Raw genomic sequence first — 57,671 nt, forward strand, 5'->3', positions numbered from 1 at the left:
AAAAACTTTAACCAAGTTTCTGCTGTGAATAATACTCCTGCTGTCAAGTCTAAGAATGCAAATTCTCTCCCCCCTTCCCCTATATAGCCAGAAAAGCTATCAACCAAATAAGTGCTACCATCTATAAAAAGTCTGGATAAAGTTGTACCAAAAAGTTCCCAGCTTCTATCGCTAAAGGCAAAAGCTATAAATGCTATCTTGAACATTCTTACAATGAAATCAAATTTACTTAGCTGTATTGTTCCAAGCATATAGCCAACGACAGTAAATATAACGTATAGAGTAAGCAAAGCTCTTACCCCTTGAAGAAGACCTCTTGCATATCCTTTGTATGAATCTTTAACGCTGTCCCCAATTACTTCTTCTTTTATAAGTTTAAATACCCCGTTTACATTCGATGAAATAAAATCATTAATTTTTCTTTTAACAAATAAAGTTACTGTGTACTTATTATTTTCATAATATTTGCCATTTTCATCTGTAATGTCATCTCTCTCTACGTTGCTTACATTGATGCCGAAATATATCTTCTTAGATTCTTCGTTCTGAAAGTGTTCTCCGCTTATTACATCTAATATGGTGTACTCATCTTTTCCGTTTACTCTTTCTCTCACTCCTACCACTTTAAAATCATTAGTTCCCACACCATGCAAATCTTTAGGTGGCTCATCACCTAAATATACATATAATTTTTCGCCATTAATATATTCACATGATCTAGTCACTTTAACATGGTACCCACCTCTATTAGCTCCATAGTGACCATAATCTGCAATGGCAAGCATCACACTGCTACCAGGTGTTACACTTCCTATTGGATAGTCATGATTTAATTTTAAGGAAAAATCTTCAAAATTATCACTGATTTTTGAGCATACTAGTTTATCATTTTTCTCCTTTCCTGCTCCTCCTCTTTTTGGAAGACATTGAATACCTTTAGCATCGCCCTTCATATCATTACGCTTGCCTTCAGAAATACTTGCATCACCTGGATCGCTTATTTTTGCAACAAGAGCCTCAGCCCAAGATTTATCATCTTCAGTAAAACTACCTGCTTTAACATTCCCTTCCATTTTTTCTAGATAAGAATACATATCACATTTATTTCCTTTATCGTACTTCTTATACCTTATAGAGGAGACACAGTTCCGTTCTCCTGCTTGACCTAAACCATAGTTCCATATACCCTTCTCAGTATAGCATATATTTTGATGGTAACAGTTAAGCTCATAGGAGGAGTACTTTTTTCTCTCATCAAGACTACAGTTTTTTCCATCACATAACTCGTTCAATCCTATTTTAGCGCGGCGTAAATCAAGTAGTGAACCATATACCCATGGTTCGTTGTCTTGAATATAACCTTTATTAAAATGCACCTTATTATCATATGGGGTATACCCATTGCCAACTAGCACTTTGCTTTCCTTTGCTTTTGTTTTATCAAGAGGTAAAAATTGTATTTTATTTTTTGTACCATCTTTACCATCACAAAAAAACTCTCCCCCCTGATGTACTTCACTCACTGTAGCTTTCTTATATACAGTTTCCTTACGGTCATTTTCTACAGCTTTATAACAATTGTCATCAAAATTGATGCCTTTCCCTTCTGGATTGTCGTAATCAATTGTTATTTTTCTGGGAACTAAGCTGAAGCTTAACTTGTCACCAGGATTTACTTTAATTCCAGTGTCCACATAACGTCTATTGCTGCCAAATCCTTTGCCACCACATAGTTCGTTTTTACTTTCATTAACACCATAATTGTTAGGTACACTATTAATATCCGCAGCCTTACTATAATTTGGTTCTGAGCCATCAGCACAAAAGCTAGCTGGCACAAGTACTTTCCTTGGATTTTTGTCTTCTTTAAAAGGGCAAAAATTTACTGATCCATCGAGGGTGAATTTGATTTTCTCACCCTGACTAATTACCTGACCAGAATCAACCCAATGAATTTTATCGGCTTTACGAACTGGAACATCCACATTAACGCTGGTGTTTTTGCTCTGCAACCCAGGCTCGACACAATCCATATTACAACCAGTGATTGCAAGACACAGTATCAACAATAGTGATCTTTTACTTATCATTGCTGTCTTCCTTGTGGTATCTGAGGCGTTGACCTTTGAGTCCCTTGTGGTATTTGAGGTCTTGACGTACCTGACTGTTGAGAGGAATCTCCTCTTTCTCTTCTTTGAACGCTTTGTTCATCTAACCCTACTGTTCCCATTAAGCTTTGTTGATACTGTCTTCCAGGTTCGCTTGCTACATAAGCACCAAACAACGAGTCAGATATTGCCGAAGAAGCTTCAACTAAAGCTTTCATAGCGTGTCCCAAAATAACAAAAGCCATCATAGCGGTAATATTAGGTGTATATTTGGAAGCATAACCATAAAAAATACAAGGGTTAAAAATCTTTAGGTTAATATTAAGTATACATGTAGAGCAGACCTCACAATCAAATACTGAATACACAATATAATCCATAACCTGACTTATCAGTGATATAAAAATTAAAAGGACCACTGGATGAATTGCAAATCTTGCTAAATTTTTAACCCAGTTTTGAAACATCTGCCTAGTATACGCAAATAAAAGACAAATAATAAAAATAGGTGCTAAAGAAAGTAATAACGCAACTATTGCTATAGATGTAATAAAAGAAAATAAGGCATTAAAAATAGATAAGCTCACTGTGATTAAACCCCAAATCACCAAGCAAAAAGATACAATGCCCAAAGGGCCAGAAAATATAAGAGATACTATTAACAATACTGAATGCGATGACAAGAACCTATTGAGCGGCAAATCAAGAAACTCAAAAACATTTGAAGTAGTGCCTCTAAAATTTGCTATTTCTATTAGTTGTTTTGGAGTGTTAATAAATATAGAGAATGCGTTGTTATAAAAAAAGTCCCAGCTATTATCCTGCAATAGCTGGGCGATGATTCCTATCTTTACGCATATAATTAAAAACTCATATATAGAAATATGAGTTAATCCAAAAAAGTAATAAAGAGTATATAAGATTATATATAGTACTAATAGTGATATTATAGTAGATCTAATGGTATTTGTTCTGCTTGATTTTATAAAACTTTCGTAAAGAGACTTCACAGGACTAGTATCAGAGTGAATTGCGTTAGGGTCTTTATAATTAGAGCCGAAAAATGCAGTTTTCACTTTTTCATCAAAGAAATTATATATTGCACTAAAAGTTTTTGTAGGTGGCTCTTTAGTTGTTAGGTTAATACTAAACTGACCTTCATTTTTGTAATCGCAGCCATGGTCTCTTATTCCATAATATATGGTGCCTTTTTTTTCTTTTAACTTTTCCTTTAAGCCTTCCATGTACTCAGTATCATGAACTTTGCTGATATCTACAGATATATCCGCTTGGTTTTCACCAGGCTTATGCTCAGGAAGTTTGTCAGAGACGCTTATATACAAACTATTCTCCAGACTGTGGTTCTTCGCTACTCTTATGTTGAAACCACCTTTGTCATTTCTATCATAGCAGTGCTCGTCATTTCTACTACATAAACTAAAAGTTAAACTTGGTGTTCGATGGTATTTTTCTATCTTATAATCACAGTTAGTGCATATGCCACCTGTTGGAATGTGTTCAAAATCTTCACCATCCATGTGAACACGTAATAGTGCAATGTCAGTTTTTACCTGTTTTTCCTTTAATACGTTACTAATAGTTTCAGCAATAACAGATTCACCACTAGAATTTAAAGCATTGAATATCTCACCTTCTATACTATTGTATTCAATGTATGCGCAACCTTTGTTTCCGCTGTCGGAAGGAAATTTACATATACGTCCGCAGAGTAAATTCAAAATGCGCGTATCTGTTTTGTTTTTCTGATCACTTGAAAGCTCACTGCAGTTTACACTTTCTCCTTGTTTTATAGAATTAATAATGTTTGTATCTTGACTTAACTGCGAAAAATCTGAATCCCAGTACTCTTTTCCATTCAACCATTGCGCATCGCCTATTATATATTTATTAGGACATATTTCACCCTGACATCCTTCTCGATTTAAAACATGTGCAAAATGTTCCGTTTCTTGTTCGCTGCACTTTTCATCAATTTTCACATACCTGATTTTTGTCTCACTCTCTTTATCTTTACACACTTTACTTCCAATAACACTAAAGCTTATCGTATCGCCTTCCTTAAGTGCAAATGGTAATGTAACGCTATTTTCCCCAGGCCCAATTGCAAAATCTTCATACTGCTTAGGGCAAAAATTAACCTTACTAGGCACTATACCAATCTCTGTTACTCTTATTCTATCTGAGATATTAACACCGGAATCAACCCACTTCTGCTCTGTTGACACTATATCTAGTTTTTCACGCAAACCTGATAAATTTTCTGGCTTAATACAGTGATGTTCCCCGCAGCCTGACAGAAAAAAAAACGGTATTATCAGCAAAAATTTTAGCATAAATCCAACTCATTCAGTGCTTTTGTTAACACTCTCGGAGCTACTAGAACCAGAACCTCGAGATTTACTCTTGTCTCCACCACTCAACTTCTTAGCAGCAGCACCAGCAACTCCAGCAACACCCCCAGCAGCAGCTTTGGCAGCAGATAAAGCTTTGCCCACCATTTGTCCAGGTGTCTGACCTGAGCCAAGTGCTGCTCTATGGTTACCAGCAAGTTCAGCAGCCATGCCAGGAAGAATGTTTAAAAAGTGGTAAAAGAGGAATAATACTAAACACAATTTTAATAATTCTCCGATGAGAGAGCTGCCAAACTCCATGTATGTAAAGTCGAATAGACCAAGTATGCTGCTCTTTTTAAAGCTATAATTTTGCATCATACATGCAAGAGTAGTTTCATTTTTATCACATTCCCCATTTTTCAATTTAAACCACTGTTTTTTCTTACTATATGAGATTTCTGCTTGTTTCTTTTCATATGACTTGTCCGGTTGTTCATTTTTATATGACTCGTCCAGTTCAAAATTTAAATTTTTAAAATAGATTTTATCACATGCTATGAACATAAAGGACAAAAACGCAAAAAGGATAACCGGGTATAAGCTATAGGTAATCAACTCTTTCACCCAGCCTTCAAAATATCCTTTGGTGTGTTGGAATAAAACCATAGGAATGAACAAAGGTGATAAAATGATGATTACACTTAAAGCAACTAGAGATAAAATAAATACATAGCACAGCCACAAAATAACCATCATCATCAGAACGGCCATAAATATACAGACAAGAGCTACTAAAATTTGTCCACCAGCAAAAATAATACCGATTACCGAACCTGCAACTAATAAGACAGGAGCAGCACCAAGCAAGACTGCTAACGTTGCAACACCTCCAGTACCAATTTTGCCACCAATTCCATCTAAAGGGGCACCTAAATAAAATAAAATTCTACAATCAAGCCTATCCCAAGGTGCAAGATAACTGTAAGATACCCTCTTTCCTGCACGAGTATATTCATAATCTGTACCTGCTTTATAATTACATATGCCTTTACTTTCAGATGATGCTTTTAGCACTATCTCTGACAAACCATTTGAGAGACGAGTTAATTCTCCATAATAATGAGACATGGTACTGCCTGTTGTGAAGTAAATCACTAAAGCGAATTTTATGATCAACATATACATTTCTTGAGGCCTCTGAACTCCACCAGACATGGCTTTTATAGAGAACAGTATTAAAGCTAAAACTAAAACAGCAGTTACAGTGTTTTTCAGCCTTTTCTGTGCTACAGATATAAAACTCTCACCATTTGGTGCACCTTTACCTGCAACTAAATTATCTAACGATTCCTTAATGCATTGCACTATCATAGAAGTTACGGGAATAGGAGCTAATGATTTACTCCCTGCCTGGTTATAACAAGCTTCAGAAACATACGAGCTAAAACAGCCAGCATTATCATAACCTACAAAAATTTTCCCCCCTTGTCCGTTGAGTCTTTTTTCTTTAGATCTGATAATAGTTTTATAGTCATCATTATTACCAATAGGAACTTTTTCCTCTCCTGTACCATCTTTATTTTTGAATATCATCACAGATTTTTCACACATAGGAGCAAGTGGGTCAGGTGGCAATTCCGTGCACCCCATATCAACCCCTTGCGGCCAAGGAGTCATTTCGATACCAAGCATTTTCACACTTGCTAACTCCACACATAATCTGCCCATTTTTCTTACTGCTTTAAATGTAGCTCCATGTATGGGTTCGCTCTGTCCTGCTTTGAGAACTTTACATTTCAGCTCACCATCAACCTTCGGGGACCATGACCCATCTACATATCCAGTATCTTTCTCCCTGACATCAAAATCTATGTATCCAGTTTCTTTTCTGAAATCAAAGTCTTTCTTGTTAAAAAGATTACCAAAAGTTAAAGGGTTTCGATGACATACTTCTATATATTCACTGTATTGCACACCGTTTTTTGGCCAGTAATAACTCTCTGTACTCTCCTGAACGTTAGAATTTAAGGCTTCTTTTTCTGCTCTTTTCCCGTCATAATCTTTTTTGTTCACGTCTTCCCGAGCTTTATTTTGCAAACAAGAAAAATATTCCTCTTCTGTTTGGTAATTTTCATTGGTGCAGCCACTATAACCTGTGTCTTCTAATTTAAAATTTTTGTATTTTCCATCATGATCACGTGCAACTGGGTGTTTAACAAAACTATGTTCACAAACAACAAGCCCTCCTATCGCTTTCCAGACTCCAACAATTGCAGCTATCATTCCAACAGTAACAAGAGCGGTAAACAAACCAGCAGAAGAAACGATCAAAACAATGCCAGTAAATATTGCGCCAACAGCAATCGCTATTCCAGCAAGTGCTGCAGCTGTTTTAAACGCTCCACAATCAGGATTAGAGGCACGACTAAAACTGCCAGTGGAATTAAATCTGCTAACAAATTCTGTCTTGTCAGTACCACTTACTCCATCTGCAAGCACTGGATATGAGAGTAAAAAGTCTATATTTAGTAAAAATATCGCAATTAATAGCAATGACAGCTTAGTCTTAAACATTTTTTACCTTCTGATAAAATATAGGCAACCATACTTTTGGGTTGTCCCCAACTTCATTTAATATATCGTGTAACAATAGAACACTTTCTGCACGTCCGGATAATACGTTGATTATATCATCCAGGCCTTTTAAGTCTATTCTAGCTACTACAGCATTGACTCCTTGTTTCACCAAAAAGAATCTAGTACTCGGATCTGTGTGCTTAATTAATATATATTCACGTTCAGTTAACATAAAAACATCCCGATAGACACTAGTAGCTTTCAGATTTGGTAAAAAAATCTGTGTCGCTGTTTGTTGTACAAGCGTATCGCTAATAGTACTTTTACTTGCATCCTCAACACTCTGAGTAGCAAAAATCACAAAAGCATTTAGTTTTCTCAGTACCTTCAACCAGTCTTTTATCTTGGGTGCAAAAACTGGATTATCTATTAACGCCCATGCCTCATCAAGAACGATAATAGATGGAGTGCCATCAAGAGATATACTAATCCTATGAAATAAATAAATCAAGACCGGTCCAAGAGCAACAGGATCTTTGAGCAAGCTAGCCATCTCAAAACCAAATACTCTTGCTCGTGAAAAATCTAGCAAATCTTCTTTATTGTCAAATATTGCAGCATGAGAACCATTATCATGCCACATAGATATTGCCCCAGCTAGAGTATCAGGACCTGCAAGCCCTAAAAACGGTACGAGGTTTCTCAAGAATCTGTCTTCTTTTCTTAATTTAAAATTTCCTTCAATTGCATCATTAATTCGTGCAATATCTTCTGAAGTAAATTTATCATTATATACCGAAATTAAAGACTTTATCCACTCCATTAAAAATGTTCTATTATCAGAGGTATCATCAAGTTGTAAAGGATTAAAATTTGTTTTAGTTCTTGGTTCTATTACAGTATAGATACCACTAAGTGCTCTTAAGAAAATCTCTGCACCGCGATCTTTATCAAAAAAGAATATCCTTGGAGAAAACTTCATCGCTTGGGCACACAGGAAATTCATTAAAACAGTTTTACCAGCACCAGTTGGGCCAATTATCATAGTGTGTCCAACATCCCTTATATGAAAGTTGAAAAAAAATGGAGTACCAGATGTCGTGTCAAAAACTGTAACGGCATCTCCCCAGTGGTTATTGAATTTATTACCAGTAGGATAATTATGTTGAGATGCAAATCCAGCCAAATTAAGACTACTTATTGTAGCTTTTCTCACTATATAATCGAAATTACCAGGAATTTGCGCCCAAAATGCTGGTTCAAGGTTAACTCTCTCACGTATAGGGTAAACACCGCAATTAGAAAGCTCTGATTCTACCAACGACAGAGCGTTATCCAATGATTTAGGACTTTTTTCTATACATAAAATAGTCAGGTGATGTTGACCAAACGCAATCTTACCACTCATTGCGTCATCAAGCGCTTGAGAAATTTCTGCTATTTGAGAAATAGCTTTATCTGCAGACTGTATCATTCGATTTTGCTGTATCTGCATTTTTCCAATCGCCATTTGCCTGTTTATAAATTGAAAAGATTGCGTAATTATAAACTCGTAAGGAAGTTGTAAAAACGAATCAAGCATTCCTGCAGAAGTATGATTTCCATATTCTTTGATACTAATTATTCCAGCATATTTACTCTCATTATGAGTCACAACCTGTATCATCTTACGGCCAAAGAATAACCTATGTACTGGTAAGTATCTTGATATTTCAGTTCTTAGCGGAAAAAGCGTATTTGTAACGAAGCCACAATTTACGATTCTAGATAGAAACTCCATTATTTCGCAGAACAAACCATCTGGAGTTTCTTTTACTCCAAGAATTTTAGGCGAATAATTTCTAAGGCTTGTCACTACACGATTTGTCGTTTCCTCTAAATCTTCATACGTGGCACGTATATCACTTTCCCAAGCATGTTTTGAAGTTACACGTCCGAATTTTTTTAGTAGATGTGACAAAAATTCTACTCCTTTTGTGTCCGCTCTACGGATAATCGTAATGTATAGGTCATTAATAAATGATTGCCTTGTTGCGTGTTTTTCTCTCCATTTTAGATTTACGTGATTAGCGAAAAAATTCGGCAAACCTTGACTTGCAAATTCATCAGAAAAAATATTTTTCTTACGTCTGATAGTATGAAAATACAAACTAAATGCCGGAGATGAAATGCTTCTTAGCATCTGATTCCTGATGTTGTTCTGTATGACTAAATCCTCGTCATCGGCAGTTTCAAATGCAAAACCACTTAATTTTATAACCTTAACCAACCAATTTTCTTTTGTCATCAAGGTTGTGCTATTCCAATAGCAAGAATAAGGAATAAATTCAGCAGCGTGAACTTCCCTGTTCAGAGTAGATTTATTCTTTGATTGAATAGCCCTAAACCTCAGCATCACACAACGTTAAGCAATATCATAAGAATTGGCTCCATGGTAAAAACGATTTAAACATTTCGAGCACTTTCCCAATTTTACCATAAATAATTCAATAAACAACGGTTCTTTTGCAGAAGCTATATAACCAAGTCCATGCATACCTGGTAACATTAAGAGAATCACTCTTAAATCATTTGAATTAATGAAAATTAGCATGCAAATCAGGACGTTTAATATTGCAAACATATAACTCACACCAAAGAGCATTGCAGGTCTTGTAAGACCTTTAAATAATTGATCTGTTTGTATACTACCTGTGGACATATCTTTAACCTTCTAATAATAGCTCTAACACTAATACTATATCATTATATTAAAAATCCATTGAAACTAGTAGCACTTTAAGTTAAGATACATTATTTAATCCCGATAATGACAAGTTGGCCATTTCAAGAAGCAGAAAAAATATTGCAAGAGTTTCCTAATAAAAAAGAAATAATATTTGAAACTGGTTATGGACCCTCTGGTTTACCCCACATAGGAACCTTTGGAGAGGTTTTCCGCACTACAGTTATTGTAAATGCATTAAAAAAAATAGCTCCTGGTATAAAAACCAAAATCATTGCAGTTTCAGATGATATGGATGGTTTGCGAAAAATACCAGATAATGTGCCAAATCAAGAGATGCTAAGAGAGCACTTAAATAAACCATTGACTATGATACCTGATCCATTTGGCACTCATCAGAGTTATGGTCATCATATGAATTCATTGTTGTGTAAATTTCTTGATATGTTTGAATTTGAATACGAGTTCAGGAGTGCAACAGAGTGTTATAAATCTGGCGTTTACGATGAAAAACTTTTACTCTTACTGAAAAATTATGATAAAGTGATGGACGTAATGCTTCCATCATTTCGGGAAGAAAGACAGCAGACTTATAGTCCATTCTTGCCAATATGCCCAAAAACTTCTCAAGTTTTACAAGTTCCAGTAATTGAAACAAATACAGAGAAAGGAACAATCACATATGAAGACCCAAACGGGGAAAAAATAGAAGTTCCAGTGACAAAAGGAAAATGTAAACTGCAATGGAAACCTGATTGGGGAATGAGGTGGGCCGCATTTGGAGTAAATTACGAAGCTCACGGAAAAGATTTAACTCCATCTGCTGTGCTTTCAAGTCAAATATGTGAAATACTTGGAGAAAAGCCACCACTTCTGTTTTGCTACGAGCTTTTCCTTGATAAAGAAGGAAAGAAAATATCAAAATCAAAAGGAAATGGCATTTCAATTGAAGAGTGGCTAACTTACGCACCAACAGAGAGCTTAGCATTGTACATTTTTCAGAGTCCTAAAAAAGCTAAACGTTTATATTTTGATGTGATACCAAAATCAACTGATGAATATTTAGAATTTGTAAAGCGTTATCATGAGAACAAAGAAAAGGATATAAATAATCCTGCTTGGCACATTCACCAGGGCAATGTTCCCAGTATAGAAACTTCAGGCATAAATTTCTCACTACTTTTAAACCTAGCAGCAGCTTGTAATGCTGAAAACAAAGAGATCCTATGGGGTTTTATATCCTCTTATGCACCAAACGTTACACCAGAAAATAATAAAATGCTTGATAGACTTTCAGACTTTGCAGTAAAGTATTATCACGATTTTATCAAGCCAACAAAATCATATAAAACTCCAAATGAAAAAGAGAAAGAAGCGTTACTAGATTTGAAGGACACTTTACATTCTCTATCTATAACTGCTACTGCTGAAGAAATTCAATCTCAGGTATTTTCTATTGGAAAAAAATATGATTACACTAACTTACGTGACTGGTTTCAGCTATTATATGAAACGTTACTTGGCCAAAAAACCGGTCCAAGAATGGGATCTTTCATAAAGCTTTATGGAATGGATAATACGATTTCTCTCATAGAAAGCGCTATTAAATAGACTTCTTGCATAACCATATAACAAACTTTTATTGGAAATAGAAACGAAAAAACTTACTTGACACCCTTCGCCAGCTCCCTTATCATGAAACTGAAGCTATTTATTTATCTTCTCTGTACAGATTAAATGACAAAAAAACTCACGTATCTGGCGTCCCATGTTTAATTTTTTGCACTATGTGCACCTTATGTCTTTATAAAATTTCTAGGTTTTTACCTAATATAAGCTGAAATGCGCTTATAAAGCATTTAAAACATCAAAAAACGCCGATTTAAAAAATGGATAGTGAATAACTAGCTACCCTAGGGTTTCTTTTGCCTTTTTTTCTGTTTAGTAAATTTCTTAATGTTTATAATTTAGATTAGTTGCGGCTTAAAAGCAACTAAATCGCGGTTATTAAGCGTTTAGAATAAAAAAACGCCATACTTGAAAGTATAATGTAAGTAATTAGCCAACCACGGGGCTTCTTTTGCCTTTTTTTTCGTTTGGTAAATTCCTTAATATTTATAGCTAAGAGAGCCCAAGAGAGGTGTCATTCCAGCGCGTGACGCTGGAATGGCTTTGTTGCATCGCTCTTCGGATAGTAGGTAACGTACAATAAATTCATGAAGCTATCTCAAACTTAGCCATGCCTATTTCAGTAAATTTGTTAAGCAAATAACACTTGAGTAGCAGTTCCTTCTCACGATTAATTTCAGATTTGCTCCTAAAACTAAACCCAAATATTCGCTTCAACCTTGAGAAAAATCCTTCAATATACGATCTTTTTCCGTAATTTACTTCTTCTTTCCATCTTTTTATACCATTCTCACCATGTAATTTCATTAACTGAATAGCGGCATTTCTATCAAGCATATAATCCAATTTTGGATGCTCTGCTGCGTTGTTTTTCGGAGGAATTTTCGTTTTTATACCATATTGATTACACAGCTTATAGAGCTTTTCTCTGTCATATGCCCTATCTGCATATAGTACTTTTATGACATACTGAAAATCGACTTCTTTTAGCAAATCACAAGCTCCATAGTGATCAGAGTAGACACCGTTACTGTATTTTACAGCTATGGCTTTTTTGCTGTTTGTATTCAACATTACATGCAATTTTCTTGTCTGTTCATAGCTGCGATACTTTCTATCTTCGCTATTTTCTTTGCTATGACCAGGAGTGTTGTTGTATATACTAATTCCTGTACTGTCTATAGCAATTTCGATATCTTCCATATTATTTTCTGCAATCATTGATCTTAATATTGAGTTTCTTAAACCTTCTTGATGATTGTGAATAGCTGATAACTTGCAAATTTTTCCCAATTTGCTCAAGGTATCCTGCTATAAACCCAACTGTTTGCCTCAGGCCTATTCTAAATAAACAAGTTATTATGTGCACCAAAATTACAACTTTATCGCTATAAATATTGTTGCCACCTGGTATTTTTGGACCATTCTCGTACCACTTTTCTATGGCTTCGTTGGTATAATGAAAAATATTTCCTCTTTTTTCTAGAAATTTGTTATATTCGCTATGGTTACTGACCCTCATTTTTTGTGGCATATTTTTTCTTCAACAGTTAAATCGCTATTTATAATGAATTTTGTCAGTAGCCACCAGATTTTTCAGTTGCTATGCAACAAAGCCCACTGGGATCCAGTTTTCCATATAATCTCATCGAAAATGTTGTAACCACTTTCTGTGCTAGTTTGCTTGCTTACAAGCAAACTTTCCTGGATCCCAGTGTCTGGGCACTGGGATGACATCATAGGGACACTGGGATTACACCCTGACAATCGTCATCCAGCTACTTGTTAGCGGCTAAGAGATACCGCGAATGAATCGCGGTATGACGGTTCGTGGCGGCATGACGATAACCTCGTCTCACTGCCATTAAGTTAAGGAAAAAAGATAGATTTTATGGGATAATGATGTATACCAATAAGTTTAAAGGTAGTATGAGTAAAAAAGGCAGTAATAAAATTTATTCAAAATGAATTGGCAAGTCTAGAATTTATAGAATCCCATAAATCATCTTCAAAAGATTTTATGAGAAAGAGGAAGTTATCTTTTATTGACATATTTATCTTAATTTTAAGAAAAAGTGTAAAGTCGCTGCAAGTAATACTAAACGAATTTATTTTATATAGGAAAAAAGACTATACCGTTACTGCTAGTGCTTTTAGTCAAGCAAGAAAAAAAATGAAACACAGTGCATTTTCAGAAATTAACGAAGGTGTGGTTTCCTTGTACTACCAAGACCAAAAATTTAAAACTTGTTTTGGCTTTAGAGTGTTAGCTCTTGATGCCTCCAAAATCATTTTACCAACAAGCGTTGAAATAAAAAATGAATTTGGCTCAAGAAAAATACGTAACCAAAAACCAAAAGATTTAGGTGATTATGCAAGTGCAACCTTTGCGGTTTGTTAAGATGTGCTAAATAATGTTGCCATAAGGTCAGTGTTAGATAGAGGTAACACTCATGAAATTAACTTAGCAGATGAAATGCTTAAAGTTGTAAATACTAATGACTTACTGATTTGTATATTTATCTTATAAATTTCTTTCTAGCCTTACAAAAAGAAAAATTGCTTATGTCATTCGATGTCCCAGATCATCTTTTAATGAAGTGAATGCTATGTTTGAAGAAAAAAGCCCATCTAGTGTTGAGGTTACCATATGTGCTCAGCGTAAGATAAAACAAGAAAATAGTGGAATAACGCTTCAAAGTGGTACTGCCATCTGGTGAAATTGAAGTGTTAGCTACATCATTAATGGATGAACAAAAGTTTCAAACTGGAGGATTTAAGGAGTTATATTTTTTACGCTGGGGAGTTGAGACATTTTTTGCAAAACTCAAAGGAAGACTAAGTCTAGAAAATTTTACAGGAAAAAGTGTTGAGTCTGTTAAACAGGATTTTTGGTCAGCTATCTTTATTAGCAACCTAGAAAGTGTTATGACAGAAGATGTAGAAGAAGCGTTGAATATGGACTTAACCGATGATAAGCTTAAGAGGAGCATTAACAAATCTGTCTCATTTAACGCGATCAAAAACTTGGCTTTCGACATTTTTGCTACGGAATCAGATACTGACTGCATTATGGATCAATTATCAAAGCTATTTTTGATGAACACTTTGGCGGTAAGAAAGGGAAGGAAAGTTGATCGTCATAAGGTACCTTATCTTCGTTCGTTCAATTACCAAAAAAGGGTTAGAAAACACATATTTTGACTAGAGGTAGTATTCATATCTTCTGATAATAACTGGGTAGCTTATTGCCATAGCTCCTGTAAAATGACTTCTAAACAAACTATTTCTTAAGTAATTTACACTTCAGAGTTTATCTGCTTTAAAGTTTACTCTATTCTGTTTCAGTATTTGTCATAAATCCTTAATTATTTCTGACTTTTTAGTTCAGTTTTTAACCATTCTTTCCTTAACTTAATGGCAGTGAACCTCGTCATCCCGCTACTTGTTAGCGGGATCTCTTGTTAGCGGCTGAGATACCGCGAATGAATCGCGGTATGACGGTTCGCGGCGGTATGGACGTAGGAAAACCTTTCTTGGGTCAGCTATAGAGACTCTCATCTTTAGCGAGCTTCAAGGTAATTGGTTGCTATTTGCGAAAATATTCGCATAATTTAAGTAACATTACTTAATAAAAATTAACTATGGAGCTTAATAAGATTGCAGCATCGATTTTACTTTCTGGGCTAATCATTATGATGGTTAGTAATGTAGTTGATATGCTTTACAGTCCAGAAGAATATAAGATTGAACACCAAACGATAGTAGCTGCTGGCAGCAATGAGTTCCAGCAAAAAATCGAGCAAGTGGCGCTTGATATTGGAGCGCTCATGCAGAATGCTAGCTTTGAGAAAGGTAAATCAGCAGCAAAAAAATGTATAGCCTGCCATAGTTTTGAGAAAGGTGGAATGAATAAAGTAGGACCAAACTTATGGAACATAGTTGGAAATAAAAAGGCCCATCTTGGTAACTCATTCAATTACTCAAAAGCAGTGCTTGAAAGAGGTGGAAAATGGGGGTATGAGGAGCTATTTGCCTTTTTAAAGAACCCAAAAGCCTATATAAAAGGTACACGTATGGCATTTGCAGGTATTTCCAATCCACAAGAAATTGCAGATCTAGTTAGTTATTTGCATCAATTGAGTGATAGCCCGGTTGCTTTGCCAAAGTAGTATGGATTATTGTAAATTGTTTGATGGAAATAATGGTCACATAGCATATCGAAAGCTACAAGGAAAGAAAGCTTCTGTAGTTTTTTTCGGTGGATTTGCATCCAATATGGATGGAACTAAAGCAACTGCTATTTACAAATTTTGCCAAGAAAATGACGTAGCACTTGTGCTATTTGATTATTTTGGTCACGGTCATTCAAGTGGTAATTTTATTGATTACACGATAAGTGATTGGCAAAAAAATTGTGCTAAAGTAATGAGTGAATTAACTAGCGATAAACAAATAATTATAGGTTCAAGTATGGGAGGATGGCTGATGTTGCTCACTGCCCTTCAATTTCCAGAAAAAATTGCAGCACTAATTGGTATATCGTCTGCTCCCGATTTTACTGAAGATTTGATATTCAAGCAATTGTCAGGCAAGCAAAAAGAAGAACTAGATTCTAAAGGTGTAATAGATTTTACTTCAGAGCATTGTACATACAAAATAACTAAAAATTTGATCGAAGATGGCAGAAAGAACCTTCTTTTAAACAAAAAGACAATAGAGATAAACTGTCCTGTGCGCTTGCTGCATAGCATTAATGATAAAGATGTTCCTTATCAAACTTCATTGAATTTAGTTGAAAAAATTAAGTCAACCGATGTTGAAGTACACTTAATAAAATCAGCAGAGCACAATATGTCTGACAATCATTCACTGGAAGTTTTATTTAAGACCATTAGAGAATTTTGTAACCAGACTGCATTCTGTGATTTTTAGCAAAACACGATTTTTCATTTGAGCTTTCTTCAACTTAAAATAAATACAGAAAATTGCTGCCTATAGCTAAACTGACTTAGATTTACCGACAATTTGAAAAACCGTCATCCCGCTACGTGTTAGCGGCTGAGATACCGCGGCGGTATGACGGTTCGCACCATCACACTTTGGAACCTTACAGATATTGAGCAAATCCAATAATATCCTTGATTTCTTTTATATTATGGGTTGCAATTTCTGCTGCTTTCTTTGTGCCTTTTTTTAATATTTCATGTAAATGGAATTGGTCTTTTAAAAGATCATTCATTTTCTCACGTATGGGTGATATAACACTGATAATTAAATCAGCTAACTCTTTTTTGAAGTGCTTCATGTCATGTTTGTTCACTTCTTCACATACTTTTTCCGCATTTACATTACTAAGCACTGAATAAATGTTTATCAAATTGCTTATTTCTGGTCGGCACTTTAAAGTAGCAAAGCCTAGAATTGAATCTGTTTTTGCTTTTTCTATTTTTTTGACAATTAAGTCATCCGTATCATCAAGGTTAATGCACGAATGTTCTGAAGGATCAGATTTACTCATCTTGCTTGTGCCATCCCTTAAGCTCATTATCCTTGATGTGCAATCCAAAGTTAAGATTTCAGGTACGATGAAATAATCCAGCTTATAATGATTGTTAAAAGCTGATGCAATATCACGTGCAAGCTCCAAATGCTGTTTTTGATCATCACCAACAGGAACGTATTTAGTTTGATACAACAATATATCTGCAGCCATAAGTACTGGATAACTATATAATCCAAGAGAGGCTTTTTGTTTATCGCTGCCAGCTTTATCTTTAAATTGAGTCATGCGATTAAGCCAACCAATTGGTGTATAGCATCCAAGCAGCCAGCCCAGTTCTGCATGACCACTAACTGTGGACTGACTAAAAATAATGGACTTTTCTGGATCTATTCCGCATGCAATATAAGCTGCTGCTGTTTTGAAAATATTACTTTTTAATTCACTTGCGGGAAGCTTATTTGCTGTGATTGCGTGTAGGTCGACAATAGAAAAAAGAGATTTGTATTTATCCTGTAAGTCTATCCACTGTTTGATTGCACCAAGATAATTACCTAAATGTAGTACGCCACTTGGCTGGATACCTGAAAAGACAATACTTGTCATTATACATTTACCTCATGCTAATCGCTTCCACAATCAGCAGATTTCTTAGAAAGAATAACCATTGCAGGACGGAGCAACCTATTTTTGATAGTATAACCAGTTTGTAGTACTTCTACAATGGTGCCAGGCTTTTTTTCATTGTCTTCTCTTTCCACAACAGCTTGGTGTAAATTACTATCAAAAAGCTCACCAAATGGATCTACTTCCTCTATTCCATGTTTTTTTAGATCATTTATAATTTTTTGATAAGCTACTTTAATCCCCTCATGAACAGGATCACCGTCTTTCAAAATTTCCATTACTCTTTTTAAATTGTCGCACGAGTCGATCATATCACGTGCAAGTTTTGTGACTGCGTAGTCACTTGCATCGCTAATTTGCTTTTGCATTATACGTTTGACGTTTTCATTATCTGCAACAGCACGGCGTAAATGATCTTCAAGCTGAACTGCACGTTCTTTTAATGTATTGAGATCTTCATTTAAATCATCAGTTTGCTTATGGTTATCACTTTGTTGGTCGTCACCTTTCTGCCTACTTACCATATCAGCAAACTTCTTCTTTTTCTCCTTACTGCTATCTGACATATCATTACCCTTAAGAATCTAATAAATATATAACAATTAATCTGAAAATATCAAGCGCCAGCTACATTCGTCTTTCTATGCTCGCATTTAAAAAGTTAATTAAAGTAGTTTTATAAAAAGAATCAGAAAAAGTACTAATATCATTTTGTGCCATATTAATGTAGTGTCTAGCTTTTTCCATAGAAAGCTGAATGGCATTATGGTGATTAATATAGTGTAATGCTTGGTCAAAATTGTGTCTAGCTGAAGAAAAGCATTTTTCCCAGAATGTTTGCTCTGCTGGACTGCCCTTTTCGTATGCTATAATAGCAGGTAAGGTGACTTTACCTTCGAAAAAGTCTTTTCCGACTTGTTTTCCAGAAGTGCCTTGATTAGCAGTATAATCGAGCATATCATCAACTATTTGAAATGCCATACCAAAATTAAAACCAAAATTCTTTAGCCTCTCTGTTTCGTCATTTGTTGCACCAGATACTGTTGATGCAGCTTCACAGCATGCAGAAAATAAAGATGCTGTCTTTTCTCCAATGATATCAAAATAATTTTCCCTGACTGTGTGGGGGTCAAAGCGTGCTTTCATCTGCTTTATTTCACCCTTCACAAGTAAATGCGATGCTTTAGATAAAATAGAGAGAATATTTAAATTTCCACACTCTATAAGCCATCTAAATGCTAGAGTCAACAATAGATCACCAACTAAAATGCTTGATTTATTTCCCCAAATCTTATTCGCTGTTTTAACTCCATGGCGTGCCTCACTTTCATCGAGCACATCATCATGAAGTAAAGTAGCATTGTGTATAAACTCTACCGATGCAGCAACGTTGATCCTATTCTCCCCAGAATAGTTTAGCATTTTACATATAATAAAAACTAGTTTAGGCCTTATTTTTTTTCCACCTGACCTAACAAGATGAGATATAATATCAGCAGCAAGCTTAGCATCTTCATCATTGACATTTTTGAAGACAAAGTCATTCATAGCTGACAAATCAGAAGATACAATATCGTCTAATTTATCGCTGTTTGTTAAATCAGTATTTAGCATTTTAAGAGACTTATGCCTCTTGCCCTTGTGCTTTCTCGTTCTCTACTTTCTTCTTTTCTGTTTTCTTTGGTTCTGTTTCTAAAGTTACTATGCCTTTTTTGATAAACCACAGTACTCTTTCAGTTGCCTGCGCGCCTACACTTAGCCAATGTTTTAACCTATCAGCTTTCACCACAACACGATTTTTATTGTCTTTTGGTAACATTGGATCATATTGTCCTATTTTCTCAATAAAACGCCCATCTCTTGGTGCTCGTGAATCAGCTACAACTATCCTATAAAAAGGGCGTTTCTTTGCGCCAAACCTCGCCAACCTTATTTTAACTGCCATGTTAACCTTTATTCATATATTAGCCACAATTTTATACAATGAGCCGTTTTAAGTCAAATGAATTATACAACTTTTGCACCTTATAATATAATTACCAATAATGTAGGGCAGTGCCGGGTGTACAGCTATACGAACATTCATTTGTGAAGGTAAATTGCACAGCAAATGGTGTCATTCCAGTGCTTGACACTGGAATCCAGCCTTTTTTTAATCATTAAAACGTTGTATTTTAACATAAAACGGCTACTTTTATGCTTACCAACTTAATAAAATTCCTGGATCCCAGTGTCTGGGCACTGGGATGACATCCTTTCTAGTGAAGATTGCTCTCAAATCGCAATGTTCGTACAGTTGTGTGTCTGGGCACTGGATGCGTTTGAAGCAACTTATAAGATTTTTGATTATATATCATCAAGTATAGCGTGATTAACTTCGACTTTATACTTTGATTCCAGATAGCTAATTAATTGCTCTTTTAGCGATATCATCACACGTTTTCCGGTGTCAAGCATGTTTAATTTGCCATTTGATGAATGCATTTCTTTTAGAACACCTATTATAATTTCATTATTGTATTGAATAGGATCTGTCACTGAACCAGTTGTTTTCATATTGAAAATCTCTTCTACAAAAGAAAAGGGGTAGTTTTGTTGATCCACTTTATTGCGGTGCATCTGCTGACCTTTAACTAATTCCACACCTTGAATTTCTTCCAAATCTGTTTTTTCTCTTAGTTGAACTGCAACCTCTTGCCCGAATTTAAACATTCTTTCTTTTATAAACTCACTACGCCAAAGCTCTACCGCTAATGCCTTGCCTTCTTCAAAACTTTGCAATTTGGGTGGAACGATATCGACGATTTTTACACTAACAACAGCGTCCCCAACGCCCTTAAAATAACCTTTCTGATCCTTTTCTCGCGAAAAAATGAAAGAAATCAAATCACCAGAATCTCCTACGTTATTACCGCTTTGATCTTTTCCACTCGCATCTACTGGACCAATAGTTTGTATAGGTAAATTATATTCACTCAATATTTCTTCAATTTCTGAACCATTGTATATCTTATAGTTCACTTGGTTTATGAAATCATTGACTCTTTCAAAAGACTTTTGGTTAGTTAGAACTGACTTTATGTCTTTTTTTAAATCAACTAAGTCTTCATCAGAGATTTGATGCGCACTTTCCACTTTTACTATGTGCCAACCAAAACTGCTTGCTAAAACTTCACTTACTTCACCTACTTTAAGAGCAAATACCTTCTCTCTCACGTCTTCTGGTAAAAAATCCTTAGTTATATTATTTACTCTAGTTTCCTCAAGTTTTGCTTTGCCAAACTCTTCTACTATCTGTTCAAAGCTTGTTTTACCCTCCTCAAATGCTCTTCTTGCTGTCTCAGCTTCTTCTTTGGTAGAAAATATTGCATTGAATATATCTCTTTGATTTTTAAGTTCTTGTTGTTCTATTATACCATCAACTTCTTCATCTGAGATCTTGATTTGATCTTCAAAATACTTTTGGCCTAGGGAAATATATTGCGCAGTTCGATACTCAGGATAATAAAAATGGGATTTATTTCTTTCGTACAAATCAAGTAAGGCTTGATCATCTGGTTCAGGAATGTTTGTAACTGCATCTTCAGTTATTTTAACAATATCAACTACTCTAGTTTGGTAGCGACTTTTGTATATCTGCTCATCAATTTTCTCGCCAAAAGTTACTGGATAATTATCTTTAAATAATGAAGTCATGAACATCATTGCAGGCAGGACTTTCTCTAGCTTTGCTATATACTCTTTCTCTGTCATATGCAGGTCATTTAGCGTTTCATAGAATTTATTTTTGTCAAATTCACCTTTATCATTTTGAAAGTATTTGGTGTTTTTAATATGGTTTTTTATAGATTCTTCTCCAACTGTCAACCCCAGCTCACTAGTTAGGTTAAACAATAGTTTTTGCTCTATAAGTGCGTTAAGCAAATCATATTTCAGCTTTTTTACTTGTTCTCTACTCGCATCAGATCCAGAAATTTGCTTTTCATAATTTTGATATAGTGATTTATACTCATCTGACGTTATAACTTCTTTTCCAACCCTAGCTACCTCTTCTTTTTCATCATCACCTGATAAAAGGTTGCCAATTCCCATGAAGATTAACAAGCAAGCTAAAAGGACAACGGTTACTTTAGTGAAAAAATTTTTAACATTCATTTTAAACCCAGTTAATTAATGATTAATTATAGAATAGTGATAATTTAATGCTTGTAAACCTGTTGCTTTATTAGCTAATATATATAATATTACAATATATTAACTTAAAATTTAACTCTCTAATCTTAAATAGGAACATATGTTTAACTGAGTTATACTATACCTTAGGAAGGGGAAATATTTTGTTTGAAATATGCTTAAAGGTAAGCGCATTTAATTAACTTAAGAGGTGGGAAGTGACAAACAAAAAGTTATTGAATGACAAAATTAATGCTTTTTTAGTTTTAATAGTTTATATTTTAGCTCTGTATAACAGTAAGGGATACTTTAAATGGGAGATGCTTTTTTGATGTCAATGGAATCTTCTAAGGGCAATAACGATAGAAATAAACAGTTTCTAGTGCAAATAGCTGCTTGGTTAGTAGACAACACTGGTTTAACTTTTAATCAAATAGCACAATGTTGCAGATTGGCCCTTGAAGAAGTACAAGACATAGCTGATGAGGAAATAGAAGTAGAAAAATATAACCCTATTATTTCTGGAATAATTACTGAAAAAGAAATCGATGATTGCAAAAAAAATCCAAATCGTGTACCAAATTTGATTATAAAAAATATAAAAAAAAGGAGTAAAGCGATTGGTAGCATTCTTGGCTTTGCCTCTACGGCAAGACGTAGAGATAAACCTGATGCGATTTATTATTTAGTAAAAAAATTTCCTATCTTGGACGATAACGTTATAGCTAAATTAATTAGTACAACAAATTACACAGTTGAGCAGGTAAGAGATGGATCTCATCGTAACATGCAAAATATAAAACCCCAAGATCCTGTACTACTCGGCTTATGTAGTCAAGAAAATTTAGAAGCAGAAGTGGAAAAAGCAAAAGTAGAAGAGGAGAAGCAAGAAAGGTTAAAAAAATATAAAGAATAGCTATTGAAAATCCTCAAATTTTTGTGTTTTGTTAACATTAAATTAACTTGACTTGCTAGTGTTTATTAGTATAATGTAAGTAAAGTACGGGGTTTAATGATAATTAAGCTTAATACGCACTGAAACTAACTCAGCCCAATTTATTATCTTATAGTCACATTTTAGGTTAGTAAGCATCAATTAAAATTTTTGGAGGATTATGACAACAATCAATGAAGATGTTTTGGCAAAAGGAAAGGTTAAAGCTCAACCTGAAAAAAGTGAGCAAATTTACAATAACGATACAGTAAAACAGATGGTTAATGAAGGTACTGAGAAAAACAGAAAAACATTAGATCTGAGCGAATTAAAAGAGAAAACAGCAGAAGAATTGTTAGAGTTAGCTGAAGGAAGAAAAATTTCAACTAACGGTAAAAGCAATGGTAGAATGCTAAAGCAGGAAATAATATTCAGCTTAATGAAAAAAATGAGTGAAGAAGGAGGCATAACCACAGGGAGTGGAATAGTGGAAATATTGCCTGATGGTTTTGGTTTCTTACGTTCAGCAAGTGCAAATTATGCCCCAAGTACCGATGATGTTTATATTTCTAACGGGCAAATAAAGAAGTTTAATTTACGTACAGGAGATATGGCATATGGAGAAATAAGGCCACCTGGTGATAAAGAGAGATATTTTACTTTAACTAAGGTTCAAAGTATAAACTCTACTGAAGTAAGTGAATTAAGAAAGTACGTCCATTTTGATAATTTGCTTCCTCTTTATCCTGAGGAAAGCATAGTACTTGAGTGTAATAATGGTGATGATAAAAAAGGCTTAAGCATGCGTGCTATAGATATAGTAGCTCCTCTTGGAAAAGGGCAAAGAGCGTTAGTAGTTGCTCCACCTCGCACAGGAAAAACTGTATTGCTTCAGCAAATGGCTAACTCTATAGCTATAAATCACCCTGAAGTAGAATTAATAGTGTTACTTATAGATGAAAGACCTGAAGAAGTAACAGATATGATACGTTCTGTAAAAGGTGAGGTAGTAAGTTCTACGTTCGATGAGCCTGCTTACCGTCACGTACAGCTTGCTGAAATAGTAATAGAAAAAGCTAAAAGAATGGTTGAGCATAAAAAAGATGTGGTAATTCTACTTGACAATATTACTAGACTTGCACGTGCTTATAATGTGGTTATTCCTTCGTCTGGGAAAGTTCTAACTGGTGGTGTAGATTCAAACGCACTGCAGAGACCAAAACGCTTTTTTGGAGCAGCTCGTAATATTGAGAATGGGGGTTCTTTAACTATAATCGCCACAGCTCTTATAGAGACTGGTTCAAAAATGGATGAAGTTATTTTTGAAGAGTTTAAAGGTACAGGAAATGCTGAGATCATACTTGATAGAAAACTTTCTGATAAACGTATATTTCCAGCTATTGATATTACAAAATCCGGAACAAGGAAGGAAGAGCTATTAGTTGATAAGGCTATACTAAATAAAATATGGGTGGTGCGTAGGATACTCAATCCTATGGGACCCGTTGAAGCAATGGAATTTTTACGTGACAAACTACTTTTAACAAAGAGCAATGCTGACTTTTTTAACTCCATGAATCACTAAAAGTAAGCCAGTTATGATGGATATGCTGAGCAAAAAGTAAAACGCTCTTATAGCTAAAATAATTTGGATTTACCAAAATATATTTATAGTTAAGTTGGCAATTTACCTTAAGTTAGCGCGTGACACTGGAATGACACCCTTGGTGGCAGACAGCTAAAGGAAAATATCAACTAGGTTTATAATCTATCACTACCGTGTTTGCAATTTTGTCGTGAAAAGCTTGTTTATGTTCATCACCTACTGCACATACTAAAACTAAGATTAGTATAGCTAAGAATAAAATGGGATTACAAAGTGATATGCAATAAATTATAAAAAGAGCTATAGTCCTTTTCATTGCTTGCATTGTAGTGATTGACTCAAATGTATCTTTGTCTTTTACGCGCATGCTAAATAACAAGTGTCCTGGAGTGCCGCCAAATTTTACTAGCATGAATATATGAAATATACATGGTATCATTAAAAATAAAGAAAATACAATCGTGGTGATTACAATTATTGCACCCATGATCCCTTGTATTGCGTGTGTAAGTGAGAAACCCACCGCCATTAAACCAAATGGTATTGCGATAAATAAAATACAATCAACTATAAATGCTAGAGTACGTCTTGTCATCGTTGAGTAGTTTACTTTTTTATCCATGTACTACCTATAAAGAAAAATATCAACTAGATTTATAGTCTATCACTACTGTTTTTGCAATTTTATCGTAAAAAGTCTGTTTGCGTTGATCAAATACTGCAAACAAAAATAAAATTAGCACAATTAAAAGATATAGAAAAGTATAACCATGATAATGCAGATGAAGCAAAAAGCGAAAAATAATCCAGATGCTTCCCTTAGAAATACATCTTATTGTTGCTTGCATAAGGGTAACATTTGTAAATGTATTAGCATCTTTAATATGCATACCACACAATAGTTTTCCTGGGGTACCACCAAGTTTTGTTACCATTAATATTTTGGATATTGTTAGTACTAATGTTGCGACCACTGTAGAAACTATAAATGGTATTTCTGTTGCTAGTTGTGCAAGTTCCTGAAAAGAGTCTTTATCTTGATCTTGTAATGATACGATGAATACACCATAGATAAAACCGAAGATAAAATGAGGGGAAAATATGATGAGGTCAAGTATTTCTGCTACAATACGCCTTGTAAATCCTACATAATTTACTTTAACATTTATTTCAGTATTCATAACCCCACCTATATTTCATAATATCATCATATAATATAAAAATACGTTATTAAATAACCGTAAATATACTAACTTGGGTAATATTAGCTACTTGTGCCACTCTATTATTTAAATTAATATTAAATCATTTATAACTAGGGAAGTTATGTCAACACCAATCACAGTTGCATATGGCGACGGTATCGGACCAGAAATCATGGAAGCGGTGCTGTCGATATTGCGCGAAGCAGAAGCGAAAATCTCAATAGATATTATTGAAATAGGGGAGCGTGTTTATAGTAAAGAATGGTCTCACGGAATTTCTCCAAGTGGTTGGGAATCAATTGAAAGGACAAAAATATTATTAAAATCTCCGACAACAACTCCTCAAGGTAAAGGCCACAAAAGCTTAAACGTTGCACTCAGAAAAAATCTAGGGTTGTATGCAAATATCAGACCATGCATTTCATATCATCCTGTTATAGAAAATAAATTCGATAAGTTTGATATCGTAGTAATACGTGAAAATGAAGAGGACGTTTACACCGGAATAGAGCACAGGCTCACTGGTGACTCTTACCAATGCACTAAAATTATTACTAGATCCGGCTCAGAAAAAATATGCAGGTACGCTTTTGAATATGCAAAAAAACATAGTAGAAAGAAGGTAACTTGTCTTACTAAAGATAACATAATGAAAATGACTGACGGAACTTTCCATGCGGCGTTTGATCGTATTGCAAAGGAATACCCGGACATAAAGGCAGAACATTATATAGTCGATATTGGGATGGCACGTGTTGCCACAGAACCGGAGAATTTCGATGTTATAGTAACCGAGAACTTATATGGCGATATATTATCGGACATTGTGGCGCAAACCTCTGGATCTGTTGGACTCGCTGGAAGTAGCAATATAGGTAATGAATATGCAATGTTTGAAGCAGTGCACGGTTCTGCTCCTGATATTGCAGGAAAAAACATAGCTAATCCTTCTGGACTTTTGAATGCTGCAGTGCATATGTTGGTCTACATCAGTCAAGTGAGTACTGCAAAACTAATTTACGATGCATGGCTCAAGACTTTGGAGGATGGAATACATACCGCCGATTTATATAAAGAGAAAAAGAGTAAACAGAAAATTGGTACCAAAGAATTTGCAGAAGCCGTTATAGATAATCTAGGAAAAAAACCGAAAACATTATCTGAGCTTACAGTCGGTAGCAGTACAAATAGCAAAATAAGTGAAATACAAAATAGCTATGAACAGGACTATAAAACCAAAAAGCTAGTAGGTAGTGATATAGCGCTTGCTTGGGACAAATCCAGCAACTTTGACCAAATAGTTAGGTTATTTGAATCGAGTAATCTGCAAATGATAGCAATATACTCAAAAGGTCTTGCGATTTGGCCAGGAAACTCAAAACCTTCAAGTGATCAAATAACCTGTAGGTTTATCGCAAATAATGAAAAGCAAGCTATTACAAATAGTGATGTGAATAACTTGCTAATCAAACTTGAAGAACACAATTTTGACGTGGTGAGAATGGACAAATTGTATTTGTATGATGGGAAAGAGGGGTTCTTTGTTTAAATATTTAAAAGAGGTGTGGTAAATGAAATGGACTCAAAAAAAGTAGAACTAATATTTGAAAAGTTTCAACAATCAAATCCTGCGCCAAAAATAGAGCTAAATTATACCAATCATTTTACGTTACTGGTTGCGATAGTTTTATCAGCGCGGACAACTGATGTAAGCGTTAATAAAATTACAAGAGAACTATTTAATATCGCTGATACGCCAGAAAAAATGCTGAGCTTTGGGCAGAGTGAGCTGAAAAAATGCATAAGCAGTATTGGTTTATATAATTCCAAAGCAAAAAATATAATCGGGCTTAGTAAAATATTGGTAGAACGATACAACAGCAAAGTACCTACTAATTTTGATGATTTGGTGTCTTTGCCTGGAGTGGGGAGAAAGAGCGCTAATGTGTTCTTAAATTCGGGGCTGGGCATTCCAACATTGGCAGTTGATACTCACGTTTTTAGAGTGAGCAATAGAATTGGGCTTGTGAAAGAAAAAGATGTGTTTAAAACAGAGCAATCTCTTTTAAATGTGGTTCCCAAAAAATACCTGCTTTATGCTCATCATTGGCTAGTTTTGCATGGTAGATATGTTTGCAAAGCACAGAAACCTTCGTGTGAAACGTGCATAATTCATGATTTATGTGAATTTGAGTGCAAAAGGTATAAAGTCTAGTATTTCTTCTTTTGTCATCCAAGTAGCTATAGAAACGAAAAAACTTACTTGACACATTTTGCTGGAATGATACAAGTTATTATTCAAACAACAGTTATGCAAGAGATCTGATTACATCTAAGCTAACAATGGACCACTAGATATATTACTAACCACGTTGACCTGATTCAATATTTTATTAGTGGGATTGAAATAATTTTCTATAAATTCCTTATATATAGCTGTTAACTTGTGTATATCGTTTACTGATACGCATTCGTTTATCTGATGTGCAGTTTTGTTGATTATACCAAATTCAATCACTGGACAAACATCTTTGATAAACGCAGCGTCAGATGTGCCACCACTTGTGCTCAACGCAGCATCAATACTGGTAACTTTATTTATTGCATCAAGCATAATATCAGTATTCCTATCGGGAGTAGAGAGGAAAACGTCCCTGCTGCTATGCATAAAAAGCTTATAATCGTTAGTTACACTAGAGCATATTTCATCAATCAGCTTATATAAGCCACCCGGTGTTTGTTCATTGTTATATCGAATGTTAAAACGTGTAGTTGCTGAGCCAGGTATTAGATTGCTAGTATTATTTCCAACATCGATAGTAGTAACTTCGCAATGTGAAGGCTGAAAATATTTATTACCATGATCAAAAGTAGTATTTTTTACCTTACTCAATATCGATATTACCTTATATATTGGATTGTCTGCTAGGTCTGGGTAGGCAACGTGCCCTTGTTTTCCATGGCAAATTAATTCAAATGTTACAGAACCTCTTCTGCCTATTTTTATGGTATCACCTAATTTCTTACTACTGGTTGGTTCGCCAACCACACAAAAATCTATCTTTTTCTGCTTATTTTTCATCCATTCCAAAACTGCCTTTGTTCCATATTCTTCCATGCTTTCTTCAGCACTGGTAATCAATGCACTTATCGAACCATTAAATTGAAACTTCTCTGCAATCAAATTTACCATAGCAGCAATAAATGCAGCTACTCCGCTTTTCATATCAGCGGCCCCTCTTCCATATAGCATTCCATCCCTCACTTCTGGATTAAATGGACCAAATGCCCAATCTTTTAACTGACCCGGTGGTACAACATCAACGTGCCCAGCAAAGCACAAATTTGGTACTCCATTTATATATTTCGCATAAAGATTTTTAACTTTATCACCAAATTCTAAAATCTCACAATCAAAGCCGCTCTTCTTGAAGATTGCTGCTATATACTCTATTGCCCCGCTGTCTTCTGGTGTTATACTCTCAAAAGAGATCAATTTCCTAGTTAGCTCTACAGGGTCAATTTTCATGTCAATCTTAAAATACTTATACTGCTATATTGTAAACACTCTATGCACTATTTAAAACAAATATTACATCAAACCGAACAAACTTTTCTAAGGGAAGTAATAACAGATTACTACCTTGCTGATGATATCTATGAAATATGCACACGACACGGAAATGACGTCTTTCTAGTTGCAGATAAAAATACAGCAAAACTTTTAAACAAAAACGTACTTAATAAAATTCCTAACTTAATTATTCCAGCTCCACCTGTCATTCCAGCGCGTGACACTGGAATCCATAAGTTGTTTTCCTGGATCCCAGTGTCAGCTACTTGCATGACACCAAGCAGAGCTGCCTCTCTTGAAACCGTAAATCTAGTTAGAAACAAAGCAAAAGACAGTGACTTAATAGTTGCATTTGGTAGCGGCACTGTTAACGATATCTGCAAATATGCAAGCTACCTCGAGAAAAAAGATTATATATCGTTCCCAACAGCCGCTTCTATGAATGGATATACCTCTGCAAATGCTTCAATATTAGTAAATGGATATAAAAAATCGTTCAAAGCACATCTTCCAAGAGCAGTATATATAGATATAGACATACTTGCCAATGCACCACTGCGTCTCACATTAAGCGGATTTGCAGATTTCATTTGTCGTTCAACAGTTCAGGCTGACTGGCTACTATCTCATTTGTTGCTTGGCACAGAATACAATGAATTACCTTTTACACTTGTTCGCGATTTGGAGCAAATTTTGCTAAGAGAGTATACGGCGCTTACTAAAAGAAGTAGAAAAGTGGTCCTATTACTTATGGAAGTTCTACTAATTTCAGGACTTGGAATGGTAATATCAAAAGGCAGCTATTCTGCAAGCCAAGGAGAGCATATGATAGCTCACGCAATGGAAATGGTAACAAGAGATCATTCCTTACTACATGGCGAAAAAATTGCTGTTACGACGATTACCATGGCTAATTTGCAGGAAAAGATATTATCAATACAAAACCCGATTATCAAACCGACCACTTTAGATGTAAAACATATAACTCAGTGCTTTGATAATATCGAATTTGTAAGAACTTTTGAACAGAAGCAAATTATGCAGCAAAAAATCCAAGAGATCATTTGTAAAGAATGGCATAATATTTCCAGTTTAATTAAGCAAAATTTACTACCTGCAAAACACCTGCAAAAAATATTTGAAGATCTATCAATTCCACACTTACCAGAGCACCTCAGTTGGAATAAAGAACAATATTGTAAAGTGGTCGATCTTGCGTTTACAACAAGAGATAGATTCACCTTTCTTGACTTAGCTAACTGCATAGAAGAAAGTTAAGTTTTGTAGTGAAATTCTGTCATTTAAAGAGATCATAGGCCAAAAGCTAAACCCTTTTCACAATCTCTTATCCATTGTCTCCTCACCTGAGTGGATATACAACTCATTCCAAGTAACTGACACTGGGTTTCACCAATAGCACTGCTTTGCTAAACATAGTTTAGTTCGAGTGGCTGAGGAGGGACTTGAACCCCCGACCAAGAGATTATGATCCTCCTGCTCTACCAACTGAGCTACTCAGCCTAATTAAAAACCTTATTATATACACGATCTATATGTTTCGTATAATACTTCAAATCAAACAAAGATTCAAGTTTTTCCGAGTTAATAACCTTAAGTAAGGGTTTATCTTGTTTCAATTCGGCCAGAAAATCACTGTTGTTTTGTTTCACTTTCATTGCATTGCTCTGAACAATTTTATACGCCTCTTCCCTCGCCAAACCACTATTTACTAACTCAAGCAATACACGCTGTGAGAAAACTAAACCTTTTGAAGAATTTAAGTTCTTTTCAATGTTTTCCTTATTGATCACCAATTTATCTATCAAATCTGTTAATCGCACTAAAGCAAAATCCATTGTTATACAAGCATCAGGAGCAATGCATCTTTCCACAGACGAGTGTGATATATCACGTTCGTGCCACAATGCAACATTTTCTAACGCAGGAAAAACATAACTGCGTATTAAACGTGAGAGTCCAGTCAGATTTTCACTTAAAATAGGATTACATTTGTGTGGCATAGCAGAGCTTCCCTTCTGCCCAGTGGAAAAATGCTCAGAAATTTCGCCGATTTCAGTTCTTTGCAAATGACGAATTTCAACAGCAACATTTTCTATTGAGCTTGCAATCACTCCCAAAACTGAAAAGAACATAGCATGTCTATCACGAGGAATGACTTGAGACGATATGATTTCAGGTATGAGTCCTATTTCTTTCGCTACATATTCTTCAACAAACGGATCAACATTTGCAAAATTGCCTACTGCACCTGATATTTTACAAATTGAGATCTCTTTTTGCGCGCTAATTAATCTCTGATAATTGCGTTTAAATTCAGCATAAAATCTGGCAAATTTTATTCCAAGAGTTGTTGGTTCTGCATGCATTCCGTGACTGCGTCCAACACAAACAATATCTTTATAGTCCTCAGCTTTTTTTTTCAATGCTGCAAGTAAATTTTTTAGATTCTCGAGCAAAATATCACAGGACTCTTTCAGTTGCACCGCAAGGCATGTATCCAAAACATCAGAACTTGTCATTCCATAATGAAGATAACGAACATCAACTCCCGCTTTTTTAGCAATATATGTCAGAAAAGCTATAACATCATGTTTTACAATGGATTCAATTTCGTTGATACATTCAACATCAAATTCAATAGCACCAGAGAGGTTCTCAGCAATATTATTCGGAATCACTCCTAACTTTGCTTGAGCTTCACACGCTAATTTTTCTATTTTAAGCCATATATTAAATTTATTATTTTCCTCCCAAATGGAAGACATTTCTTTTCTGCTATAGCGGGGAATCATTTTTGATTTATTCCAATAATGGTGTCATTCCAGTGCGTGACACTGGAATCCAGGTATAAAAGTATTTGCAAATTATTCAATGGACAACGGATTCTAGAAGCATAAAATAATGTCCATGATGAAATAAACTGGATCCCAGTGTCACGCACTGGGATGACATGAGGGAAGCACTGGGATGACACCAGCTTAGCCATGGCAGACATTTCTTTACGACTATAACAAGGGATCATCTTTGATCAGCTATCATCACCATCAGTAGCTTCTTTATTCGCATCTTGCTCTGCCTCTTGTTGCTCAGACTTCTGATTTTGCAATTTTACTTGCCTTAGCTCATTTGCATCTGTTTCGGATTTCACGACGTATATAGTAATTGGTACTACTACTTCACTATGTAATTCTACGTTTACTTGGTATTCACCCAAGTTTTTGATGCTTACTCCACCAAAAGATAAACTACGGTGATCTATCACATGTCCTTCTTGTAGTAAAATTTTCGCAATTTCACGTGTTGTTACAGAACCAAAAATTTTACCATCCTCTGAAGCTTGCTTTATCAATACCACAAACTTATCATGTAGTGACAATGCAAGCTCTTTTGCTACATTTAATCTTTTTATATTCTCTTCTTCCAGTAATAAACGTTGCTCCTCTAGCTTTGTTAAATTTTCCTTGGTAGCTTTCACCGCTTTTCTTTGTGGAAAAAGAAAATTACGTGCATAACCTGGTTTAACTTTGACAACTTCACCAAGCTTACCTAAAGTCCTTATATTTTCCTTTAAAATTATCAACATAAATTACCTAAACTTTTTTAGTACAGTAAGGAATAAGAGCTAAAAAACGTGCCCTTATGATCGCTAAGCGTAACTTCCTTTGTTTTTTTGCACATACGCCTGTTAATCTTCTAGGTAATATCCTACCATAGTCAGAGGTAAACTTGGATAATAAATCTATATTCTTATAATCTATGTCTTCATCTTTAGACGCAGCAAGAGGGCAAACTTTAGAACGCCTAAAGCCAGTCCTATTATTTACAGATACGTATGAATTATTAAAACTATTTCGTCTTTTCATCATTATGCGCTTTGCTCCTCAATTTGTTTATTCATCATATGAGATTTACCTTCAAAAATTTTATCAACCTGCACAGGAAAGTGGCGAATAACGTTCTCATTAAGTTTCATTCTACGCATAAATTCATCCAGAATGCTTGCAGTAGAACTTATGCACATTATACAATAATGACCGCTCTTCATTTTATTTTTGTGATATGCAAAATCCAAAAGACCCCAATGTTCATACTTGATTAATCCTGATGCTTCAATGTTTTTCAAAAGCATTTCCAACGCTTTGCTCGATTGAGCTGGACCGTTTATTCTAAAATCTTTCAAAATATCTTGAAAAATCTTTATTAGATGTTCTGAAATATTTCTCTTCAAAGCATTTACTGCGTTATGGATAAACGCACTTTTAGTACTGCCTCCTAGAAATTTTGTAAAATCTTGCGTTATTCCTAAATCTTTTAGGTCATCTTTCAACTCTTTATCGATTTTTGACTTCACTTCTTTCAAATTTGAAAGATCTTCTTCCAATTCAACCCATAAAATTTTTGTAAGATCTTCCAAGAAATCAGAGTAAGCAACTAGACCTTCTTTAATGTTTTCAGCACGCACTTCTAACTCTTGTGTTGTAAGCTTGTCATTTCCTTTTTTCAGAATATCCCTGATTTGCTGGAACATAACATCTGCTTTAATATTTTTCAATGAAACAGCTAGCTCTTGGACCATCTCCTCTACTTCTTGCTGTAATAATCCTTGTTGTGTTATAAAAGTAAATTCATAAAGATTCACTATATCTTCCTTTAATACCGATTAAATATTTCATTATATAAAGCTTTTTTATATAAGCAAGTTATTTGTATTAATTTCTACGCCTTTAATCCAGCTTAAGTTAGATATTTCATAAATTACTTGAGGAGCAATTGAGTATGCACCTGGTAATAAGATGCTCACTTTATGTTTTTCGAGAAGAAGTTTTAGCATTATTTTGGTTCTGCCTTCATCTTTCAATATTGCGTTTAATTCCATAGCGGCTTTTTGCGAATCCGTGCACTCAGTGGTGAGAACTAATTCTTTTATTGTAGAAGTGATTCTTTTTGTAAACTCAGATATATCTTTGCCTGCTAATCTTGTTGTATTTTCCGAAGCTTCAAGATCAATTATCACAAATGTTCCTGGTGAAAATAAATCTCTTTTTTCTTCTATTATTTCATTATTATAGAATGCTATTTCAGAAACGTTATGGGGATCAGAAAGTGTGAGGATAACAAACCTTCCACGCTCTGAAGTTCTCATACGTGCATTTAATATTACCCCAGCAGTTTTTGCTGTTCTATTTTCTCCGATAAACCCAATATTTAACTTTTCCAGAAGAGTTCTAAATTTTTCAAGCGGATGATTAGTTAAATAAAATCCTAGTGAAAATAACTCATGTTCTAATTTTTCCTCTTCATCAAAATCTTCCACATTCTCAAGTTTCGGTTTGAGGACATCAAGACTACCAAACAAAGCAGCTTGACTTGATTCTCTATCCTGTTTGTTTTTATTTGCAAAGTAAATCAGCGTGTCCATTGACTCATATAGCTGCTTTCTGTTCTTATGCACGCTATCGAATGCTCCGGATTTAATCAGGCTTTCTAGCGCTCTCTTATTTATTGTATGACCTGAATTTTGAATGAATTCCCATATGTCCTTACAAGCGCTTGAATGTACGTTCACTATTCCTTCCGCTATAGAAAAACCAACATTCCTCAAGGCAGCAATACCATAACGTATGCGTTCATCCTCTATTGAGAATTCAGCTTGAGACTTGTTTATATCAGGTGAAAGAACGGTAACGCCACTAAACTTTGCTGCATGATAAAATAAATTCAGTTTATCTCTATCATCAATATTCAGATTCATTAGTGCTGTAAAAAATTCTAATGGATAATTAGCTTTAAGGTAAGCCGTTTGATAAGATATCACCGCATATGCTGCAGCATGAGATTTATTGAACCCATAACCAGCAAATTTTGCAACAAGGTCAAAAATATAACTTGCCCTGTCATAATCAACGCCATTCTTCGTTGCCCCTTGGATGAAAAGTTCACGTTGTTTATCCATCTCTTCCTTGATTTTCTTACCCATGGCACGTCTCAGCAGATCTGCTTCCGCTAAGCTATACCCGGAAAGAATACGGGCTATTTCCATCACTTGTTCTTGGTAAATTATTACCCCAAATGTCTCTTTTAATACTTCCTCAAGTAACGGATGAATATAATCTGGCTTTTCAAGTCCGTGTTTTCTTGCAACATAAGTTGGAATGTTATCCATAGGTCCTGGACGATAAAGGGAAATTAAAGCGATAATATCTTCAATGCAGTCCGGTTTTAGTTTAATTAAAGCTTCTCTCATTCCCGAACTTTCAAGCTGAAACACTCCAATTGAATCACCGCTTGAGAGTATCTCATAGGTTTTTTGGTCATTTAAAGGAACTGAAGAAATATCAATCTTTTTTCCATCACGATTAATTAAACGACATACATGATCTATTAGCGTTAGCGTACCAAGCCCAAGAAAATCAAATTTTATTAGCCCAGCTTTCTCCACATATTTCATGCTGTATTGAGTGATTGGCAAAGCTGAATTTGGATCATAATACACAGGAACAAAATTTTCCAACTTTTGATCACATATTACAATTCCAGCAGCATGGGTTGAAACGTGACGATATATTCCTTCAAGCTTAAGAGATATATCAAGAAGCTTTGCAATTACCTCATCACTATCCCGCTCTTTCTGCAGGTTTTGATCAAACTCTATCGCTTGTGATAAAGTTACAGGATTTACTGGATTAAATGGAACCATTTTAGATATTTTATCCACTTGAGAGTAAGGCATTTGCAATACTCTACCAACATCACGCAATACTGCCCTTGCCTGCAATTTACCAAAAGTGATTATTTGAGCAACATAACCGTACTTTTTCTGAACATAATCAATAACCAGGTCCCTTTTCTCTTGGCAGAAATCGATATCAAAGTCAGGCATCGATACACGATCAGGATTCAAAAATCTTTCAAATATTAGGCCAAACTTTATTGGATCAAGGTCTGTAATCTGCAAGCCCCAAGCAACAATTGATCCAGCACCAGAGCCTCTTCCTGGACCAACTGGAATGCCATTTGCTTTGCTCCAACGAATGAAATCAGAAACTATCAAAAAGTAGCCAGCGTAGTTCATCGAAGTTATCACACTCAGTTCGTAATTCAGCCGATCGTAGTATTGTTTAAGGTCTATGTCTGTCTCATTCGCAATACGGAATTCTAATCCTGCAACTGCCTGCTCCCTCAGTTCTTCATTCTCAGTTTTATTTTCTCGACAAGGAAATTTAGGCAAAATAGGCTGCCTGCTTCTTGGCATGTAAGAGCACCGCTTAGCTATCACTAAAGTGTTATGAATTGCTTCGGGAATGTCGCTGAACAGCTCCTCCATTTCTGCCACAGACTTGAAGTAATGCTCGGTAGTTAACTTCTTTCTGTTATTCTCCAGGGCATAACTCCCCTCCGATATACACGTTAATATATCATAAGCCTCATAGTCAGACCTATTTGGAAAAAACACATCGTTCGTTGCAACTAGTGGTATATTGCGCTGATAAGCAAAGTCTATCAAAGCTTCTTCAAGCTCTAGCTCTTTATTCAACCCATGACGCTGCAATTCAACATATAAATGACCATTGAATGCTGAAAGCAGTTTTTCAACCGTTTCTTTATCTTGCCCCAACAATAGTTGAGCCAAACATCCACCGGTTAAAGCGATCAGACCCGTACTTAAATTCAATAGCTCATCAAAATCAACGTAAGGAATATCGCTGTTATTCTTGCGCTTTCTAAAAGACTCACTCACCAAAGTGACTAAATTAGTGTACCCTTGCTCATTTTTTGCAAGCAATAATATAGGTAAATTTTGTTCTGAATGTTTAACTATAATATTGCATCCTATTATTAGCTGTATTCCCCTACTTGCCGCATATTCTGCAAATTCAAGTGAGCCAAACAAGTTACCTGAATCAGTAATTGCAACCGCTGGCATTTTATTTCGCAAACAAAGGCCGATCAGCTCCTCAATTTTAACCGAGCTTTCAAGCAGCGAATAAACACTATGAACACGTAAGTGTATGAACATAAGAAACTTCAGATCAACAAAAAAGGATAACATTAATTTACTCATGAGAACATAATTTTCATGAGAACAAAAGCCTATAAAATTCTAAAATTAAAATACAAAAACTTACTTGACAAACTCCGCCAGCTCCCTTATCATGATAGTGAAGCTATTGTATTTGCTTTCGCCAATCTGCAGATTAAAAGGTAAGGATTACTTAATGTATCGGCGTCTTATGTTCAATTTTTTGCAGTATATAGATACTGTATGTCTTTACAAAACTTCATCTACATCTAGATTTTTATCTAAATAAGCTGAACGCGCTTATAAAGCGTTACAAGACATCAAAAAATGCCAATACTCGACAGAGATAGTAAAAGACTAGCTAACTCGGGGATTCTTTGTCTTTTTTTCTGCTTAGTAAATTTCTTAAACATTTGCAGCGTAAGTTAGTTGCAATTAAAAGCGGCTGAATCTCGCTTGTCAAGCGTTTAAAACATAAAAAACGCCAATATTTTAAAGCGGATAATAACCACGGGGCTTCTTTTGCCTTTTTTTTCATTTGGTAAATTTCTTAACGTTTGTAGCTAAAAGAGCCCAAGAGAGGTCAGTGCTCCTTTTTTTGTCATCCCAGTGCCCAGACACTGGGATGGCTTTGTTGCATCGCTCTTCGGATAGTAGGTAACGTACAATAAATTCATGAAGCTATCTCAAACTTAGCCATGCCTATTTCAGTAAATTTGTTAAGCAAATAACACTTGAGTAGCAGTTCCTTCTCACGATTAATTTCAGATTTGCTCCTAAAACTAAACCCAAATATTCGCTTCAACCTTGAGAAAAATCCTTCAATATACGATCTTTTTCCGTAATTTACTTCTTCTTTCCATCTTTTTATACCATTCTCACCATGTAATTTCATTAACTGAATAGCGGCATTTCTATCAAGCATATAATCCAATTTTGGATGCTCTGCTGCGTTGTTTTTCGGAGGAATTTTCGTTTTTATACCATATTGATTACACAGCTTATAGAGCTTTTCTCTGTCATATGCCCTATCTGCATATAGTACTTTTATGACATACTGAAAATCGACTTCTTTTAGCAAATCACAAGCTCCATAGTGATCAGAGTAGACACCGTTACTGTATTTTACAGCTATGGCTTTTTTGCTGTTTGTATTCAACATTACATGCAATTTTCTTGTCTGTTCATAGCTGCGATACTTTCTATCTTCGCTATTTTCTTTGCTATGACCAGGAGTGTTGTTGTATATACTAATTCCTGTACTGTCTATAGCAATTTCGATATCTTCCATATTATTTTCTGCAATCATTGATCTTAATATTGAGTTTCTTAAACCTTCTTGATGATTGTGAATAGCTGATAACTTGCAAATTTTTCCCAATTTGCTCAAGGTATCCTGCTATAAACCCAACTGTTTGCCTCAGGCCTATTCTAAATAAACAAGTTATTATGTGCACCAAAATTACAACTTTATCGCTATAAATATTGTTGCCACCTGGTATTTTTGGACCATTCTCGTACCACTTTTCTATGGCTTCGTTGGTATAATGAAAAATATTTCCTCTTTTTTCTAGAAATTTGTTATATTCGCTATGGTTACTGACCCTCATTTTTTGTGGCATATTTTTTCTTCAACAGTTAAATCGCTATTTATAATGAATTTTGTCAGTAGCCACCAGATTTTTCAGTTGCTATGCAACAAAGCCCACTGGGATCCAGGAATTTTATTAAGTTGGTGAGCATAAAAATAGCTGTTTTAGTTAAAATACAATGTTTTAATGATTATGGAAAGGCTGGATCCCAGTGTCTGGGCACTGGGATGACAAGAAAGAGGCTACTTGGATGACACCCTGACAATCGTCATCCCGCTGCTTGTTAGCGGCTAAGGGATACCGCGAATGAATCGCGGTATGACGTAGGGATTGCATTAGCTATAATTCTTTAGTTTTCACTTTTCTTTTAACCTTGCAATGATATTTTCTTTGCCGATAAAAATTAATAGTTTAGCGAGCTCTGGGCCTGTTTCTGTTCCTGTTAAAGCTAAGCGCAACTGCGTAAATAGGTCTTTTGCCTTTATATCCACTGTTTGTCGAATAGTTTTGACCCATTCTGACAACGTGTTTTCATTACAATCACCTTGGGGCAATGCATTGAACGCAATTTTTATAAGCTCCTTATCAAGAATCACAGGCTCTATATCGGATTTGCATATTTTCCACCACTTGGCCACCTCAGAAAACCTTTCTATATTGTTCCTTATAAAATACCAAAACTCTGAGGAGTCCACTCCAATTTGACTTAAACGGTCTTGCACCATTTCAAATGGCATTTGTTGCAGCACTTTGCTATTTAGCTTGTATGCTTCACTCAAGCTAAATTGCGTACATGCTGAGCTAAATTTTTTAATGTCGAATGAATCAATCAAAGATTGCATACAGGCGCAAGCTTCAATTGGATTGGATGTTCCAAGCTTCACTAAATAACTAACTAGTGCCATCGGTTCAATTTCATCTTCTTTTATAGATTTGATATCCAGCCCACCGACTCGCTTGGATATCTTGCTATCATCAAAATGTAGCAGAGAAAGGTGAGCAAATGTAGGGATTTTCGCTTTTAATGCTTTAATCATTTGAATTTGCACTGCGGTATTAGTTACATGATCTTCCCCGCGTACAATATGGGTTACATTAAAGTCAACATCATCGATAGCAGAAGGTAACATGTATGTGTACATTCCATCTTCTCTCTTTACCACGGGGTCACTTATGCTACTGGTTGCAATATTTATTTCACCTTTAACTTCATCATTCCATTTAACAACTTCATTTCTATCCAACTTAAATCTAAAATGTGGTCTTCTTCCTTCTTGCTCATAACGAATTTTCTCTTGCTCAGTTAGAAGTAACGCGCTTCTGTTATATACCGGGGGAAGTCCTTGTTTTAACTGCAATTTTCGTTTAATTTCTAACTCTTCTCTTGTTTCATAGCATGCATAAATATGCCCTTCTTTTATTAACTGCAAAAACACCTCATTGTAACGCTCAAAGCGCTCTGATTGCTTGAAACTTGCATTCCAATTGATACCAATCCATTTCAAATCTTGTATGATATCATTTATATATTTGACATCTGAACGCTGAAGGTCAGTATCATCAAAACGGAGTAAAAATTTTCCATTTTGATTGCGTGTGTACATCCAACAAACCAAGGCAGTTCGTACGTTTCCTACGTGGAGGTAGCCAGTTGGGCTTGGAGCGAATCTTGTTAGCATTTAAATAGCAATATTGTTTACTCTAATTTATTTTAATTTTATATAAATATATGGCTAGAGCAAGCGAGATCTGCTAATACAATTGAGCAAGAGAAGAATAAGTATGGCTATAGCATTGTGGCACCTTTGATATTTGATGGATTAAGACCATATGATAAATTCAAGAAAATTCACAGCTTGACGACAAAGGCTAATGTAGCATTATATTGGTATCATGACTAACTTAGAAAAGATGAGAGAAAAACTGCAAGATCAAATAAATTATCATAATGTTTTGTATCACCAAAAAAATAAGCCAGAAATAAGTGATGCTGAATATGATGAACTGAAGAAAAAGTTAGCTGAAATAGAGCCAGAAATTTATGCAACACAAGATAGTGTTGGTGCTCCACCTGATGAGAGGTTTTCTAAGGTGGAACATCAAGAACCTATGCTTTCCCTTGAGAATGCTTATGATGAACAAGGTGTAGAGAAATTTTTGTCTAAAATAAAGAGGTTTTTAATTGAGGACAAAATAGAGATATTATGTGAACCAAAAATTGATGGGTTGTCGTTTTCTGCAATTTATGAGGATGGAAGATTTGTTAAAGCTGCAACTCGAGGTGATGGTTTTGTAGGGGAAGATGTCACTCACAATGTTGCAACAATAAAAGGCTTTCCTAAGTTTTTGCAAGGTGTGCAAGGAAGACTAGAAGTAAGAGGTGAAATATACATCAGTAACAGCGACTTTTTAAAGTTAAATGAAAACGATGAATTTGCCAATCCTCGAAATGCAGCCGCTGGTTCTCTAAAGCAATTGGATGCAAACATTACAGCAAGCAGACCTCTTAGATATTTTGCTTATTCTTTGATTGGTGGAGCAGAGAAAAGTCAAAGTGAGGTACTAAATAAGCTTGAGGCACTTGGTTTTTGCGTAAATGAGCATCAGTCCTTAACGAGTAGTTTAGATGGAATGCTGAAGTTCTATAATGAAGTCTATAACTGTCGCTATAACTTGGATTATGATATTGATGGAATAGTCTATAAAGTAAATGATTTGGTACTACAAAATCGTCTAGGGAATACTCACAAAGCACCGCGCTCAGCACTTGCATACAAGTTTTCTGCGGTTTATGCAAAAACAAAGTTAAACAAGATATTTATACAGGTGGGCAGAACAGGGGTTTTAACTCCAGTTGCAGATTTAGTGCCAGTCAATGTTGGTGGGGTGCTAGTTAGTAGAGCAAGTCTGCATAACCAAGATGAGATAAAACGTAAAGACATAAGAGAGGGAGATATTGTAACAATCAAAAGGGCAGGGGATGTAATTCCCCAGATCGTTGAAGTAAGCAGAGATTCTCGTCTTCCAAATACACCTGAATTTGTGTTTCCTGAAGTATGCCCTGAATGTGGTAGTAAAGTACGTCAGGTTGAGGGAGAGGCTGCAGTAAGATGTCCTGAGGAATTTGCCTGTAAAGCTCAAATAATAGAAAAACTAAAGCATTTTGTATCGAAAGATGCATTTGACATTGTTGGCCTTGGTGATAAGCAGATAGAGTTTTTTTACAACCTTGGTCTGATAAAACAAATTCCCGATATTTTTACTTTAGAAGAAAGATTGGATGAATTTAATCTGGAAGAACAGTCTGGTTGGGGCAAGAAATCAATAGCTCATTTATTAAATGCTATACAAAGCAGAAGGGTAATAACTCTAGATAGGTTTATATTTTCTTTAGGTATTAGATTTATTGGCCAAGTTGCAGCAGAATTGCTTGCAGATTATTATGTTTCTTATGATAATTGGTATAATTCGATGATTGAACTGTCATCAGATAATACTGAGCTAGTAGGTATAGACGGCATAGGAAAAAAAGTAGCTGAATCTTTGGAATCATTTTTTTCTAAGGAACATAACATCAAAATGTTAAATGATCTTACTGCTTGTCTTCAAATTCTTCCTGTGAGCTCCAACTCTAGTAACTCTGTTTTAAATAATAAAATTATAGTGTTTACTGGTAAGCTACTTGCTATGAGTAGAGGAGAGGCAAAAGTAAGAGCCAAAACTCTAGGAGCAAAGGTCAGCTCACATCTTTCTGCTAAAACTGACTACCTAATTGCAGGAGAAAAACCAGGATCCAAATATAAAAAGGCAGTGGAATTAGGTGTAGAAATTTTAGATGAAGACCAGTGGCATAAAGTGATAAGTTTGGGAGTGTTCAAATGAAACTTGGATTGTATATTAAATCAAAGTTGCAAGACTATTTAGAGAGTAGCCAATTCTTTCCATCCAAGAATCATTTTATTGACTTGCCTCAATTTTTCAACAGAAGGCAAGTCTTCTGTGCTGAGCGGTAGGCGGACAGTTTGATGTTCTATAAGACCAATATCATGCAAAAGTGCTTTAGTAGGTATTGGGTTGCTGGCAGTAAATAACGCTTCGCAAGCCTGTTGCCAGATATCTGCCTGAGGGTTCCTGCCATTGAGGCACTTCTTAACATATTCATGTGCTACATATGGCCAAACATTGGAAGCAACGGAAACCAGGCCAGCCGCACCATAAGCGGCCATATCGGATATCATATTATCATCTCCACAAAAGACCTCAATATTTGGTGCAACTTTCTTATACTGAGCTAAAGTATCAACAGTGCCACTTGAATCTTTGATAGCCCAAAATTTTTCGTGGCTGGATAAGTTGCGTACAGTTTCAGCGTGAAGATTTATTCCTGCTCTTGATGGAATATTGTAAAACATAACCGGCACATGTGCTTTCTCAAGCAGCTTTTCAAACCATAAAGTCTGCCCCATAATTCCGGGCTTTGCATAAATGGGAGTTGTCATTAGATAGCCATGAATAGGCATACCCTTGCAAAAATCAAGCCATTCAAGAGTCTGATATAGATTCACTCCTGGTACGCCAATTATAATTTTCGTATTTAATTTTAGCTTACATACGAATTCAACTAATGTACGCTTTTCAGAATCAGTAAGCGATAGGCTCTCACCTGTACTACCCAGCAACACTACGCCATTTTCAGCTTTAACTTGCATTGTCAGTAAACGCTGCAAACTGCTATAATCTATACTATCTCCATTGCAATTAAAAGGAGTAACACAAGCAGTCCATAAAAATGTAGATTTCAATTTAAATTGTTAAAATGGTATTTCATCGTCGAGTAGTTCATCTTTTATATCGTTGTCAAAACTTTCGTGTTTATCTTTTTGTCCTGTTTCACCTTGTTTGTATTCACTCGGCTTGTAATCAGAGTTTGGTCGTGAATCGAGGAGAGTAAGAGCGCTATTAAAATTATATAGAACCACCTCTGTTGTGTATCTTTCACCACCGTTTTGGTCAGTCCATTTTCTAGTTCTCAAAGAACCTTCAACATAAACTTTACTGCCTTTGCGTGCAAAATCTTTGACGATTTTTACTAATCCTTCACTAAAAATTACGATATTATGCCACTCTGTCTTTTCAGAGCGCATACCGGAAAGTTTGTCAGTCCAACTTTCAGACGTGGCTATTGAAAAACTTGCCATTTCTTTTCCATTTTGTGTAGTCCTAATTTCAGGATCTTTTCCTAAATTACCAACTAGTATGACTTTGTTTATGGTACCACCAGACATAATTATGCTCTAAATAAATCCTTTTATTATCTTATGTGAAAATACTATTGTCAAATTTAATTAAAAGTGCGCTTGGAGGGATTCGAACCCACGGCCTTTGCCTCCGGAGGGCAACGCTCTATCCAACTGAGCTACAAGCGCATATATATTTAAGTTATTTAATAGATAAGCCATCCAAGTCAAATTTTTGTTTTGGATAAAGCGTAAACATAATACTCCCATATCCAAAATATACATTTTGAGAATCATTCGCATGCTTTTTTATTGCTTTTTGATCTACGGTCCATACAAAAGTTACATAATTTTCAGTGACTGAGTGCACTTTTAAATCCTTGGTATTTATAAACAGTTTTCCATTTACCCATATTTTCCATGTATCGGGAGAAAGATATAAAATTGAGTCTAAACTCACTACCTTACAGTTGAAATTATCTGATACCTCCTCTTTTACAGCTCTTGAAGATCGTAAATTGAACTTTTCCATTTCATTGACCATTCTATTAACTGGCTCTTCATCAAAAAAAATGCTTTTTACGTTACTATATTGTGACAAAACGTCAAAGTCACTTTCCACTGCTTCTCTTATTATATCGTCCCGATCTGTATAGCTTAGTTTTTGATTGTTGATAAAGAAACACTCTTTTGCACGCAAATTTGCTATATCAATAAAATCGTCGATTTCTTGATTGCCAACTTTAAGAATACTTTCAAAATATCTTTTTTCTATCATCATTCCATACTGAGAATGATGACAAACCATTTCATCATTACCTTGTTTTTCTATATATACGCATAAATTTCCACTATTTAATCCTAATATTTTATGCTCAATAAAATCTTCATTGCCAATATATTGTCGGCAAGAATACTCCTTACAAATTTCTATGCTTTCTATGATATCTTCACAACTGCAATATGCATTAACATTGGAAATGAGTAGCGTAAAAATAAAAAACAGCTTTATGTTCATCACCTTATCTACTTAATATAGTATACCAATCAAAGACTATATTAGCTCTCACTATCTCTATCATATTACCATTCAAAATCTGATTCATAGTTGCAGCATCAATATTTCTCTGCTTATTTAAAATAAGAGATTTGATCATAACATAACCGGGCAGATTTGGAATAGACTGTAGAAATAAAAAAATATGCTTATCGCTGATTGAGCTTAAATTTAGGACCACTTCACTTTTTATTACTTTTGTGCGTTCACTTTTGTTGTGGAGCTCAACTTCTTCGGGTATAGAAATTGATATTTCAGGTTCTAATATATAGTGCTTTTTATATAACTTGCTAAGCTCGAAATTTAAATTTGCAATGTATCTGCTACTATGTAAATTTGAAGAAGAAATTTTTTTCCATAAATCTAGGTTTTTATTTAGAACAACTTCCTTTTTTTGAATTCCAGTAATCTGTAAATTAATAGAACGTATTTTATCAATCGCAATTTGGTTTTTATTATAAATCTTTTCGTTATAGATAACAACATATGTTAATAACCCTATTAATCCAACAGATAATAACAAATACGATATAAACTGAATTGTAGCTTTTCTTTTTAATTGAGAGATAGTCATTAATCTACATTGCCTCTCCTATTTCAACATCAATAGATAGATTTTGCTCTTTAGCAGCAGGTAAGCTAGAAATATTAATGTCATAGGTACGAAAATTATCGTTTAAATTTTTTCGTAGTTTCTCGTATTGATGAGAAATATTTTTACCGGATTGAAAATTAAACTTTAAAGTTGTGGTAATATAACTTTTTGCCTCATTATAATTCCATTCAAATGATCGAAGCTCTATACCTGGTATTTTTAACTTTTCTACATACTTAACTTGTGTAAGAGGAGAGTATTCTATTTTTGATAAAATATTATTGATATTAATAAAATCATAAATTTCATCTATTTTTTTTACATTATAGCTTTGGCTAAGTTTTGTTAATTGGTTATTTAAGGTGTTCTGCTTTGCTGATAAATTATCAGCGACATTGAAATTTGAATACAAATTTAGCAAACAAAGGGTGTTTGTTATAACTAAAACCAGGGCGAAGTATAGAAAAATTCGAGGAGAGTTTAAATAAAGGTAATTGAATAGATAAAATTCTTTAGTTTCCTTTGTATTAAAAATAGCTGCTAATTTATTCTTAAAGCTATGAAACAAAATTATGGTATCGCAAAAGTTATCTTTTTCACTTATAGCTAGTTCTGCTCCTAATAGTTTGCCTAACTCATATGGAGTTAATATGTTCACACTGTTCTCTGAAAAATTTATGACTGATAAACTAGCTTTGATATCTTCTGACACTATGATACAAAGGTCGATAGGGTTATTTTTTTCAAACCCAAACTTAGTTAAGGATCGAATAGTATCTTGCACTTCCTGATATATTCCACCAGCGATAATTCCTGGTAAATTATCATTAGTAAATGATGTTAAGCGCGTAAATACCATTTTATTCTCTTTAAGAACCACTTGTCTATAGCCTCCCGTTTTAGTTGCAGCAACTATAATTTTCCAATTATTAGGATCTTTATGTAGAATCTTTTTTGTTATATTACTTATTTCTATAGGAAACATTAATATTCCCTTAAAGTTGGAGCCTATCTCAATAAACACATTCAACCAATATTCTACTAAATGCTTTGCTTTTGATGAAACAAGAAGATAGCACCAGTTTTGATTGAATTTGTTTGGCTTCTCAACCAAAAAAACTGAACTTATGTCATTATTACGAGAAAAATGCTCCATCTTTGTTTTTGCTGATAGATAGGCACTAATCTTGTTTGCCCTTGTAATAAACTGTAGCGAGTAATTTTGATCTGCATGATTAAGCACCAGGTATAAAGGTGCTTTTTTATCTGACGAAAGACATGAAATTAAATCGGAAACTGCTTTATCGTTTTTGCCCTTAACAAAATACCTTTTATTTAAAGTATTATTTTTAAAATATAGTAACATTATGCCTTCTTCTCCAATAGAAAGCATAAACTTACTTTTGGATTTTGAACTAAACATATTAACAAAGCATATACTTATCTAGAATTAAAAAGGCAATTTATTGAAATTCATTAAACGTTAGAGGGAAATATTGTTATAAATTTTCGCAGCAACATTATTTATATTATAATTTTTTTATAAAATTACCACTAATATTAAGTTGTTTAGATAACAAATTAAGAAAATTCATTAAGACGAATTTGTTGTTTTTCAAATTGTAGGTAAACCTAAGCCACTTTAGCTATATCTGCCGATTGACTTTAATTAATAAGAGTTATTAATCTATTTACTATTCTTGTAATATTATTTCTAATGGTAAAGAAATATATATTTTTCTGGAACAGTTGTTATTTCAGATACAGAATTTATTGTAAGTAAACTAACCATTTGCTGAAGAGCGCTCATCTTCTGTGGTACTTGATGATGGAGCAACTAATTTGCTCAAAATCTCATCTTTTGGTCCCATAGCGTAAATGACACCATCTGACATGAGGATCACCTTATCAACTACGGACAATAACGGTAGCTTGTGAGTGATGATAACAGTAGTAGTATTTTGTTTTCTTGCAATGCCAATTGCATTAATTAAGCATGCCTCTCCATTGCTATCTAAGTTAGCGTTTGGTTCATCAAGTACTAAAAGTTTTGTGTGACCATAAAAAGCTCTGGCAAGTCCAAGAAGCTGTTTTTGGCCGCCAGAGAGCGTTACTCCTCCAGGACCTCCTATTGTTGTATCATATCCATTTGGTAAGCTTAGTATTAGTTCATGTATTCCTGCAATTTTTGCTGCTTTGATTATTTCTTCAGGATTTGGATCTGGCCTCATGCGAGCAATATTAGCTTTGACACTAGTGTTAAATAACTCAATATCCTGAGGTAAGTAGCCAACATAATTACCAAAATTTTCCCGATTCCAAGTATATACATCAGCGCCATCTAGTCTGACTACACCAGATATTGGCTTCCATACACCAACAGTTAATTTTGCGATAGTGGATTTACCAGAAGCACTTGCACCAATAACACCAACTACATCTCCAGGATCTATAATGAATGATATTCCTTTTACTGTCGGCTTATTGCTTCCATAAGGAGTAAAAAATACTCTATCAAATTCCAATTTTCCTTCAGGTTCTGGTAGAGCCATCGTTTGCTCTCTTTTTGGCGATGTTAATATAAGTCTTTGTAGCCTTCCATATGACATTCTAGCCTGATTTAAAAACTTCCAAGTATGAACCGCAGCATCAAATGGTGCTAATACTCTACCCATTAAAATTGAAGCAGCGATGATGCTACCGGCAGTCTTATGAGCTGTGATTGCAAGTAATGCACCTGTTCCAATCACTGATATTTGCAGAGTTGAGCGCAAAAATTTAGTGATTCCAGTAATTACATTAGAGCGATTTTGTGCTTTAATTTGCATTGCTCGGTTCTGATCATTTCGTTTACACCAATCAGAGACTATGAATTCTGACATGCCCATAGCTTCAACCACTTCTGCATTTCTTGTTGCAACATCTATAGCATTGATATTCCGTATAGTTTCTTCGTTGGTTTCTTGTAATATTCGTTTAGTGGCAAGTTCATTCCATATTGCCATAGAGACTAATATAATAATTCCAGTAATAGCTATAAACCCCGTGGAGGTATGTATCATGAAAATCACAACAAGGTAAATTAACGACCATGGAGTATCAAACAGTGAGAATATACCATTTCCTGTAATGAAATTTTTTATCACTCCGAGATCTCGTATTGCTTCACCACTTGAAGTTGAGCTCTGCACTGACGTTAGCCTGATTGACCTTGCTATCAGATCTGGTGTTGCAGTTTTATCGATCCAATCACCTATTTTTGCCATGGCTAAATATCGACAAGTTTCAAGCATTGCAGAACATGCAAATGCAGATAAAGTGATAATTGTCAGCATAGTTAGTGTTGATACACTTTCGCTCGATATCACCCGATCAAGCACTTGAGAGGTATAAAGTGGTAGGAATAACATTAATAAATTGATTCCCGCACTAAACCAAAAGATAAACCAAAATGCACTTTTGCATTTTTCTAGGCAAATATATAGAGTACTTTGCTTCAATTCTTTTTTTATTGATGGCGTAATTTCCACAATCTTCCTCTTAATTTGATTACATGCACCATATACAATTTTTATTACAAAAATATTAATAACGGTAGTTAGCTTACTTTAAGTGAGTAAAATATTAATATATGTGAATAGGAAATATAAACAATGGTAAAAAGAAGTATAGTTAATATTTCCTTCATTGCCTATAGCGAAGCTACGTCATACCGCGATTCATTCCATAGCTGTACGAACATTCATTTTTGAAGGTAAACTGCACAGCAAATGGTGTCATGAAAGTAGCTGACACTGGGATGGCTTTGTTGCATCGCTACTTATGAAAGGCTAACTATAATTAGGATTATAAGCAACTTATTGAAAATCTTGTTTTTTTGCAATCAATCTGATCAAATTTAAGAATAGTAATTTGTTATTTATATTAATAAATTTAATTCTATTGAAAATAGCTAAAGCATTGAAATTCTTGAATTTTAGCCGGATTAGTGAGTGGTAGTGAAATTTCTTTTACTCAAATTTAGGTATTCACTGACCGTTCTTGTTGTAAATACCAGAATAATAAGCTACTGATATTCTCCACCTTTTTTATCTTTAATCCATCATAGCTAGCGATGCAACAAAGCCCACCGATTCATTCTACTGCAACGCAGAAAATTCGTACAATTGTGCATAATGTGGGGCTTCTGGCTACATTTTTCTATTGAACTCACCTTTTCTCTATGTGACAGATTTCGTATTAAATTTTAAATTTAATGCGCCTAGATATACAAGCATTCCTAGCAAAACCATAGGTATAGAAAGCAACTGCCCCATAGTTAAATCAAGCCACAAATAGCCAATTTGATAGTCTGGTTCGCGAAAAAACTCAACGAAAAAACGTGCTATTCCATACCACATAACTGCAATACCAGTTAACGCACCGTGATACAGTCTTATTCTAGTTAAGAAAAACAGTGAATTTGCAACTGCAAAAAGTAGCAGTCCTTCAAAAAGTGCCTCATAAAGCTGGCTTGGATGATGCAGCAAATTATCACCACTCTCTGGAAATACCATACCCCATGGCATAGTTGTAACTCTGCCAAATAACTCTCCGTTTATAAAATTGCCTATGCGACCTAAAAATAAACCTATGGGAACTCCGCAAGAAACTAGGTCCAGTGCATAAAATGTAGGGATATTATGTCTTTTACACGAAATTATTACTGCAAGCAAAACTCCTATAGCACCACCATGAAATGACATCCCTCCTTCCCAGGTCTTCAATATCTCAATAGGGTTGCTTATATAAAGAACTGGATCATATATCAATACGTAGCCAAGTCTACCTCCAAGGATAATACCTACAATAGTGGCTGTTAATAACGAATCGTAAAAATTCTTAGTAAATATTTTTTGGTCATCTAGCTTATGTAAATACCAATATGCAAACACTATACCCAAAACGTAGGCTAAGGAATACCAATATATAGAAACAGGACCGATGCTGAAAATTACTGGATTTAAAGACATATTTTGCTATAAATTATTCTTAGACAATCTACTTTTTTCACGATCCCACTCTCTCTGTTTTATGGTTGCTCTCTTATCGTAGAGTTTTTTTCCTTTTACAATGGCAATTTTAGTTTTTGCAAATCCTTTATCGTTAAAATAGACCGAAAGCGGCACAACAGTTATCCCAGCAGTCTTGATTTGACCAATTAGTTTATTTATCTCCTGTTTATGCAAGAGTAATTTACGTTCCCTTTTTGGTTTATGATTTTTTCGGTTCGCAGCTTTATATTCTGCAATATGCATATTGTGCAGCCATACTTCGCTATTCTTTTCAACAACATAGGCGTCGGAAATATTTACTTTTCTTTCTCTTAGCGATTTAACTTCACTGCTTAATAAGACCATACCCGCTTCAAATTCTTCTAAGATGAAATATTCAAACCTTGCTTTCCTATTTTCTGCAATAACTTCCATATTTAAAGATATCTTTAAGCTTCAATATATTACAGAGTTTTTGACTTAGTTCATAATAAAACAGTTATCCCAATAAATATAAGGTGCCAGGCTAGTCTGATAGCAACAGGATAACAAAAATCAAGTAAGTACTTCTTTTGCCTTTCCAGATACAAGTTCCTGCTTTACTCCTTTCATTTCAGTTTTAGGCTTTGACATTATATATTGACCAGCACCAACTATGAGCGCAGATCCTGCAGCTAGTCCAATTATTGCTGGTACAGATAGGGCAGTAGCAAATGCAAGTGCAACACCAACTATCACTGCAGTTACAAAACACACAATAACACCTTTTACAATTGCATTTTTTGCAGATTGTTCTTTTTCTTTCACAATTGCATTTTTTCCAACCTGTTTTTCTTCCTTTTTCTCTGGAAGCTGCATTACATCTTTATTTTCAGTAAGATCCTTTGGCGTTTTTTTATTCTCATTTTTTAACGTTTGCTTTTTTTCCGCTTCCTCTAAAAGCTGAATTATACCTTGATATTTAGTAAGGTCTCTTGGCGTTTTTCCATCAACATCTTTTAATGAAGGGTCTGCTTCAGTGTGTAGCAGAACTTCCACCACTTTTATTTTGCCATTTTCAGCAGCAAGATGTAAAGGAGTACGTCTATCACCATTGTTTGCATTAACCTTTGCTCCTTTTGCGATTAGAGTTTTTACTATATCTTCGTGGCCATTTTCAGCAGCAACATGCAAAGGAGTCCATCTATCAGCATCCTTTATATTAACATCTGCTTTCTCAACTAGAATTTTTACTACCTCTATGTGGTTATTTTCAGCAGCAAGATGTAAAGGAGTACATCCATCATCATCTTTTGCATTAACATTTGCTCCTTTTGCAATGAGAATTTTTACTACATCTTCGCAGCCCTCTCTGGCAGCAAGATGTAAAGGAGTACATCCATCATCATCTTTTGCATTAACGTTTACTCCTTTATTTAATAGGTTTTTCACCTCCTCCTCATTATTATGTTTAACAGCTGAAAGCAAAGCTTTGATGTTCTCTTGTGCCTTTAATAGAGCTCCTTTTACCACTTCATGGCCTTTTTGAGAAGCAAATGTTAAAGGAGTCCATTTATAATGATCTTTCGCATTAACATCTGCTCCTTTTTCAATTAGAGTTTCTACTATATCTTCGCGGCCATTTGCAGCAGCAAGATGTAAAGGAGTCCACCCATCACTATTTTTTGCATCAACGTTGATTCCTTCTGCTTTTGATAGAACTTGTACTATCTCTTTGTGGCCATTTGTAATAGCAAGATGTAAAGGAGCCCATCCTTTATCATTTTCTGCATTAACATTTGCTCCTTTTCCAATTAGAGTGTTTACTACATTTTCGTGGTTCTTTTCAACAGCAAAATGTAAAGAAGTCCATCCATCACCATTTTTTGCATCAACAATTGCTCCTTTTCCAGTTAGAATGGTTACTACATCTTTGTGGCCATAGTGAGCAGCAATATGTAAAGGAGTAATTTTATTATCATGTTCTGCATTAATATCTGCCCCGTTTTCAATCAGAGCTTTTGCTACATTTGCATAGTTCCAATAAGAAGCAAGATGTAACAATTTGACTTTCTTAGAATTTTGACCACAAGATATAGTAAATATGTAATTTATGTCAGATCCACTATCGTTGTCAGGTTTACTCTTTTCCCGCTCTTGACATAAATCTGGATCTTCTTCTTGTAACTTAGCTTTTATTTTTTCAACTATATTGTCCTTGCTCAAATCTGAAAGGTCATTTATTTTTTTTAATATTTCCATAAATTTGTCATATTTCATAACTTCCTCACTTAAAAAACATAACTTAGTTGTTATATCTTTCAACATAGAAGTCAAGAACCTAAATATTCGTTATTATCTTTCCTTAAAGAGTCATTTAAGTTATATTACAGACTATGAAAAACCTCAACTTTAGGAAGGAAATCAAGTTTTTTTCTCTGTCATTTATAATTTTATTTGTTCTATGGACTGTATTGTCTGGTTATTTTGAGCCGTTTTTTATTTTTTGTGGAGTGTTTTCCTCTATATTCACATCGTTTATCTTTAGAAGGTTGATAAACGCTGAAAGAGCTCTTAGCCAGATTTTAAATAGTACGAGTAGACTATCGTTTTATAAGTTAGTAAGTTATATACCGTGGTTAATGTACCAAATCATTTTATCAAGTGTTTATGTAACAAAAAAGGTGCTACAACTCAAATCTAAGCTTGAACCGATTATTATCCTAAGAAAATGCAAAGGGCATAATGACGAAAGCATTGCGTTATTTGCCAATTCAGTCACAATCACTCCCGGAACTTTAACTATCAATGTTGAAAGCAAGCAAAAAACGTATTTGTCTACCATATGCTTGATAGATAAAAACCTTGAAAGCGGCATTTCTGAAATAGAAAACAAAATCTTAAAAATACTACGTTCAGTTAAGTAATTGCTTTAAATAAGTTAACAGCATCCTTATATTCCCTTACAAGACTTTCAAGCATTTCTTTTGGAAGGCTATTATTAACAATAGAACATAAATAATTATATAAATCTTCTAACCTTAATATGTTATTTCTCTTCTTGCTGTTAAATTTATACGGAAAAATACCTTCCATAACTTCAATAGTAGTAGCCTTGTTTAAAAATACATTTTCACTTGTCACGCTTATTCTTGCTAAAACAGTGTTAATTTCAGGTTCGTCACTCGTATAAAAATCTGATAGCTGAGTTATTCTAATAACGTACAAAGTTACTATTTTTGACAAGCAATTATCAGCATATTCACAATTTTTTATTACCTCCCACTGAGTAACCTGAGATTTACCTATTTTTGCATTGTTCGGTAATTTACTCATTGAACTTTCTCCATTTAATCCAGTGTAATAAATTATACTAATACTTTGTTAAATAAATAATAACGCGATTACAAAAATATATACTTATAGTGGTATATTATACAAAAATAGCACAATATCTAAGCATTAAAGCTAGTTTTAGCTGGATACATGGGGCTATTCGTTATTTTGTGTTGTCCAGTGAGGTCCAAAATTAGAGGTCCACTTATATAAAGAGTTTAGTCTGCCTTCTTTGCTATAAAATAAGTTTTCCTTTTGAGCTGTTTTGTTAGTATTAACTAAATTCTAAACTAACTGTGCTATAATGAAAAAGATAAAACTCGGAATACTAATTTCAGGTAGGGGGTCGAATATGCAGGCCTTAATAGAAGCATGTCAAGATCAGAATTTTTCCGCAGAAGTTGCATGTGTTATCACAAATAATAGCGAAGCTGCTGGTCTGAAAATAGCAGAGCAAGCAGGAATCTCAGCGTTTATTGTTAAAGATAAACCGCTTGATGCTGGTAAAATTCACGAAATACTTGTTCAACATAAGGTTGATTTAATTTGCCTTGCAGGGTTTATGAGAATTCTCAAAGCTGATTTTCTGAGTAAATGGCATAACAAGGTGATAAATATTCATCCCTCTTTACTTCCGTCTTTTAAAGGCCTAAACGCTCAAGAGCAAGCTCTAAAAGCAGGTGTAAAAATTACAGGTTGTACTGTACATTATGTCACTCCTGAAGTTGATGCTGGAGCCATAATTGCTCAAGTTGCTGTGCCAGTGTTACTAGCTGATGATATTCAAAGCCTCTCAGAACGCATTCTAGCTGAGGAGCATAAGTGCTATGTAAAAGCAGTAAGATCAATAGCAGAAAGTATTAATTATTGACCCTGAGCGTTTTTTCCAACTTCAACGAAAAATAAATTTTCGGGTTCCAGTAAAGAACTTGCCAGCTCGTTTACTTTTTCTAGCTTTACGTCATTAATGAGACTTACAAAATTATTTAGACGATTAATATCGCGATTACGTACCTGCATACTAGCCAAGAACACTGCTGTGTTTGCGTTATTAGATAGGGAAAAGATAAAATTATTTACCATACTAATTTTTGTATCTTTAAATAATTGTTCATCAATTCCTTCCTTTTTTATCCTGCTCAATGTATCTCTTATTGCAGATATGGATTGACTGGCAGTAGAGCTATCAGTACTTAAACCTCCGGCTATAATATTTGCATGCGTATAACTAGCCATAGAGGCACTAATACCATAAGTAATTCCAAGATTTTGCCTTAGCTCTTTCATCAGCACTGAATTCAGCCCCATACCACCAAGCGCATTAACCAAAACTTGAGCATTATAGTAGTCTGGATCTTCATAAGCTATACCTTTTTGAGCAAAAAGTATCACACTTTGTGGTATATCCATAAAAATGTTCTTACTTTCTGCAGAACCAAAATCATTTTTCACAGGTATTTTTCTCACTTTTGATCTTTTTGACGGCAATTTAGATAAATATTTATCTAATAGCGTAATAATTTCTTCTTTTTTTGCACAACCAGCAACACTGATAACTATGTTATCTTTAGCAAAATTACGCTTTATGTATGTTAAAACATCGTCTCTAGTAATGCTCATTATAGTATCAAGAGTACCGTACACACTTTTTGAGTAAGGATGTTTTTTAAACAATAACGTATCTAATTCTTTTCCAGCAACAAAATAAGGATTTTTTTCAAGATTATTAAAATCAACTTTGGCTTTCTCGAAAACTTTATTCAACCCTTCAGGGTCAACTTTAGGACGTATTATAGCATCGCTAAGTAGTGAAATACTTTCTTCTAAATTTTCAGACAAAGTTTCTAATGACACTCCGAAACTTTCTAAATCGGGGTAAAAAAGTAAATTTATTCCTTTGATCTTCAGTTTTTTTGCAAAATCCTTAGCGTCATTTTCTCCTGCCCCTTCTTGGATTACAAGAGAAGTAAACCAAGCAAGCCCCTGTTTTTCTGCACTCTCATACACATAACCTGCATCTTTAAATGATATATTCAGTGAAACTTTTGGTAAAGCACAGTTTTCGACAAATAAAAACTTAAATCCTTTACGGGTAGTGACCTCCTCTATATTTAAGCTACCACTTGCTTGTAAATTAAAGCTTAGGCAGAAAAAAAACAGAAGTACAAATTTACTTATTCTCATTGTTATCTCCTTTTGGTAATAAACGACCAATTAACTTATTGGAAGAAAAGATAGTACGAATTTTGTTATTTACATCCTCTAAATTAACATCATCTATTTTGCTATATGAAATATCTATTTCATCAAGTGGAATACCAAGTGCAAGGTGTGGCACATAGAACATCGCTATATGAGTTAAGTCAGATAGATTATCAAACTGTGCTGCTTTGTATCTATATTTCGAGCTTTGCAACTCCTCATCCGTTATTCCTTTAGACATGAAGTTATTAATAGCATTATCTAACTCTCTTTCAACAATATCTAAATTAACTCCGCTTTTTGGAATGACCTGAATATCAATGTAGCCATCACTAAAAGCTAGGCTATTATAATAAGCAAACACTGATACTGCCACATCTTCATCTAAAACCAGATCATTATACAGTTTGCTGGATTTGCCGCCACCTAAAATTTCAACCGCTAAATGAGCAGCGGAAGCTTCATTTATATGCTCAAATAAGGGTACACGATAACGAAAATATAAAACTGGTTCTTTTACTTCAGTGCTCTCTAAGGTCACCGATAGACCTGCATTATGCACTGGATCCTGATTTGGGTAATTTCTCATTACAGGCTTAGCTTTAATTTCGCCATATTTTTCTTCTGCTAATTTCACTACTTCATCAAGTTCCACATCACCCACAATCAGCAATATTGCATTACCAGGGTGATAATAACTATCGTGAAACCTCACTATGTCATCCTGATTGTAAGTTTTGATATCGCTCTCCCAGCCAATAACAGATCTACCATAGCCATTACGGTAAAATGCACTATCCATTTCTTCCCACAACAAGTTATGAGGTTGGTTATCAAATCTCATTTTTCTTTCTTCCAGTACAATGTTTTTTTCTCTATCTATTTTGTCTTGAGTAACATTAAAGCTGCCCATTCTATCTGCTTCAACTTCCATTGCCAGTGGTAAATCTTTTTTGGGGACTAACTCATAATAACAAGTATACTCTTTAGTGGTAAACGCGTTAAATTGAGCCCCAATGCTACTCATAGTGGCTTCTATATCTGTGAACTTTCCTGTAGTTTCAAACATTAAATGTTCAAAGTAGTGAGCCAATCCTGCTTTGCTGATTGGATCATCCATTCCCCCAACTTTGTATATTACTGCATGTAAAACGGCTGGAATCCGATGATTAGAAACAACATAAACATCTAGTCCGTTACTGAGTTTAGTATATTTTATGTTGTGCTCTATGTTTAAAGCATTCGAAGAAATTGGGTAAGTAAAAAAAAGTACAGGTAGTATAAGAAAACTAAAAAACTTATGAAGCATTATTTCGACCTAATATAAAAACAATTATTTTATTCCTCATTTTGTTTAGAAATAAGCATATCGTATATATACCACTTATATAACAATGTAAACATTCCACAAACTATAGATAAATCTGCTAAATTAAAGGCTGGCCAATACCAATCATCAATATGAAAATATATGAAATCATATACAGCTCCCCAATAGATCCTATCAACTACGTTTCCGATTGCTCCACCAATCATCAGAGAAAAACCAAGGTAAGTTGACTGATCGTCAGACTTGTATATCAA

Annotated in this window: 50 protein-coding genes, 2 tRNA genes and 1 pseudogene (2 of these 53 running past the window's edge); 13 read left to right on the forward strand and 40 right to left on the reverse strand. The window is 34.7% G+C overall.

The genetic code is table 11. From position 1 onward, the window contains the following. The 5 genes in view from ABWU47_RS05705 to ABWU47_RS05725 are tightly spaced (at most 9 nt apart) and all read right to left on the reverse strand, a layout consistent with a single transcriptional unit that may run on beyond the window. A protein-coding gene (locus ABWU47_RS05705) for a type IV secretion system protein (RefSeq protein ID WP_077188207.1) crosses the window boundary here: on the reverse strand, positions 1–2,090 show its 5' portion. It extends 892 nt beyond the left edge of the window; only the first 2,090 of its 2,982 coding nucleotides appear in the window; the start codon lies at positions 2,088–2,090; the stop codon falls past the left edge of the window. Continuing rightward, on the reverse strand, positions 2,087–4,462 hold the full coding sequence (locus tag ABWU47_RS05710) for a type IV secretion system protein (protein ID WP_353285622.1): 2,376 nt from the start codon (positions 4,460–4,462) through the stop codon (positions 2,087–2,089). The genes ABWU47_RS05705 and ABWU47_RS05710 overlap by 4 nt, the downstream gene beginning before the upstream one ends. A 9-nt stretch (positions 4,463–4,471) precedes the next feature. After that, positions 4,472–7,036, reverse strand: coding sequence for a type IV secretion system protein (locus ABWU47_RS05715; protein ID WP_353285623.1), 2,565 nt, complete (start codon positions 7,034–7,036; stop codon positions 4,472–4,474). After that, entirely contained in the window at positions 7,029–9,434 is a 2,406-nt protein-coding gene (locus tag ABWU47_RS05720) for a VirB4 family type IV secretion/conjugal transfer ATPase (RefSeq protein ID WP_077188210.1), read from the reverse strand. Before ABWU47_RS05720 ends, ABWU47_RS05715 begins: the two co-directional genes overlap by 8 nt. A gap of 9 nt (positions 9,435–9,443) precedes the next feature. Beyond that, complete coding sequence (locus ABWU47_RS05725) at positions 9,444–9,740, reverse strand: type IV secretion system protein VirB3 (protein ID WP_006279216.1); 297 nt, start codon at positions 9,738–9,740, stop codon at positions 9,444–9,446. A gap of 108 nt (positions 9,741–9,848) precedes the next feature. Between ABWU47_RS05725 and ABWU47_RS05730 the strand changes: the two genes are divergently transcribed. Further along, positions 9,849–11,375: a lysine--tRNA ligase gene (locus ABWU47_RS05730; protein WP_236514718.1), complete on the forward strand. Its 1,527-nt coding sequence runs from the start codon at positions 9,849–9,851 to the stop codon at positions 11,373–11,375. Between the two features lie 603 nt (positions 11,376–11,978). Here ABWU47_RS05730 and ABWU47_RS05735 read toward each other — a convergent pair. From ABWU47_RS05735 to ABWU47_RS05745, 3 genes are all read right to left on the reverse strand, one after another. Continuing rightward, on the reverse strand, positions 11,979–12,614 hold the full coding sequence (locus tag ABWU47_RS05735) for a transposase (RefSeq protein ID WP_082246250.1): 636 nt from the start codon (positions 12,612–12,614) through the stop codon (positions 11,979–11,981). After that, positions 12,598–12,927 (reverse strand): transposase, encoded by a 330-nt coding sequence (locus ABWU47_RS05740; protein WP_049973609.1) that lies wholly within the window; start codon positions 12,925–12,927, stop codon positions 12,598–12,600. Before ABWU47_RS05740 ends, ABWU47_RS05735 begins: the two co-directional genes overlap by 17 nt. Positions 12,928–12,989: 62 nt before the next feature. Continuing rightward, positions 12,990–13,130: a hypothetical protein gene (locus ABWU47_RS05745; RefSeq protein WP_353285624.1), complete on the reverse strand. Its 141-nt coding sequence runs from the start codon at positions 13,128–13,130 to the stop codon at positions 12,990–12,992. Positions 13,131–13,341: 211 nt separating this feature from the next. On the opposite strand from ABWU47_RS05745, the pseudogene ABWU47_RS05750 reads away from it, so the two are divergent. The 3 genes and pseudogenes from ABWU47_RS05750 to ABWU47_RS05760 all read left to right on the forward strand — a co-directional run bounded on the left by ABWU47_RS05750 (position 13,342) and on the right by ABWU47_RS05760 (position 16,328). Then, positions 13,342–14,597: pseudogene (locus tag ABWU47_RS05750) on the forward strand (IS4 family transposase). A 440-nt stretch (positions 14,598–15,037) separates the two neighbouring features. Next, positions 15,038–15,565, forward strand: a complete 528-nt coding sequence (locus ABWU47_RS05755; RefSeq protein WP_077190395.1) for a c-type cytochrome — start codon at positions 15,038–15,040, stop codon at positions 15,563–15,565. A gap of 1 nt (position 15,566) precedes the next feature. Continuing rightward, on the forward strand, positions 15,567–16,328 hold the full coding sequence (locus ABWU47_RS05760) for an alpha/beta hydrolase (RefSeq protein ID WP_077188212.1): 762 nt from the start codon (positions 15,567–15,569) through the stop codon (positions 16,326–16,328). A gap of 175 nt (positions 16,329–16,503) precedes the next feature. On the opposite strand, the gene trpS is transcribed toward ABWU47_RS05760, so the two are convergent. The 5 genes from trpS to ABWU47_RS05785 all read right to left on the reverse strand — a co-directional run bounded on the left by trpS (position 16,504) and on the right by ABWU47_RS05785 (position 21,678). Beyond that, positions 16,504–17,502, reverse strand: a complete 999-nt coding sequence (gene trpS, locus ABWU47_RS05765; RefSeq protein WP_006279388.1) for a tryptophan--tRNA ligase — start codon at positions 17,500–17,502, stop codon at positions 16,504–16,506. 17 nt (positions 17,503–17,519) lie between these two features. Continuing rightward, entirely contained in the window at positions 17,520–18,089 is a 570-nt protein-coding gene (locus ABWU47_RS05770) for a nucleotide exchange factor GrpE (protein ID WP_006279387.1), read from the reverse strand. Positions 18,090–18,150: 61 nt separating this feature from the next. Further along, positions 18,151–19,137 (reverse strand): polyprenyl synthetase family protein, encoded by a 987-nt coding sequence (locus ABWU47_RS05775; protein ID WP_077188213.1) that lies wholly within the window; start codon positions 19,135–19,137, stop codon positions 18,151–18,153. A gap of 10 nt (positions 19,138–19,147) precedes the next feature. After that, positions 19,148–19,468 (reverse strand): 30S ribosomal protein S16, encoded by a 321-nt coding sequence (gene rpsP / locus ABWU47_RS05780; protein ID WP_006279266.1) that lies wholly within the window; start codon positions 19,466–19,468, stop codon positions 19,148–19,150. 401 nt (positions 19,469–19,869) lie between these two features. Beyond that, complete coding sequence (locus ABWU47_RS05785; protein ID WP_236514542.1) at positions 19,870–21,678, reverse strand: peptidylprolyl isomerase; 1,809 nt, start codon at positions 21,676–21,678, stop codon at positions 19,870–19,872. Between the two features lie 331 nt (positions 21,679–22,009). Between ABWU47_RS05785 and ABWU47_RS05790 the strand changes: the two genes are divergently transcribed. Beyond that, a complete protein-coding gene (locus ABWU47_RS05790) occupies positions 22,010–22,612 on the forward strand; it encodes a cell cycle transcriptional regulator TrcR (protein WP_353285625.1) in 603 nt (200 codons plus the stop codon). A 199-nt stretch (positions 22,613–22,811) separates the two neighbouring features. Next, positions 22,812–24,215 (forward strand): transcription termination factor Rho, encoded by a 1,404-nt coding sequence (gene rho / locus ABWU47_RS05795; RefSeq protein ID WP_006279801.1) that lies wholly within the window; start codon positions 22,812–22,814, stop codon positions 24,213–24,215. 166 nt (positions 24,216–24,381) lie between these two features. Here rho and ABWU47_RS05800 read toward each other — a convergent pair whose 3' ends face one another. Then, complete coding sequence (locus ABWU47_RS05800) at positions 24,382–24,858, reverse strand: RDD family protein (RefSeq protein ID WP_006279800.1); 477 nt, start codon at positions 24,856–24,858, stop codon at positions 24,382–24,384. 22 nt (positions 24,859–24,880) lie between these two features. Then, positions 24,881–25,417 (reverse strand): RDD family protein, encoded by a 537-nt coding sequence (locus ABWU47_RS05805; protein WP_006279799.1) that lies wholly within the window; start codon positions 25,415–25,417, stop codon positions 24,881–24,883. A gap of 145 nt (positions 25,418–25,562) precedes the next feature. Here ABWU47_RS05805 and icd point away from each other — a divergent pair, with 145 nt between their 5' ends. Next, the gene (gene icd, locus ABWU47_RS05810; protein WP_006279798.1) at positions 25,563–26,990 is read left to right on the forward strand and encodes an isocitrate dehydrogenase; all 1,428 of its coding nucleotides are present in this window, start codon (positions 25,563–25,565) and stop codon (positions 26,988–26,990) included. 27 nt (positions 26,991–27,017) lie between these two features. Continuing rightward, the gene (gene nth, locus ABWU47_RS05815; protein WP_006279797.1) at positions 27,018–27,656 is read left to right on the forward strand and encodes an endonuclease III; all 639 of its coding nucleotides are present in this window, start codon (positions 27,018–27,020) and stop codon (positions 27,654–27,656) included. Positions 27,657–27,773: 117 nt separating this feature from the next. On the opposite strand, the gene dapE is transcribed toward nth, so the two are convergent. Next, positions 27,774–28,970 carry a succinyl-diaminopimelate desuccinylase gene (gene dapE, locus ABWU47_RS05820; RefSeq protein WP_006279795.1) on the reverse strand — a complete coding sequence of 399 codons (1,197 nt, stop codon included), beginning with the start codon at positions 28,968–28,970 and terminating at the stop codon, positions 27,774–27,776. 42 nt (positions 28,971–29,012) lie between these two features. Here dapE and ABWU47_RS05825 point away from each other — a divergent pair, with 42 nt between their 5' ends. Continuing rightward, the gene (locus ABWU47_RS05825; protein WP_006279794.1) at positions 29,013–30,293 is read left to right on the forward strand and encodes an iron-containing alcohol dehydrogenase; all 1,281 of its coding nucleotides are present in this window, start codon (positions 29,013–29,015) and stop codon (positions 30,291–30,293) included. A 170-nt stretch (positions 30,294–30,463) separates the two neighbouring features. Here ABWU47_RS05825 and ABWU47_RS05830 read toward each other — a convergent pair. The 9 genes from ABWU47_RS05830 to ABWU47_RS05870 form a co-directional block, all read right to left on the reverse strand. Further along, positions 30,464–30,536, reverse strand: a tRNA-Met gene (locus ABWU47_RS05830). After that, positions 30,536–31,828, reverse strand: a complete 1,293-nt coding sequence (gene purB, locus ABWU47_RS05835) for an adenylosuccinate lyase (RefSeq protein WP_012673216.1) — start codon at positions 31,826–31,828, stop codon at positions 30,536–30,538. The genes ABWU47_RS05830 and purB overlap by 1 nt, the downstream gene beginning before the upstream one ends. Further along, positions 31,825–32,058, reverse strand: a complete 234-nt coding sequence (locus tag ABWU47_RS05840; RefSeq protein WP_077188215.1) for a hypothetical protein — start codon at positions 32,056–32,058, stop codon at positions 31,825–31,827. Before ABWU47_RS05840 ends, purB begins: the two co-directional genes overlap by 4 nt. Before the next feature lie 6 nt (positions 32,059–32,064). Next, positions 32,065–32,619, reverse strand: a complete 555-nt coding sequence (rplI, locus tag ABWU47_RS05845) for a 50S ribosomal protein L9 (RefSeq protein WP_006279792.1) — start codon at positions 32,617–32,619, stop codon at positions 32,065–32,067. A gap of 7 nt (positions 32,620–32,626) precedes the next feature. Beyond that, a complete protein-coding gene (gene rpsR / locus ABWU47_RS05850; protein WP_007548890.1) occupies positions 32,627–32,902 on the reverse strand; it encodes a 30S ribosomal protein S18 in 276 nt (91 codons plus the stop codon). Next, the gene (locus tag ABWU47_RS05855) at positions 32,902–33,675 is read right to left on the reverse strand and encodes a 30S ribosomal protein S6 (RefSeq protein ID WP_077188216.1); all 774 of its coding nucleotides are present in this window, start codon (positions 33,673–33,675) and stop codon (positions 32,902–32,904) included. The genes rpsR and ABWU47_RS05855 overlap by 1 nt, the downstream gene beginning before the upstream one ends. A 48-nt stretch (positions 33,676–33,723) precedes the next feature. Next, on the reverse strand, positions 33,724–37,053 hold the full coding sequence (dnaE, locus tag ABWU47_RS05860) for a DNA polymerase III subunit alpha (protein WP_077188217.1): 3,330 nt from the start codon (positions 37,051–37,053) through the stop codon (positions 33,724–33,726). A gap of 676 nt (positions 37,054–37,729) precedes the next feature. After that, positions 37,730–38,365 (reverse strand): transposase, encoded by a 636-nt coding sequence (locus ABWU47_RS05865; RefSeq protein WP_082246250.1) that lies wholly within the window; start codon positions 38,363–38,365, stop codon positions 37,730–37,732. Next, entirely contained in the window at positions 38,349–38,678 is a 330-nt protein-coding gene (locus ABWU47_RS05870) for a transposase (protein ID WP_049973609.1), read from the reverse strand. Before ABWU47_RS05870 ends, ABWU47_RS05865 begins: the two co-directional genes overlap by 17 nt. 71 nt (positions 38,679–38,749) lie before the next feature. On the opposite strand from ABWU47_RS05870, the gene ABWU47_RS05875 reads away from it, so the two are divergent. Next, positions 38,750–38,902, forward strand: a complete 153-nt coding sequence (locus ABWU47_RS05875; RefSeq protein ID WP_338482437.1) for a hypothetical protein — start codon at positions 38,750–38,752, stop codon at positions 38,900–38,902. 102 nt (positions 38,903–39,004) lie between these two features. Here the strand turns inward: ABWU47_RS05875 and gltX are convergent, their stop codons facing one another. Beyond that, a complete protein-coding gene (gene gltX / locus ABWU47_RS05880) occupies positions 39,005–40,327 on the reverse strand; it encodes a glutamate--tRNA ligase (RefSeq protein ID WP_077188218.1) in 1,323 nt (440 codons plus the stop codon). A gap of 214 nt (positions 40,328–40,541) precedes the next feature. Between gltX and ligA the strand changes: the two genes are divergently transcribed. Next, complete coding sequence (gene ligA / locus ABWU47_RS05885) at positions 40,542–42,530, forward strand: NAD-dependent DNA ligase LigA (protein ID WP_353285626.1); 1,989 nt, start codon at positions 40,542–40,544, stop codon at positions 42,528–42,530. Between the two features lie 38 nt (positions 42,531–42,568). On the opposite strand, the gene dapA is transcribed toward ligA, so the two are convergent. The 10 genes from dapA to ABWU47_RS05935 form a co-directional block, all read right to left on the reverse strand. Further along, complete coding sequence (gene dapA / locus ABWU47_RS05890; protein WP_077188220.1) at positions 42,569–43,450, reverse strand: 4-hydroxy-tetrahydrodipicolinate synthase; 882 nt, start codon at positions 43,448–43,450, stop codon at positions 42,569–42,571. Between the two features lie 9 nt (positions 43,451–43,459). Beyond that, complete coding sequence (ssb, locus tag ABWU47_RS05895) at positions 43,460–43,933, reverse strand: single-stranded DNA-binding protein (RefSeq protein WP_006279368.1); 474 nt, start codon at positions 43,931–43,933, stop codon at positions 43,460–43,462. A gap of 67 nt (positions 43,934–44,000) precedes the next feature. Then, positions 44,001–44,074, reverse strand: a tRNA-Arg gene (locus tag ABWU47_RS05900). Between the two features lie 13 nt (positions 44,075–44,087). Further along, positions 44,088–44,903 carry a hypothetical protein gene (locus ABWU47_RS05905; RefSeq protein ID WP_065094808.1) on the reverse strand — a complete coding sequence of 272 codons (816 nt, stop codon included), beginning with the start codon at positions 44,901–44,903 and terminating at the stop codon, positions 44,088–44,090. Between the two features lie 4 nt (positions 44,904–44,907). Further along, positions 44,908–45,516 (reverse strand): hypothetical protein, encoded by a 609-nt coding sequence (locus ABWU47_RS05910; RefSeq protein ID WP_015589194.1) that lies wholly within the window; start codon positions 45,514–45,516, stop codon positions 44,908–44,910. Between the two features lie 4 nt (positions 45,517–45,520). Further along, on the reverse strand, positions 45,521–46,960 hold the full coding sequence (locus tag ABWU47_RS05915; RefSeq protein WP_015589193.1) for a hypothetical protein: 1,440 nt from the start codon (positions 46,958–46,960) through the stop codon (positions 45,521–45,523). A 361-nt stretch (positions 46,961–47,321) separates the two neighbouring features. Beyond that, complete coding sequence (locus ABWU47_RS05920) at positions 47,322–49,067, reverse strand: type I secretion system permease/ATPase (RefSeq protein WP_353285627.1); 1,746 nt, start codon at positions 49,065–49,067, stop codon at positions 47,322–47,324. Positions 49,068–49,757: 690 nt separating this feature from the next. Next, on the reverse strand, positions 49,758–50,549 hold the full coding sequence (gene lgt, locus ABWU47_RS05925) for a prolipoprotein diacylglyceryl transferase (RefSeq protein ID WP_010962823.1): 792 nt from the start codon (positions 50,547–50,549) through the stop codon (positions 49,758–49,760). Positions 50,550–50,555: 6 nt separating this feature from the next. Continuing rightward, positions 50,556–51,005 carry an SsrA-binding protein SmpB gene (smpB, locus tag ABWU47_RS05930; protein WP_006279384.1) on the reverse strand — a complete coding sequence of 150 codons (450 nt, stop codon included), beginning with the start codon at positions 51,003–51,005 and terminating at the stop codon, positions 50,556–50,558. 120 nt (positions 51,006–51,125) lie between these two features. Further along, a complete protein-coding gene (locus tag ABWU47_RS05935) occupies positions 51,126–52,877 on the reverse strand; it encodes an ankyrin repeat domain-containing protein (protein WP_353285628.1) in 1,752 nt (583 codons plus the stop codon). Between the two features lie 68 nt (positions 52,878–52,945). On the opposite strand from ABWU47_RS05935, the gene ABWU47_RS05940 reads away from it, so the two are divergent. After that, positions 52,946–53,476 (forward strand): Na+/H+ antiporter subunit E, encoded by a 531-nt coding sequence (locus ABWU47_RS05940; RefSeq protein ID WP_077188223.1) that lies wholly within the window; start codon positions 52,946–52,948, stop codon positions 53,474–53,476. Here the strand turns inward: ABWU47_RS05940 and ABWU47_RS05945 are convergent. Then, positions 53,469–53,885, reverse strand: a complete 417-nt coding sequence (locus tag ABWU47_RS05945; protein ID WP_006279382.1) for a hypothetical protein — start codon at positions 53,883–53,885, stop codon at positions 53,469–53,471. The genes ABWU47_RS05940 and ABWU47_RS05945 overlap by 8 nt on opposite strands. A 304-nt stretch (positions 53,886–54,189) precedes the next feature. Here ABWU47_RS05945 and purN point away from each other — a divergent pair, with 304 nt between their 5' ends. Continuing rightward, a complete protein-coding gene (gene purN, locus ABWU47_RS05950) occupies positions 54,190–54,756 on the forward strand; it encodes a phosphoribosylglycinamide formyltransferase (RefSeq protein ID WP_077188224.1) in 567 nt (188 codons plus the stop codon). Here the strand turns inward: purN and ABWU47_RS05955 are convergent. The 3 genes in view from ABWU47_RS05955 to lspA are tightly spaced (at most 29 nt apart) and all read right to left on the reverse strand, a layout consistent with a single transcriptional unit that may run on beyond the window. Then, positions 54,750–56,069 (reverse strand): M16 family metallopeptidase, encoded by a 1,320-nt coding sequence (locus tag ABWU47_RS05955; protein WP_077188225.1) that lies wholly within the window; start codon positions 56,067–56,069, stop codon positions 54,750–54,752. The two genes, purN and ABWU47_RS05955, sit on opposite strands and share 7 nt — an antisense overlap. Then, a complete protein-coding gene (locus tag ABWU47_RS05960) occupies positions 56,056–57,396 on the reverse strand; it encodes a M16 family metallopeptidase (RefSeq protein ID WP_077188226.1) in 1,341 nt (446 codons plus the stop codon). The genes ABWU47_RS05955 and ABWU47_RS05960 overlap by 14 nt, the downstream gene beginning before the upstream one ends. A 29-nt stretch (positions 57,397–57,425) precedes the next feature. After that, a protein-coding gene (lspA, locus tag ABWU47_RS05965) for a signal peptidase II (RefSeq protein ID WP_006279329.1) crosses the window boundary here: on the reverse strand, positions 57,426–57,671 show its 3' portion. Its footprint extends 231 nt past the window's final position; the window shows 246 of its 477 coding nt (coding positions 232–477); the start codon falls outside the window, past its right edge; its stop codon occupies positions 57,426–57,428.

The organism is Wolbachia endosymbiont (group A) of Gastracanthus pulcherrimus (assembly GCF_964028265.1).
GTDB classification, from domain to species: domain Bacteria; phylum Pseudomonadota; class Alphaproteobacteria; order Rickettsiales; family Anaplasmataceae; genus Wolbachia; species Wolbachia pipientis.

Coding starts and splice junctions, on each gene's coding strand:
- ABWU47_RS05710 (WP_353285622.1), bottom strand. CDS start 4,462: ATGCTAAAATTTTTGCTGATAATACCGTTTTTTTTTCTGTCAGGCTGC.
- ABWU47_RS05715 (WP_353285623.1), bottom strand. CDS start 7,036: ATGTTTAAGACTAAGCTGTCATTGCTATTAATTGCGATATTTTTACTA.
- ABWU47_RS05720 (WP_077188210.1), bottom strand. CDS start 9,434: ATGCTGAGGTTTAGGGCTATTCAATCAAAGAATAAATCTACTCTGAAC.
- ABWU47_RS05725 (WP_006279216.1), bottom strand. CDS start 9,740: ATGTCCACAGGTAGTATACAAACAGATCAATTATTTAAAGGTCTTACA.
- ABWU47_RS05730 (WP_236514718.1), top strand. CDS start 9,849: ATGACAAGTTGGCCATTTCAAGAAGCAGAAAAAATATTGCAAGAGTTT.
- ABWU47_RS05735 (WP_082246250.1), bottom strand. CDS start 12,614: ATGATTGCAGAAAATAATATGGAAGATATCGAAATTGCTATAGACAGT.
- ABWU47_RS05740 (WP_049973609.1), bottom strand. CDS start 12,927: ATGCCACAAAAAATGAGGGTCAGTAACCATAGCGAATATAACAAATTT.
- ABWU47_RS05745 (WP_353285624.1), bottom strand. CDS start 13,130: ATGTCATCCCAGTGCCCAGACACTGGGATCCAGGAAAGTTTGCTTGTA.
- ABWU47_RS05755 (WP_077190395.1), top strand. CDS start 15,038: ATGGAGCTTAATAAGATTGCAGCATCGATTTTACTTTCTGGGCTAATC.
- ABWU47_RS05760 (WP_077188212.1), top strand. CDS start 15,567: ATGGATTATTGTAAATTGTTTGATGGAAATAATGGTCACATAGCATAT.
- trpS (WP_006279388.1), bottom strand. CDS start 17,502: ATGACAAGTATTGTCTTTTCAGGTATCCAGCCAAGTGGCGTACTACAT.
- ABWU47_RS05770 (WP_006279387.1), bottom strand. CDS start 18,089: ATGTCAGATAGCAGTAAGGAGAAAAAGAAGAAGTTTGCTGATATGGTA.
- ABWU47_RS05775 (WP_077188213.1), bottom strand. CDS start 19,137: ATGCTAAATACTGATTTAACAAACAGCGATAAATTAGACGATATTGTA.
- rpsP (WP_006279266.1), bottom strand. CDS start 19,468: ATGGCAGTTAAAATAAGGTTGGCGAGGTTTGGCGCAAAGAAACGCCCT.
- ABWU47_RS05785 (WP_236514542.1), bottom strand. CDS start 21,678: ATGAATGTTAAAAATTTTTTCACTAAAGTAACCGTTGTCCTTTTAGCT.
- ABWU47_RS05790 (WP_353285625.1), top strand. CDS start 22,010: ATGGGAGATGCTTTTTTGATGTCAATGGAATCTTCTAAGGGCAATAAC.
- rho (WP_006279801.1), top strand. CDS start 22,812: ATGACAACAATCAATGAAGATGTTTTGGCAAAAGGAAAGGTTAAAGCT.
- ABWU47_RS05800 (WP_006279800.1), bottom strand. CDS start 24,858: ATGGATAAAAAAGTAAACTACTCAACGATGACAAGACGTACTCTAGCA.
- ABWU47_RS05805 (WP_006279799.1), bottom strand. CDS start 25,417: ATGAATACTGAAATAAATGTTAAAGTAAATTATGTAGGATTTACAAGG.
- icd (WP_006279798.1), top strand. CDS start 25,563: ATGTCAACACCAATCACAGTTGCATATGGCGACGGTATCGGACCAGAA.
- nth (WP_006279797.1), top strand. CDS start 27,018: ATGGACTCAAAAAAAGTAGAACTAATATTTGAAAAGTTTCAACAATCA.
- dapE (WP_006279795.1), bottom strand. CDS start 28,970: ATGAAAATTGACCCTGTAGAGCTAACTAGGAAATTGATCTCTTTTGAG.
- ABWU47_RS05825 (WP_006279794.1), top strand. CDS start 29,013: ATGCACTATTTAAAACAAATATTACATCAAACCGAACAAACTTTTCTA.
- purB (WP_012673216.1), bottom strand. CDS start 31,828: ATGATTCCCCGCTATAGCAGAAAAGAAATGTCTTCCATTTGGGAGGAA.
- ABWU47_RS05840 (WP_077188215.1), bottom strand. CDS start 32,058: ATGATCCCTTGTTATAGTCGTAAAGAAATGTCTGCCATGGCTAAGCTG.
- rplI (WP_006279792.1), bottom strand. CDS start 32,619: ATGTTGATAATTTTAAAGGAAAATATAAGGACTTTAGGTAAGCTTGGT.
- rpsR (WP_007548890.1), bottom strand. CDS start 32,902: ATGATGAAAAGACGAAATAGTTTTAATAATTCATACGTATCTGTAAAT.
- dnaE (WP_077188217.1), bottom strand. CDS start 37,053: ATGTTCATACACTTACGTGTTCATAGTGTTTATTCGCTGCTTGAAAGC.
- ABWU47_RS05865 (WP_082246250.1), bottom strand. CDS start 38,365: ATGATTGCAGAAAATAATATGGAAGATATCGAAATTGCTATAGACAGT.
- ABWU47_RS05870 (WP_049973609.1), bottom strand. CDS start 38,678: ATGCCACAAAAAATGAGGGTCAGTAACCATAGCGAATATAACAAATTT.
- ABWU47_RS05875 (WP_338482437.1), top strand. CDS start 38,750: ATGCAACAAAGCCCACTGGGATCCAGGAATTTTATTAAGTTGGTGAGC.
- gltX (WP_077188218.1), bottom strand. CDS start 40,327: ATGCTAACAAGATTCGCTCCAAGCCCAACTGGCTACCTCCACGTAGGA.
- ligA (WP_353285626.1), top strand. CDS start 40,542: ATGACTAACTTAGAAAAGATGAGAGAAAAACTGCAAGATCAAATAAAT.
- ssb (WP_006279368.1), bottom strand. CDS start 43,933: ATGTCTGGTGGTACCATAAACAAAGTCATACTAGTTGGTAATTTAGGA.
- ABWU47_RS05905 (WP_065094808.1), bottom strand. CDS start 44,903: ATGAACATAAAGCTGTTTTTTATTTTTACGCTACTCATTTCCAATGTT.
- ABWU47_RS05910 (WP_015589194.1), bottom strand. CDS start 45,516: ATGACTATCTCTCAATTAAAAAGAAAAGCTACAATTCAGTTTATATCG.
- ABWU47_RS05915 (WP_015589193.1), bottom strand. CDS start 46,960: ATGTTTAGTTCAAAATCCAAAAGTAAGTTTATGCTTTCTATTGGAGAA.
- lgt (WP_010962823.1), bottom strand. CDS start 50,549: ATGTCTTTAAATCCAGTAATTTTCAGCATCGGTCCTGTTTCTATATAT.
- smpB (WP_006279384.1), bottom strand. CDS start 51,005: ATGGAAGTTATTGCAGAAAATAGGAAAGCAAGGTTTGAATATTTCATC.
- ABWU47_RS05935 (WP_353285628.1), bottom strand. CDS start 52,877: ATGTTGAAAGATATAACAACTAAGTTATGTTTTTTAAGTGAGGAAGTT.
- ABWU47_RS05940 (WP_077188223.1), top strand. CDS start 52,946: ATGAAAAACCTCAACTTTAGGAAGGAAATCAAGTTTTTTTCTCTGTCA.
- ABWU47_RS05945 (WP_006279382.1), bottom strand. CDS start 53,885: ATGAGTAAATTACCGAACAATGCAAAAATAGGTAAATCTCAGGTTACT.
- purN (WP_077188224.1), top strand. CDS start 54,190: ATGAAAAAGATAAAACTCGGAATACTAATTTCAGGTAGGGGGTCGAAT.
- ABWU47_RS05955 (WP_077188225.1), bottom strand. CDS start 56,069: ATGAGAATAAGTAAATTTGTACTTCTGTTTTTTTTCTGCCTAAGCTTT.
- ABWU47_RS05960 (WP_077188226.1), bottom strand. CDS start 57,396: ATGCTTCATAAGTTTTTTAGTTTTCTTATACTACCTGTACTTTTTTTT.